The organism is Ktedonobacterales bacterium (assembly GCA_036557285.1).
GTDB lineage: Bacteria > Chloroflexota > Ktedonobacteria > Ktedonobacterales > DATBGS01 > DATBHW01.
Map to the genome: position 1 here is coordinate 1 of DATBHW010000044.1, position 57,671 is coordinate 57,671.

Annotated in this window: 53 protein-coding genes and 1 other RNA gene (1 of these 54 running past the window's edge); 34 read left to right on the top strand and 20 right to left on the bottom strand. The window is 59.9% G+C overall.

Features of this window, described 5'->3' with window-relative positions:
* Positions 1-245: 245 nt before the first annotated feature.
* An RNA gene (ffs, locus tag VH599_12655) (signal recognition particle sRNA large type) lies at positions 246-510 on the bottom strand.
* A gap of 302 nt (positions 511-812) precedes the next feature.
* Between ffs and VH599_12660 the strand changes: the two genes are divergently transcribed.
* The gene (locus tag VH599_12660; GenBank protein HEY7349156.1) at positions 813-2,687 is read left to right on the top strand and encodes a S53 family peptidase; all 1,875 of its coding nucleotides are present in this window, start codon (positions 813-815) and stop codon (positions 2,685-2,687) included.
* A gap of 35 nt (positions 2,688-2,722) precedes the next feature.
* Positions 2,723-3,451 carry a class II glutamine amidotransferase gene (locus VH599_12665; GenBank protein ID HEY7349157.1) on the top strand — a complete coding sequence of 243 codons (729 nt, stop codon included), beginning with the start codon at positions 2,723-2,725 and terminating at the stop codon, positions 3,449-3,451.
* On the opposite strand, the gene VH599_12670 is transcribed toward VH599_12665, so the two are convergent.
* Both VH599_12670 and VH599_12675 read right to left on the bottom strand, forming a co-directional pair.
* Positions 3,448-5,565 carry a hypothetical protein gene (locus tag VH599_12670; protein HEY7349158.1) on the bottom strand — a complete coding sequence of 706 codons (2,118 nt, stop codon included), beginning with the start codon at positions 5,563-5,565 and terminating at the stop codon, positions 3,448-3,450. The genes VH599_12665 and VH599_12670 overlap by 4 nt on opposite strands.
* A gap of 45 nt (positions 5,566-5,610) precedes the next feature.
* Entirely contained in the window at positions 5,611-6,099 is a 489-nt protein-coding gene (locus tag VH599_12675; GenBank protein HEY7349159.1) for a DinB family protein, read from the bottom strand.
* Between the two features lie 220 nt (positions 6,100-6,319).
* Between VH599_12675 and VH599_12680 the strand changes: the two genes are divergently transcribed.
* Entirely contained in the window at positions 6,320-6,481 is a 162-nt protein-coding gene (locus VH599_12680; protein ID HEY7349160.1) for a hypothetical protein, read from the top strand.
* A gap of 19 nt (positions 6,482-6,500) precedes the next feature.
* Here VH599_12680 and VH599_12685 read toward each other — a convergent pair whose 3' ends face one another.
* Together VH599_12685 and VH599_12690 are read right to left on the bottom strand one after the other, a co-directional pair.
* A complete protein-coding gene (locus VH599_12685) occupies positions 6,501-7,529 on the bottom strand; it encodes a hypothetical protein (GenBank protein HEY7349161.1) in 1,029 nt (342 codons plus the stop codon).
* A 46-nt stretch (positions 7,530-7,575) separates the two neighbouring features.
* Positions 7,576-8,124, bottom strand: a complete 549-nt coding sequence (locus VH599_12690; protein ID HEY7349162.1) for a carbonic anhydrase — start codon at positions 8,122-8,124, stop codon at positions 7,576-7,578.
* 260 nt (positions 8,125-8,384) lie between these two features.
* Here VH599_12690 and VH599_12695 point away from each other — a divergent pair, with 260 nt between their 5' ends.
* The gene (locus VH599_12695; GenBank protein ID HEY7349163.1) at positions 8,385-9,986 is read left to right on the top strand and encodes a trehalose-6-phosphate synthase; all 1,602 of its coding nucleotides are present in this window, start codon (positions 8,385-8,387) and stop codon (positions 9,984-9,986) included.
* Here VH599_12695 and VH599_12700 read toward each other — a convergent pair.
* Together VH599_12700 and VH599_12705 are read right to left on the bottom strand one after the other, a co-directional pair.
* Positions 9,979-11,751 (bottom strand): protein kinase, encoded by a 1,773-nt coding sequence (locus tag VH599_12700; protein HEY7349164.1) that lies wholly within the window; start codon positions 11,749-11,751, stop codon positions 9,979-9,981. The genes VH599_12695 and VH599_12700 overlap by 8 nt on opposite strands.
* Before the next feature lie 75 nt (positions 11,752-11,826).
* Positions 11,827-13,578, bottom strand: a complete 1,752-nt coding sequence (locus VH599_12705; GenBank protein HEY7349165.1) for a protein kinase — start codon at positions 13,576-13,578, stop codon at positions 11,827-11,829.
* A gap of 308 nt (positions 13,579-13,886) precedes the next feature.
* On the opposite strand from VH599_12705, the gene VH599_12710 reads away from it, so the two are divergent.
* From VH599_12710 to groL, 3 genes are read left to right on the top strand one after another with little or no spacing between them, the layout of a single operon-like run.
* Entirely contained in the window at positions 13,887-14,126 is a 240-nt protein-coding gene (locus VH599_12710; GenBank protein HEY7349166.1) for a hypothetical protein, read from the top strand.
* A 55-nt stretch (positions 14,127-14,181) separates the two neighbouring features.
* On the top strand, positions 14,182-14,478 hold the full coding sequence (gene groES / locus VH599_12715; protein ID HEY7349167.1) for a co-chaperone GroES: 297 nt from the start codon (positions 14,182-14,184) through the stop codon (positions 14,476-14,478).
* 14 nt (positions 14,479-14,492) lie between these two features.
* Positions 14,493-16,118, top strand: a complete 1,626-nt coding sequence (groL, locus tag VH599_12720; GenBank protein HEY7349168.1) for a chaperonin GroEL — start codon at positions 14,493-14,495, stop codon at positions 16,116-16,118.
* Positions 16,119-16,369: 251 nt separating this feature from the next.
* Here the strand turns inward: groL and sixA are convergent, their stop codons facing one another.
* Positions 16,370-16,849, bottom strand: a complete 480-nt coding sequence (sixA, locus tag VH599_12725; protein ID HEY7349169.1) for a phosphohistidine phosphatase SixA — start codon at positions 16,847-16,849, stop codon at positions 16,370-16,372.
* Positions 16,850-17,324: 475 nt separating this feature from the next.
* Here sixA and VH599_12730 point away from each other — a divergent pair, with 475 nt between their 5' ends.
* Complete coding sequence (locus VH599_12730) at positions 17,325-17,927, top strand: CHAP domain-containing protein (GenBank protein ID HEY7349170.1); 603 nt, start codon at positions 17,325-17,327, stop codon at positions 17,925-17,927.
* An 83-nt stretch (positions 17,928-18,010) separates the two neighbouring features.
* Here VH599_12730 and VH599_12735 read toward each other — a convergent pair whose 3' ends face one another.
* The 5 genes from VH599_12735 to VH599_12755 all read right to left on the bottom strand — a co-directional run bounded on the left by VH599_12735 (position 18,011) and on the right by VH599_12755 (position 22,895).
* Positions 18,011-18,409, bottom strand: a complete 399-nt coding sequence (locus tag VH599_12735) for an SUF system NifU family Fe-S cluster assembly protein (GenBank protein HEY7349171.1) — start codon at positions 18,407-18,409, stop codon at positions 18,011-18,013.
* 84 nt (positions 18,410-18,493) lie between these two features.
* Positions 18,494-19,738, bottom strand: coding sequence for a cysteine desulfurase (locus VH599_12740; protein ID HEY7349172.1), 1,245 nt, complete (start codon positions 19,736-19,738; stop codon positions 18,494-18,496).
* Positions 19,739-19,953: 215 nt separating this feature from the next.
* The gene (sufD, locus tag VH599_12745) at positions 19,954-21,360 is read right to left on the bottom strand and encodes a Fe-S cluster assembly protein SufD (GenBank protein ID HEY7349173.1); all 1,407 of its coding nucleotides are present in this window, start codon (positions 21,358-21,360) and stop codon (positions 19,954-19,956) included.
* On the bottom strand, positions 21,357-22,196 hold the full coding sequence (sufC, locus tag VH599_12750) for a Fe-S cluster assembly ATPase SufC (GenBank protein HEY7349174.1): 840 nt from the start codon (positions 22,194-22,196) through the stop codon (positions 21,357-21,359). The genes sufD and sufC overlap by 4 nt, the downstream gene beginning before the upstream one ends.
* Before the next feature lie 156 nt (positions 22,197-22,352).
* Entirely contained in the window at positions 22,353-22,895 is a 543-nt protein-coding gene (locus VH599_12755) for an Rrf2 family transcriptional regulator (protein HEY7349175.1), read from the bottom strand.
* Positions 22,896-23,128: 233 nt separating this feature from the next.
* Here VH599_12755 and VH599_12760 point away from each other — a divergent pair, with 233 nt between their 5' ends.
* The gene (locus VH599_12760) at positions 23,129-23,581 is read left to right on the top strand and encodes a hypothetical protein (GenBank protein ID HEY7349176.1); all 453 of its coding nucleotides are present in this window, start codon (positions 23,129-23,131) and stop codon (positions 23,579-23,581) included.
* A gap of 12 nt (positions 23,582-23,593) precedes the next feature.
* A complete protein-coding gene (locus VH599_12765) occupies positions 23,594-24,022 on the top strand; it encodes a hypothetical protein (protein ID HEY7349177.1) in 429 nt (142 codons plus the stop codon).
* Positions 24,023-24,180: 158 nt separating this feature from the next.
* Here the strand turns inward: VH599_12765 and secF are convergent, their stop codons facing one another.
* The 3 genes from secF to VH599_12780 form a co-directional block, all read right to left on the bottom strand.
* The gene (secF, locus tag VH599_12770) at positions 24,181-25,713 is read right to left on the bottom strand and encodes a protein translocase subunit SecF (GenBank protein HEY7349178.1); all 1,533 of its coding nucleotides are present in this window, start codon (positions 25,711-25,713) and stop codon (positions 24,181-24,183) included.
* Positions 25,714-25,715: 2 nt separating this feature from the next.
* Positions 25,716-27,491 carry a protein translocase subunit SecD gene (gene secD / locus VH599_12775; protein ID HEY7349179.1) on the bottom strand — a complete coding sequence of 592 codons (1,776 nt, stop codon included), beginning with the start codon at positions 27,489-27,491 and terminating at the stop codon, positions 25,716-25,718.
* 389 nt (positions 27,492-27,880) lie between these two features.
* Positions 27,881-28,609, bottom strand: a complete 729-nt coding sequence (locus VH599_12780; GenBank protein HEY7349180.1) for a glycosyltransferase family 2 protein — start codon at positions 28,607-28,609, stop codon at positions 27,881-27,883.
* A gap of 391 nt (positions 28,610-29,000) precedes the next feature.
* On the opposite strand from VH599_12780, the gene VH599_12785 reads away from it, so the two are divergent.
* The 13 genes from VH599_12785 to VH599_12845 all read left to right on the top strand — a co-directional run bounded on the left by VH599_12785 (position 29,001) and on the right by VH599_12845 (position 40,205).
* The gene (locus tag VH599_12785; protein ID HEY7349181.1) at positions 29,001-29,936 is read left to right on the top strand and encodes an ABC transporter ATP-binding protein; all 936 of its coding nucleotides are present in this window, start codon (positions 29,001-29,003) and stop codon (positions 29,934-29,936) included.
* Positions 29,937-30,028: 92 nt separating this feature from the next.
* Complete coding sequence (locus tag VH599_12790) at positions 30,029-30,805, top strand: ABC transporter permease (GenBank protein HEY7349182.1); 777 nt, start codon at positions 30,029-30,031, stop codon at positions 30,803-30,805.
* A 30-nt stretch (positions 30,806-30,835) separates the two neighbouring features.
* The gene (locus VH599_12795) at positions 30,836-32,143 is read left to right on the top strand and encodes a sensor histidine kinase (GenBank protein HEY7349183.1); all 1,308 of its coding nucleotides are present in this window, start codon (positions 30,836-30,838) and stop codon (positions 32,141-32,143) included.
* A gap of 9 nt (positions 32,144-32,152) precedes the next feature.
* Positions 32,153-32,821, top strand: a complete 669-nt coding sequence (locus VH599_12800) for a response regulator transcription factor (protein HEY7349184.1) — start codon at positions 32,153-32,155, stop codon at positions 32,819-32,821.
* 78 nt (positions 32,822-32,899) lie between these two features.
* On the top strand, positions 32,900-33,145 hold the full coding sequence (locus VH599_12805) for an AtpZ/AtpI family protein (protein HEY7349185.1): 246 nt from the start codon (positions 32,900-32,902) through the stop codon (positions 33,143-33,145).
* A gap of 110 nt (positions 33,146-33,255) precedes the next feature.
* Positions 33,256-34,107, top strand: coding sequence for a F0F1 ATP synthase subunit A (gene atpB, locus VH599_12810; protein ID HEY7349186.1), 852 nt, complete (start codon positions 33,256-33,258; stop codon positions 34,105-34,107).
* Between the two features lie 118 nt (positions 34,108-34,225).
* On the top strand, positions 34,226-34,462 hold the full coding sequence (gene atpE, locus VH599_12815; protein HEY7349187.1) for an ATP synthase F0 subunit C: 237 nt from the start codon (positions 34,226-34,228) through the stop codon (positions 34,460-34,462).
* A gap of 42 nt (positions 34,463-34,504) precedes the next feature.
* A complete protein-coding gene (atpF, locus tag VH599_12820) occupies positions 34,505-35,005 on the top strand; it encodes a F0F1 ATP synthase subunit B (protein ID HEY7349188.1) in 501 nt (166 codons plus the stop codon).
* Complete coding sequence (gene atpH / locus VH599_12825) at positions 34,999-35,724, top strand: ATP synthase F1 subunit delta (protein HEY7349189.1); 726 nt, start codon at positions 34,999-35,001, stop codon at positions 35,722-35,724. Before atpF ends, atpH begins: the two co-directional genes overlap by 7 nt.
* A gap of 12 nt (positions 35,725-35,736) precedes the next feature.
* Positions 35,737-37,272 (top strand): F0F1 ATP synthase subunit alpha, encoded by a 1,536-nt coding sequence (gene atpA / locus VH599_12830; protein HEY7349190.1) that lies wholly within the window; start codon positions 35,737-35,739, stop codon positions 37,270-37,272.
* An 85-nt stretch (positions 37,273-37,357) separates the two neighbouring features.
* On the top strand, positions 37,358-38,245 hold the full coding sequence (gene atpG / locus VH599_12835; GenBank protein ID HEY7349191.1) for an ATP synthase F1 subunit gamma: 888 nt from the start codon (positions 37,358-37,360) through the stop codon (positions 38,243-38,245).
* Between the two features lie 62 nt (positions 38,246-38,307).
* The gene (atpD, locus tag VH599_12840; GenBank protein HEY7349192.1) at positions 38,308-39,723 is read left to right on the top strand and encodes a F0F1 ATP synthase subunit beta; all 1,416 of its coding nucleotides are present in this window, start codon (positions 38,308-38,310) and stop codon (positions 39,721-39,723) included.
* Positions 39,724-39,740: 17 nt separating this feature from the next.
* The gene (locus VH599_12845) at positions 39,741-40,205 is read left to right on the top strand and encodes a F0F1 ATP synthase subunit epsilon (protein ID HEY7349193.1); all 465 of its coding nucleotides are present in this window, start codon (positions 39,741-39,743) and stop codon (positions 40,203-40,205) included.
* Positions 40,206-40,404: 199 nt separating this feature from the next.
* Here the strand turns inward: VH599_12845 and VH599_12850 are convergent, their stop codons facing one another.
* On the bottom strand, positions 40,405-41,886 hold the full coding sequence (locus tag VH599_12850) for a hypothetical protein (GenBank protein ID HEY7349194.1): 1,482 nt from the start codon (positions 41,884-41,886) through the stop codon (positions 40,405-40,407).
* 480 nt (positions 41,887-42,366) lie between these two features.
* On the opposite strand from VH599_12850, the gene VH599_12855 reads away from it, so the two are divergent.
* On the top strand, positions 42,367-43,914 hold the full coding sequence (locus VH599_12855) for a hypothetical protein (protein HEY7349195.1): 1,548 nt from the start codon (positions 42,367-42,369) through the stop codon (positions 43,912-43,914).
* Between the two features lie 21 nt (positions 43,915-43,935).
* Here VH599_12855 and VH599_12860 read toward each other — a convergent pair whose 3' ends face one another.
* Positions 43,936-44,862: a hypothetical protein gene (locus tag VH599_12860; protein ID HEY7349196.1), complete on the bottom strand. Its 927-nt coding sequence runs from the start codon at positions 44,860-44,862 to the stop codon at positions 43,936-43,938.
* Positions 44,863-45,332: 470 nt separating this feature from the next.
* Between VH599_12860 and VH599_12865 the strand changes: the two genes are divergently transcribed.
* From VH599_12865 to rsgA, 9 genes are all read left to right on the top strand, one after another.
* Entirely contained in the window at positions 45,333-45,944 is a 612-nt protein-coding gene (locus VH599_12865; GenBank protein HEY7349197.1) for a TetR/AcrR family transcriptional regulator, read from the top strand.
* 65 nt (positions 45,945-46,009) lie between these two features.
* Entirely contained in the window at positions 46,010-46,816 is an 807-nt protein-coding gene (locus VH599_12870) for an ABC transporter ATP-binding protein (protein ID HEY7349198.1), read from the top strand.
* 39 nt (positions 46,817-46,855) lie between these two features.
* A complete protein-coding gene (locus VH599_12875; protein HEY7349199.1) occupies positions 46,856-48,520 on the top strand; it encodes an FAD-dependent monooxygenase in 1,665 nt (554 codons plus the stop codon).
* Positions 48,521-48,541: 21 nt separating this feature from the next.
* Complete coding sequence (locus VH599_12880; protein HEY7349200.1) at positions 48,542-48,997, top strand: nitroreductase family deazaflavin-dependent oxidoreductase; 456 nt, start codon at positions 48,542-48,544, stop codon at positions 48,995-48,997.
* A gap of 33 nt (positions 48,998-49,030) precedes the next feature.
* Entirely contained in the window at positions 49,031-49,537 is a 507-nt protein-coding gene (locus tag VH599_12885) for an isoprenylcysteine carboxylmethyltransferase family protein (GenBank protein ID HEY7349201.1), read from the top strand.
* A gap of 62 nt (positions 49,538-49,599) precedes the next feature.
* Positions 49,600-50,757 carry an ABC transporter permease gene (locus VH599_12890; GenBank protein ID HEY7349202.1) on the top strand — a complete coding sequence of 386 codons (1,158 nt, stop codon included), beginning with the start codon at positions 49,600-49,602 and terminating at the stop codon, positions 50,755-50,757.
* A gap of 165 nt (positions 50,758-50,922) precedes the next feature.
* Entirely contained in the window at positions 50,923-51,516 is a 594-nt protein-coding gene (gene pyrE, locus VH599_12895; GenBank protein HEY7349203.1) for an orotate phosphoribosyltransferase, read from the top strand.
* Positions 51,513-52,265, top strand: a complete 753-nt coding sequence (locus tag VH599_12900) for a methyltransferase domain-containing protein (protein HEY7349204.1) — start codon at positions 51,513-51,515, stop codon at positions 52,263-52,265. The genes pyrE and VH599_12900 overlap by 4 nt, the downstream gene beginning before the upstream one ends.
* A gap of 318 nt (positions 52,266-52,583) precedes the next feature.
* Positions 52,584-53,663: a ribosome small subunit-dependent GTPase A gene (gene rsgA, locus VH599_12905; protein ID HEY7349205.1), complete on the top strand. Its 1,080-nt coding sequence runs from the start codon at positions 52,584-52,586 to the stop codon at positions 53,661-53,663.
* Between the two features lie 43 nt (positions 53,664-53,706).
* On the opposite strand, the gene VH599_12910 is transcribed toward rsgA, so the two are convergent.
* On the bottom strand, positions 53,707-56,238 hold the full coding sequence (locus VH599_12910; protein HEY7349206.1) for a bifunctional (p)ppGpp synthetase/guanosine-3',5'-bis(diphosphate) 3'-pyrophosphohydrolase: 2,532 nt from the start codon (positions 56,236-56,238) through the stop codon (positions 53,707-53,709).
* A 320-nt stretch (positions 56,239-56,558) separates the two neighbouring features.
* Entirely contained in the window at positions 56,559-56,864 is a 306-nt protein-coding gene (locus tag VH599_12915) for a zinc-ribbon domain containing protein (GenBank protein HEY7349207.1), read from the bottom strand.
* Positions 56,865-57,210: 346 nt separating this feature from the next.
* Here VH599_12915 and tgt point away from each other — a divergent pair, with 346 nt between their 5' ends.
* Positions 57,211-57,671 carry the start of a tRNA guanosine(34) transglycosylase Tgt gene (tgt, locus tag VH599_12920; GenBank protein ID HEY7349208.1) on the top strand. The gene runs 742 nt beyond the window's last position, so the window shows 461 of its 1,203 coding nt (coding positions 1-461); the start codon lies at positions 57,211-57,213; the stop codon falls past the right edge of the window.

The window sequence follows — 57,671 nt, forward strand, 5'->3', positions numbered from 1 at the left end:
ACTTGCGATAGAGAGACTGCGACGCCATGCTCACACCCGCCTCAACAGCCTGAGAAGTACCCTGAGAAGTCACGGCGCACCGCGCGCCTGAGCGGTCTTAACAGCTTTGGCAGCACCAGCCGAGAACGCGGACCGGGGAGCGCCTCGCGCAGTTGCCGCGCAGAGTGGCCGTGGTAAGCATAACGAGCAAAGCGGCAGCAAACGCGCGGAGTAGGAAAGAAGGGGGCGGTGGAGAAGGGTACTGGTCGTGCACCCTCCGTTGTTCCGCGCCAACCCACCTCGCTCGACGCTCCAGCTCAGATCCGGCGATCCCGCGGCACCCAGAGCGGTCCACTTACCGCTGCTTCCTCCCGGACCTGACGGGGTTCGCAGGCATCTGCCGCGCAGGACCCGGTCCTCAACGCCACATACCGACAATTGGACCAACTACGTCGAGCCTCGGATGGGAATTCGATCCCGCATACTGAGCATTTCGGGTTCAGGGCAGCCCAGGCGCCCCATCTAGCACGACCTACACATCATTCTATCCGCTGCCAGTCCAGGTGTCAAGAACGAATAAGCCTTGATCCTCTTCTCTCCATCATTCCTGGGGCTAACTTCAGCTTCTACTATAGAACAATATTTCGATTCTGTCAAAGACGAGCGAGGCACAGCCCTTCCCGCAGGGAGGGCGCTTGTATGAACCAGACCACAACCAGGGCGTGATCCATCTCATGGGCAAGCATGCTTCCAACACCTATACTGTGAAGCACAGCTATCCCCGCCTATCTACCCTATTGTCAACGCTGCTATACTGGTAAGCAATCTTTCAGGTGTCCAGCTCTGCGGGCGCTTTGATGATTGCCCATTGGGACTATTGGAAGGAGGGGCGCGGCGGAGGACGGAATCACCCATACCGCGCAATCATCATGCAACTTTTTCTGACCATTTCTCGGTTCAAGGGGCGAGGGCCGAGGCGCAGCGCCTTTCTGGCGCTCTGCGCGCTGCTCCCCATGCTGGCGGCCTGCGGCGGCCAGGACACCGCCCAAAAGCCACAAAGCACACACGTCCCGCTTCCGCCGCTGCCACCAATCGGGCTATTACCACCTGGAGCAGCAGGCGCGCAACCTACTGGTCCGGTGCCTCCCGATACGCGCCTGCAATTGACGATTGGCCTGGCGACTAACCGACAGGCGCTTGCCGATGATCTAGCCGCCCTGTACGATCCCCATTCGCCCCAATACGGCCATTTCCTGACGCCAGATCAACTTGCCTCGCGCTACGGCGCCCCCCAGCAAGCCATTGACGCCGCCAGCAACTTTCTGAAGCTGGCTGGCTTCCAGATTCTCGCGGTCTCCTCGCTGCGCGATTCACTCATCGTCTCGGCCACCGCCGCGCAAATCCAACAGGCGTTTCATATCGGCCTGCAAGTCTATCAGCAGAATGGCTCCAGCTTCTTTGGGCCATCAGGCAAGTTTGGCTTGCCCGACGAACTCGAACAGATTATTGACTACATCCTGGGGCTGAGCGATTTCGGCAAGCCCAAACCCAAACCGCCGACACCACCCGCGCCGCCACCGGCCTGCAAGGGCGAGAAAGGCGTCTCCCCCAGCCAGATAGCAGCCGCCTACAACTATACAGGCGCCTATCAAGCGGGCTACACAGGCAAGGGCATCGCTATCGGCGTCGTCGAGTTTAACGATGACGTTTCGGTAGACGATCTGAATACCTTCCTGAGCTGCACCACCGGCGGCAAGCTTCACCGCACCATCGTTCGAGTCAACGGCGGCGCGCAAGATACCGATGATGACTCTACCGCCGAGGCAACGCTGGACTTAGAGTACCTGAGTACGCTTGCGCCGGATGCGGAACTGCTGGAGTATCAAACGACCTATTGCGCGCAGATCTTCTGTGATCCAACCATCACCCCCTTCCCAGAAGGCTACGCCAATATCCTGAACCAGATCGCCAGCGAAAACCGCGTGCAGGTGGTCAGCGCCAGTTGGGGCGGAGAAGAGTCCTTCTTTAGCCGAGATGAGATTCAAGCCATTGACCAGGCCATTCAGCGCCTGGCGGCGGAAGGCATCACCCTGGCTGCCGCCTCTGGCGATTGCGGCGCTTTTGATGACGGCACCTTCGACAAACTCTCCGTTGATTTCCCCGCCGCAGACCCGTATACCCTGGCCGTCGGCGGCACCCTCCTGGCGACAGATAGCCAGGGGAAACGCACCGAGGAGCCAGCCTGGTCTGACCCCAGCCCGGACAAAAGCCAGTGCGGAAACTCCTGGGGGACGGGCGGCGGCTTAAGCATCGCCTTTCAGCAGCCCGACTGGCAGACAGGGCCAGGCGTCCAGAACCAGTATTCCAACGGCTCGCGCCAGATACCCGATGTCTCAGCAATCTCGCTGAATGTACCCCTCTACTTCTTTGGCAAGTGGTATCGAAGCGGCGGCACCAGCCTGTCCGCGCCTGTCTGGGCCGCAGGCATCGCGCTGGTGGATCAGGGATTGCGCCAGCACAAGAAGCCGCTGGTCGGCGCTCCGCCAACCTTCTATCAACTGGCAAACAAGGGTGGGTCGCTGCATCCTTTCTTTGATGTCACCAAAGGTGATAATCTCTTCTATCCAGCTACCAGCGGTTTCGACCTGGCAACCGGATTGGGAGCGCCCAACCTCAGCGATTTCGGCAAAGCGCTGGGAGCCTTCTAGACGCCCGCGCTAGATTCAGGAAGGGATAGCTATCTATGTGCGAGATGCTCGCCGTACAGGGGAGCGCGCCAGGGGCAACCTTCGCGCTCTCAGAAGTCCTGCCCCTGGCAGCCGAGCTAGAACGGCTGGGTATCGCCGGATTTGGTTGGGGAGTCGCCTGGCGCGACCCTGCAGCCGGGCGAGTGCGCCACACCATTCACCTGGGCGCGCTTCATCCGCATCTGGCCGAAGCGCAAACCGCCCTGGGCCACGAGCGGGCAGACGCGGCGATCATTCATCTGCGCCGTCCAAACCAGCTCAGCACGATTGGTCTGGCCGATACTCAGCCCTTTTACAGCGAGCGGCATGGCTGCGCCTTCGCCCATAACGGCGACTTCGACAGGCATGCCGCGCTGCGGCCAGGCTACCAGGAACAAGGGCTGCTGAACGGGAAAGCCGACAGCGAGGTAGGCTTCCGGCTATTTGAGGAAGAGCTAGATCGCGCCACCGGCGCTGCGCCAGAGGAAGAAGCGCTGCGCCGGGTCTACGCGACGCTTGGTGGGCGCGCCAACCTGCTGGCGCTGACGCCGGATGGTTCAGTGGTCGCCTTTTCCAACTACCAGGAGAACTGGATGTTCTCCTGCCGTCGCGGCCCCTGGAACGTCATCGTCACCGCCCTCTATAGCTGGGACCAGTCCGTCTTCACCATGATCCTCCCTGATGCCCAGGCCATCCATCGGCTGGAGCCGGACGAGTACCTCACCCTCAAAAGCCGTTTGAGCTAGGCTGGCTCCCCCTTGCCAGCAGCCGGGTGTTCGCCCTCGGTATTTTCGCGGCGTTCCTTGCCGAAGGGGCGGAAGAGAAAACTGGAACTGGGGCCAACAGCGGGTCCGGCGCCAGCGGGTCCACCCAACGGGCCGCTCGCCCTGGCAGCAGGAGCGGGCGCTCCTGCTGGGGCTGGGGGTGGCGCTGCCGGGGCCGCCGAGGCGCTGCCTTTGGTCGCGCTGCCGGTCAGCGTGTTAAAGGTCGAAGCCCCGCTGAGCGCCCCCGCGGGCGCCTGCGCCGGGGAACCAGCCATTGATTGGCCCGGCGCAAGAATGCTCAATTCATTGCTGAGGATGCGCCGCCCGATAGCAATCGCCGCGCCATAGGTGGAATCCATGCCGAAGTAGGAGAGGCTCCCCGCGCCCAGGTTCTTGCCACGCGTATAAGGCGTATCCGAAGCGTAGTGCAGAATCCCCAGATCGAAAGGCAGACGTGCAAAGTTAATATTCTCGCCAGTTGGATAGCGCGTCGTGTAAAGCGTCTCATAGACGGCGTTGAGGTACGGGCCGCTCTCCATTTCCACCACTGTATAGTTCGCGCGGTAATAGAAATCCAGATACTGGCGATTTTGCAAGAAGGTACCCTTGTTTGAGACCGCCTTCTGATTATCCAGCACCGAACCATAGATCAACTGCGGGCCAACATCCCCTGCCGTGAAGCAGTTTTCCAGCCAGTAAACGTTCTGGCTATGTTCATCCAGCACCACATCGGAGATCATCACATCACCGATGCTCCCATTCAGCGTAGCGGCTTTCCCCAGAATATAAATCCCGCGCGCCTGCGAAAGATTCTCCATCACCTCGCGCAGCATCCGATAAGCGGCCATCCCCAGCGGATAATCAATATTCATGATGATCGCCCGGCTGCGCGCCAGCCGCTCCAGGCCAGGCAGGCGGCAGCGGGGATCAATATCATCCATGCGCAGCTTCGAGAGATCAAAGATCTGGGCATCCACTTCCACGCCATGCCGCGCGGTAATATTCCAGATGCCGCGCTCCTGCTCCTCAGCAGAACGCTGGTGAGCGAAATCCTTGCTCTCAGGAGTCTTCACATATTCGCGGGCAGCGTAGTAGAGGAAGTTTTGCCAGTTGCCAGGGACACGCCCCTCCTGAAGCTTGCGGCACTCCTCAGCCAGCATGGGGTCTTTACCGCTGAGGGCAAACTTGGTGATTTCCGCTTCGCGCCGCAGCGCCGCCCCGGAGAAAAGGTTTGACAGGCTGTGCGTGTTGCTGGAGACAAAATACATGGGCCGGTCGGCCAATCCCAGGTCTTTGAGCAGCTTATCCACCGGCGCCCACCACTTGCGGGTTGCCCGTATATAGCCCACGTGCGAGCCGCCAATCATCTTCAGCGTGAAGTTTTTGCGCTCGCGGCCAATGGTCAGGAGATTCCCCCACATCTTATCGCCCCAGATCACTTCGAGGCGACGCCAATCATCCGGCGAAACCTGCAAGCGTTCGCGCAGCACCTTGGTAATCTCGGCAAAAACCGGCGAGGCTTTATCTACCCGGCTTTCCAGCAACTGCATCGTCGTCGGGTCAGCATTCAGCAGCCAGTTAAACTTATTCCACTCGATCTGCATCGCCACCAGCACCGGCACAATATCTTCGGTATCGCTGACACTGGCGACATAGGCTGCCAGGCTGTTCTTGCCATCGTAAAACCACTTGCGCCGCCGCGCCGACGCTGTGACCGACTCCCATTTGTCAACATCATAACCCTGCTGCTGAAAGATGTCTTCGGATTGACCCAGCAAGATGCGATTACAACCCAGCACCGCGTCAGGCAGGCGCAGCACACTGTAGATAAAAGCCGACATATCCGGCTTGGTGGAGCGGGCTTCCGGGTGCAACGCGGAATCAATATTGTAATGCGCCTGCACTAATGCCTTCAGGCCCACCTCGCCTGAACTGCGCAGCAGCGTATGGAAAGTGCGAATATACATCTCGACTTCGCGCTTGCCAGCCTCGTGCCGGGCTTCCCCGTTCTCCATCGTCCCCATCTCCATCCCATCGCTCGGCCCGCCCTGATTGCGCTCGCCGCCCGAACGGCGCGAAAGGGTAAACTCTGCCACGTTACATGCCTCCTCATGAATAAAAAGAGCGCGCTCCCCGTGATCTCACTGCGCGAGCGCCATCGCTTTCAACTGCTCCACATGCTCATCCAGATGATCGATCAGCCACTGCTGGATCGCCTGGCGAACGGTCTGCGCGCCATATTTCACATGCTGGCCCGTCGTCTCCAGATCGGCGGGGCGCAGCCGTTGCAGCAAAGCCAGAGCAGTACCATAACCGCTCTCCAGAAGCGCCGCCATCTGCTCAGGCGTATCATGCGCGTGCGCCTCGATAAACCGAACGCGCTCAGGATTGCTCGCCACGCGCCCAAACGCAGCGCCAGGCTGGCGCTGGAAACGATCAATCTCGCCGGACCAGTAGCCAAACATCTCGGCGACATGCGCCAGGTCTTCCAGCGGCGTCCAGCCGCCGGAAGCCGGTTGAACAGCCAGCCTGGCGGGGGAAATCTCCGCCAGGCTGGCACGCAGTTCGCCATACAGACGATTCAGTTCTTCAATGAAGCGCTCCAGGTCTCCGGTTGAACTGGCCGCCATGCGCGCGTTCCTCCCATTTTTCGCAGACGATATTGAGAGCGCCAATCCTTCTCCCGTTTCCTCTCCCGCTCATTGTAACACACATGGGGGAAAGCCAATGGCCTACCGTCCGGTTCCCAGTGTTTGCAGCCTCCACAGGCCATAGCATATACTGTTTCAGACCCCTAAAAGGCGCGCCTTGCCAATGCTGGCAGGCCGCGCGCCAGATTGAGGAACAAGTATGCTTGGAACCTTACTTATCATCCTGCTGCTCGCCAGCATCGTGTTTCTCTCCGCCGGTTTTTTGATGGTGGCCTTGCGCATGGGCAAGAACTTCGACCAGATGAGTAACCAGCCTCCCCAGTCAGATCAGCAGCGCCGCCGAACAGGAACCAGGCGCTAGAATCTCGACACAGCGCCTATCACAGCTTGATAGCCTGGCGCAGCCCTTCTGCCGCAGTTTCAGGCGTTTGCAGCATGAAATGTTCCTGGTAGAGATGCTGAAGAGCCGTTGTATCGCCGCCCCAGATACGCGGCGTCATATAGATACGTGGCGAGAGCCGCACATGCAGCCAGCTATCCTCGCGCCCGGTCACGCCCGAAAAGCACGCCAGATTAAAGCTATAGACGCCCTGCGATTCCAGGTGGCGCAGCGCCTGCCCCAAACCCAGGCAGAACTCATCCAGCGCCGCTTCAGGAAGGTTGCGTAATGTCTGCTGCCCCGGAAAGAGTACCAGCGTATCTCCCAGTACGCTTTGCGAGACAAAACTCGTCAGCCAGGCGCTGTATGTTCCACGTGAAACAAATCGCTCGCCCAATCGCTCCTCTTCCGCAAGCAAATCTGCCCAGTAGGAGCGGCCCGCCTCGCGGTAATAGCGCAGGCTGGCGGCCAATTCTTCCAGCAGCGCGTTGCCAGGTGTATCGGTGGCAAATACCTGAAGATGCGGGTGAATCTGAGTGCCACCAGAGGCCGGGAAATAATTCCAGAACACGAGTGCATAGGTCGTATGCGCAAGATGCTGCACGCGCCGCACGTACTGCTGGCAAACGCCAAAAGCGTCGTGGAGCAGCGCCTGGCTGAACGCCCCGATAGGCACATAATGCGCCTGGCTCATAACCGCCACCGCGCTGTGTTCATCATAAGGCGCAAGATTAGGAAAGATCATCGCTTCCCCCTGCTGCAAGCGCCCCTCCGGGATCACATCCGCCGGAAACCTGGGCGTCACCCGAAAGATGCGCTCTGGACAAAAAGGGCATGACTGCCGCGAAGCCTCAATCAACGGCTCCAGATCGGGCGGACTGAGATGCGCCGCGCCCACATGAGCGACCCGCCCGCTGCGACCCGTCAGCGGGTCCAGGCGCATCTCGCAGGGAATGGCCGTTTCCTGAAAGTCTGCGCCTGGGTCAAGATAGCGAGCCATTTTCTCCCGTCGCTCAAAACGAATCGGCATAGCTTCTCTCCGGCTGAACACAGCGCGGCAGGCTGCTGCTTCGGCTTCACTCGCCGCGTTCGATCATCTCCAGCTTCCCGCTGTGGACATCAATCACCAGCGCGTGCACAGGGATGCCGCGCGGCAGATAGGGGCTGGTGCGAATGGCGCGGGCTGTGCGCGCGGTGTTTGCACGCACATCATGAAACGTCCCCAACCAGCGCAGCAGATCATCCCCCTGTTCAGGGAAGGCTGCCGGGTCCACCCCCAGCGCCTGCATCGAAGCGGTCACATGCCCCAGATCGCCATGCGACAGCCCACACTCGGTATGCCCGATGACGGCCACTTCGCGTACCCCCAGCAGATAAATAGCCCCCGCCAGGGAGCGAATCAGGTCGCCGTTGATCTCCTGCCCTTCAGGAATAGTCGCGCCCGCAGTGCGAAGCTGGAGAACTTCACCGCGATGCAGCCCCAGCGCCTCCTCAAATAGATGCGTCAGGCGCGTATCCATACAGGTAACAACCGCCATCCGTCGGCGTGGCAGATGGCTGAGCTGCGCTGGTTGGTGCTTGCTCCCAAAAGTCTCGTTGGCCGCCAGAATCTCATCAATGACCACGTAGCGCCTCCTTCATATCCTGAACGCCCTGCCTTGCTGTCAGGCGTCGAACCCCTAAATCACGCTTGCGATGATCTCCCCCATGCTATACTGCTATTTAAGGAACATAACAAGACTATCCGCTGCCATTGTAGGCCAAGGGTCAGCGGAAAACAAGGGCTGCGCGTTCTCGCTGCTGCTGCCCTGGCATATGACTTGCGCGCCAGGTATGGAAGTGAAGAGGGGATCAGCAGAACGCGAGCGGGAAGGGGCATCTCACCATGCGGACAACACCATACAGCGGCCAGCGCCGCTTGATTATCGCCAGCAATCGCGGCCCTGTTGAATACAGCTATGATAAAAATGGCGTCCTCAGAACGAAGCGCGGCGCGGGCGGCATGATTACTGCCCTGCAACCGGCGGCGCGCTACGCCCCACCGGGCGGGTTCACCTGGATAGCTGTCGCTATGACCGATGCAGAGCGAGAGATCGCCGAGCGCCAGGAGCAATCCAGAACAACAGCAGACCCCGCTGTTCTATCAGCCGACCTCGCTGGCGCGAACGGTCATCAGCGCCCCAAACGACAAAGACCGAAGCAGGACCAGCCGCTGCCTCCCACGCGCTTTGTCAACGTGCCGCCAACAGTGTATCATCGCTATTACGAGGGCATCAGCAATCGGATTCTCTGGTTCTTGCAACATTACCTCTGGAATACCGCCGAAGAACCAACCTTCACCGCGCAGCACTATCACCAGTGGGATCACGGCTACAAACTGGTGAATCGAGCCATTGCCGACGCCATCTGCGAAGAAGTGGCCCGCGAGTCATCACCATCGCTAGTCTGGATTCAGGATTACCATCTCTATCTGGTCCCCGGCATGGTCCGCGAGCGCCTGGAACAGGAAGGGCGAGTGGAGGATACCATCATCAGCCACTTCATTCATATCCCCTGGCCCTCAGCCCGCTACTGGCAGTTGCTCCCCCGTCACATGTTGATGGGTATCTATCATAGCCTGCTAGCTAATGACCTGATCGGCTTTCAGACCAAACGAGATGCCCGCAACTTTATCGGCGCTCTGCGTGTGCTGATCGAAGATGCCGTAATCGCGCAGGATGAGCGCGGCGGGCGCATTGCCTGGCAGGCCCATACGACACTGGCGCGCTCGGAGCCTATTTCCATTGACGTGCAAGAGGTGCGCCAGGAAGCAGCGCGCGGCGCGCGCCAGTATGAACGGGCGGTGCGTCAGATACTTGGCGCGTTTACCTTTATGCGCGTGGATCGCGTCGAGCCAACGAAGAACATTGTACGCGGCTTCCAGGCATTTGAAGGGTTATTGAAGGCGCACCCGGAATTGGTGGGCAAAGTGAAATTCCTGGCCTTCCTGGTTCCCTCGCGCCAGGGCTTGCCCAGCTATCGGCGCTACGAGCGCGCGGTACACAACATCATCCAAAAAATTAACAGCGCCTATGGGAACGACGATTGGCAGCCTATCGAAGACTTCTTCGGAAATAACCGCTCCAGGGCGCTGGCCGCCATGCGCCATTATGACGCCTTGCTGGTCAATTCAGTCATAGACGGCATGAATCTGGTGGCAAAAGAGGGGGCCATCGTGAACGAGAACAGCGGCGTCCTCATCCTCTCCGAAACAGCCGGAACCGCTCAGCAGCTAGGCGAGGTGAGCATTACCATTACCCCCACCGATGTCGAGGAAACCACCCAGGCGCTCATCCGCGCGATGGAGATGCCCCTTGATGACCGGCGCCAGCGCGCCCAACAGGTACGCGCGCTTGTCGAACGCGAAGACCTGGAAGCCTGGCTGAAGCAGCAGTTTGACGACGTAGAAGAAGCCTTGCATGGCAAAGCCGCCTGCGCGCTCAATTAACCTTGAAAAAGATCGTCGCGTCAGGGGCGCCAGCGCCGGTATCGCGGCAAAGGAAACAGGCAATCTGCACTCGATATGTGCCAAAGCCTTTCTGCGTATCATCATTGGTATGAAAGGGCGTCACATAGGTATGCTCGCCAGCGCAGAGTAGAGGCGGCACAGGGCTAAACATAGCAACACTTTGCTTACCCACTATCTTGTTAACCCTGATGATCAGACCAAGCTGATTATCAGTCAGATTAGCCGTGTAGACGATCATCACGGTATCGTTCGTCTGAAACTCAGGAGTGGAAGCCGTCGGGAAGGTGTTGTCACATTCCCCATCCCCGGCAACCGTATCTGCCGTCGTCGCAATAGCCGTTACGAACTGATCGGTCAGGATCATTTGCGGGCCGGTGGGGGTGGGCGTCACAGCAGCAGTGCGGCCAGGTGTCGCTCCAGGGATAGCACCTGTTTGAGCAGGCTTCCCCCCAACTAGGACAATAATCAGCACCACCGCCAGAGCCACAGCCACCAGACTGACGCCCCCCAACGCAAACCAGAGCTTTTTTGAGCGCGGCGGGACAACCTGGGGCGCAGCGGGAGCAGCTTCTACCGGGCGCGGGCCATATCCCTGCGGATTGGTTGGCGGTTCTCGCATCCAATCTTCATTCGCGCGCTCAGGGTTCCAGCCGCTTGCTGTCACAGCCGCTTGCTGTTGGGAGAACGCCGGGGCGGGCGCTGGCCTGGGAGGGGGCGTGGCCGGTCGCTGCTGAGCAACAGGCACAGGAACAGGCGCAGGAACAGCCGCCGACTGCGGGTAGCCAGCGGCAGGCTGGGCAGGCATAGCAGCATAGCCAGGCGCCGCAGGCTGGGCAGGCCAGGCGGCAGACATGGCAGCATAGCCAGGCCCGGCAGGCTGGGAGACACTGGATCGCCCGATGAGCGCCTCTTGATAAGCGAGAGCAAACGCCGCGACGCTCGGCCAGCGGGTGATAGGATGTTTGGCGAGCGCGTGCAGCACGACTGTCTCTACCATTGGCGGTACATTCGGGTTGAAGCTGCGCAGCGGCGTGGGCGGGGCCTGCATCTGCTGCTGCATCACCTGCTGGCTCTCACCGCCAAAGGGCAGCCGTCCGGTAAGCAACTGGTAGACGACCATCGCCAGACTATATTGATCGCTCGCCGCAGTGAGTTGATTGTAGAAAAGTTCTGGCGCGGCATAGAACACCGTGCTTGCCGTCACCGGGCTGCTGGCAAAGAGGCGCGACAAACCAAAATCGCTCAACAAGAGAGAGAGATTCCCCCCGGCGTCCGTTGAGATCAACAGATTGGCGGGCTTGATATTGCCATGAAACAGATTGCGCTCGTGCGCATACGTCAGGGCTGCGCACACCTGATTCAACAAGCTGCCAACTATTCGAGGGTCCAGCGGCAAGCCGAAGCGAAAGCTTGGTCGGCCTGGCGTAAAGGCATCCTGTAACGAGCCATCAGACGTATAGGCCGCGACCAGATAGCCCAGATCGTTTTGCTGGCCGTACTCATAGAGCGGCAGGATATACTGATGGCGCAACTCAACTAGCCGCTGGGCCTCCTGAGAAAAACGTCCCGCCAGACTGGGGCCAGCGGGGGCTTGAGGGCCAGGCGAGCGCAGTTGGACGATACGCATCACAGCCCGTTTCTGGACTGCCGCCTGCTCGACCAGATAGACTTCGCCATGCTCTCCCGCGCCTAGGTAGTTCTGGAGATGCCAGCCTCCAATTGTCTGTCCTTCCAACCGGGCCATCGGCGCATTCTCCTCTATCTTTTTTCTTCTTCGTTATCGCTCTTTATAGGAATGATGAAGGTAAGAAGCCAATGACTACCGGCTGATCGTCACTGGCAGCGTTACTTCTGGCTTCTCGGGTATAGTAAACGTCTCGGAATAAAACACGCCCAGGATGTACTGCCCCGGATCCACAAAGGCAATTTTAAGAAACGAGGCATACTTGCCCGCTCCAGGGCAGGTGATGGGCTGCGGCGCGTCGTTAAGAATCAACTGCCCCTTGCTATCGAGCAGCGCCACGCCTGCCTCCGCAGTGTGGCTGCCACCATTCTCTGCCGTATAAATAAGCCACATATACTCGTCCGTTTGATGAAAGCTGGTGGTCGGGTTTTCGATCTGTATAGGCCGACACGAGTCGCCAACGTTCCCGGTAATACCCAACCCGGTCTGGATACTCTTGATATGTGGGCCACTGGGAACAACAGGTACCGCGCTGCCCAGGCCCGGCGTGCCAGTGACGCCAGGCGCGTTGGGCTGCCCGCTGTTCCCGCCTGGTCGCCCCATCACCAGCGTCACAATCAAAACAATCGCAACGACCACACTCACACCGCCAGCCAGGGCCGCCCAGGCGGTCCAGGAGCGCCGGGGGCGCGCGTATGACGGGAGTATCGGCGGTGGTGGGAGCGGACCCGCCGCCACAAACGAATCATCCGCAGACTGCCTTGCCTGCATCGTCATCGGCGGCGCAGGGACAAACGGCGCGCCACCCGGCATAAGCGGAGCAACCTGCGTCGCCCCGGCGGCAGCAGGTGGGAGGCGCTGCTGTGGAACCGCATCAGTGGCTGCCAGCGGCGGGCTGAGCGGCGTGGCAGCCTGTGGGGCCGGTAATACGGGTGCGCCGCCAGCCTGCGGCGCGCCAGCCGCGCCCGGCAGAGGCTGAGGTAACGGAGACGCCAGCGGCGCAGCGGCAGGTCTGGAAGCGGCTGAGCCTCGCGCCCTGGCGCACGCCTCACGATAGGCAGCCGCAAAAACGATCACGCTCGGCCAGCGATCCCCAGGATTTTTCGCCAGCGCCCGCAAGACCGCTTCATCCACCTCAGCCGGGATGGCCGGGCTGATCGCGCGCATCGGCGGCGCTGGGACCGCCAGTTGTTTCGTGACAACCTCAAGCAAGCCCCCCTGAAACGGAAGCTGCCCGGTCAACAAGAGATACACCATCGCCGCCAGGCTGTATTGATCGCTGGCCGGGAGCGCCTGGCGCTGAATCTGCTCTGGCGCGCTATAGGCAGCCGTCCCCGAGTACACGGCGCTGTTTGCCGCCCCGGAGGTGAACTTGGCAAGCCCAAAATCGGCCAGCAGCAGGTGAATACTGCCCGGCGAACCCGCGCCCATCAAAAAGTTCGCCGGTTTCACGTCACGATGCAGCACACCGCGATCATGCGCGTGTTGCAGCGCCCGCGCCGCCTGATCAACGACCACCCCGGCCAGCTCAAGCGAAAGCGGCAGGCCAAAACGGAACGATGGATGCCCTGGCGTCAGCGCCTCTTGCAGCGAGCCATTGGGCGCGTAAGCCATCACCAGATAGGCCAGGCCACTCTGCTCCCCAAAATCATAGACAGGCAAAATATGCGGATGCTCCATCGCCGCAATGGCCTGCGCCTCGCGCGCAAAACGCTCAGCCGGATTCGCGCCGCTCGCTGCCGTTTCTACTTCCGGGCGAACCAGTTTGATCGCCACCTGGCGTTTCAGGCTGACCTGCTCCGCCAGATACACCTCGCCCATCCCACCGCCGCCCAACCGCCGGATAATCCGACAGCCACCGATAATCTGTCCTTCTAATCCCGCCATAGCTCTGCTCCAGTCCACCAGTCTGGATGAAGGGCGAGGCTGTGGCCTCACTCCCACTCTGCTCAACAGGATGCCGCCTGCTTTGAGGCTACTATAACATACCAGAAGTTCAGAGGCGATAACCTAGTTCACACTTGCGCTCTAACACTTTTCTAATACTTTTCCTACAGACCTCTAACACTTCTCATACACCCTTCTAATACCCCATATGCGATACTCCCCTTTGGACTGACTGAAAAGACGCGCAGAATGGTTCCATCCTTGCAGCAGGCGCGTCCGACAGAGAAGGAGTGAGCGGCTCCGCAGGCATGATGAACGCAGGCTATTTTGCACAGCACGAAAGAGAGCGCCATGCGCCCGACGCGCCCGAAGAGCGCCCCCTCGCGCAAAACCCTCAATCGCTGCGGCGCTGCGCCAACTGCGACATTGAAATTGCCTGGTCGCCCATTATCTCTGATGGTCTGGCCTACTGTTGTACGGGATGCGCCCAGGGTGGGCCGTGTTCGTGTGACTACTCCGAGCATGCCAACACGCCGTCCAGGCGCTAATTCCCAGCCTCTCGCATCCATCAAACAAAACAGTTCACAGAAGGGAGTTTGCAGCGTGGCTAGCAACAAGATTCGTCCCCTTGGCGACCGCGTGGTCGTGAAGCCTGCCGCGAAGGAAGAAGTCACCAAGAGCGGCATCGTCATTCCCGATACCGCCAAGGAGAAGCCTCAAGAGGGGGTCGTCGTCGCCGTTGGCAGCGGCAAGCTGCTCGACAACGGCGACCGCGTTCCTCTGGAGATCAAAGAGGGCGACCGGGTGCTGTACGCCAAGTATGGCGGCACAGAATTCAAGCAGGACGGTGAAGAGTATCTGGTTCTCCGCGAGAGCGATGTTCTCGCCATCCTGGTGTAAGGAGCAATCTGACAATGGCAAAGCAACTCGTATTTGACGAGCAGGCGCGCCGCTCTCTCAAGAAGGGCATTGATGTGCTGGCGGGCGCTGTGAAGACCACCCTTGGCCCCAAGGGCCGCAACGTCGCGCTCGATAAGAAGTTCGGCGCGCCCACCGTCACCCACGACGGCGTAACCGTCGCCAAAGAGATTCAGCTTGAAGACGCCTTTGAGAATATGGGCGCGCAGTTGCTGAAGGAAGCCGCCACCAAGACCAACGACGTAGCCGGCGACGGCACCACCACCGCCACCGTTCTGGCCCAGGCTATCGTGAACGAGGGCTTGAAGAACCTGGCCGCTGGCGCCAACCCCATGCAGCTTCGCTCGGGCATCGAAAAGGCCACCAACGCCGTCGTTGACTATATCCGTAATCTGGCGACCCCCGTCGAAGACCGCAAAGAAATTGCCCAGATCGCCTCGATCTCGGCGGCGGATGAGCAGATCGGCGAGTTGATCGCCGAAGTGATGGAGCGCGTCGGCAAGGATGGCGTCATCACCGTAGAGGAAAGTCGTGGCACAACCTTCGAGACTGAGTACGTCGAAGGCATGCAGATCGACAAAGGTTACCTCTCCGCGTATTTCGTCACGAACTCTGATCGGATGGAAGCGGTCATCGAGGACGCCAATATCCTGATTACCGACAAGAAGATCAGCGCCGTCGCCGACATGCTGCCGGTGCTGGAGAAGCTGACTCAGACAGGCAGCCGCAATATCGTCATCATCGCTGAGGATGTAGACGGCGAAGCCCTGGCGACCCTGGTCGTCAACAAGCTGCGCGGCATCCTCAACGTTCTGGCGGTCAAGGCGCCGGGATTCGGTGATCGCCGCAAAGAAATGCTGCGCGACATCGCGGTACTGACCGGCGGTCAGGTCATCAGCGAAGAGATGGGCCGCCGCCTGGAGAACACCTCCCTGGCCGATCTCGGCCAGGCCCGCCGCGTCGTTGCTCGCAAGGACGACACTACCATCGTCGAAGGCAAGGGCGAGAGCAAGGACATCCAGGCGCGCATCAAGCAGATCAAGGCGCAGATCGACGAAACCACCAGCGACTATGACCGCGAGAAGCTGCAAGAACGCCTGGCAAAACTCTCCGGCGGCGTTGGGCTGATTAAGGTCGGCGCGGGAACTGAAGTCGAGTTGAAGTTCCGCAAGACCCGCGTCGAGGACGCGCTTTCCGCGACCCGCGCTGGCGTCGAAGAAGGCATGGTGCCTGGCGGCGGCGTGGCTTTGCTCAACGCGACAGAGGCGCTGAAGAACCTGGAGGCGACAGGCGATATCGCCACCGGCATAGCGATCCTGCGTCGGGCACTGGAAGAGCCGCTGCGCACGCTGGCCCAGAATGGCGGCCAGGATGGCGCGGTGGTGGTCGAAACGGTTCGCCGCAAGCAGGCCGAGACCAAGAACCAGCGGCTTGGCTACAACGTCCTTGACGAAAAGTACGAGGACATGGTTGACGTTGGCATTATTGACCCGGCCAAGGTGACACGCTCCGCGATTCAGAATGCGGCCTCGATTGCCGCGATGATTCTGACCACCGAGGCGCTCATCACCGACATCCCCGAAAAGGAAAAAGCCCCGGCTCCGCCAATGCCTGAATACTAGACCATACCCGCGATTTTCGCGTATCCTACGTATGCAGCGGGACGGCTCAATGGCGCGCCGTCCCGTTTGTTTTTGCTCAGAGCGCCTCACACAACCTCCGCACGAGCAGAGGCGGGGTTGTAGCGCCGTCCTTCCAGGCGGCAGGGGCGGGGTTGTAGCGCCGTCCTTCCAGGCGGCAGGGGTAGGGTTGTAGCGCCGTCCTTCCAGGCGGCAGGGGTAGGGCCAACCGTCGGTTGTGTGAGGCATTCTTATTACGCCAGTTCCGGCGTCAACAGCCACTGAACGGCGAAATGTTTGCCATCGCCCTTTGGCGCGAGGGCCACCAGCGCCGCATATTGAATCACCACCACCCCGATGTCCTCATCGCCCGTCACCAGCAGCGAAGCCAGGCGGTCCAGCAGCGGCAGATGGCTCACCAGCGCCACGCCGCCAACCATCTCCTTCTGCGCTTCCACCCGCAGCCAGCGCGCCAGCGGCTCAGCGCGATCTTTCGGACCAAGCCCGTCCAGTTCTTCCGCCCGGCTTTCCAGGTGAAGCGCCGCAGCCAGTACCTCAGCCGTCTGGCGGGCGCGCAGCTTGCCGCTGTGATAGATATACTCGACAGGCAGAGAAAGCTGCGCCGCGCGCGCCGCCACCCGCCCGACAGCCGCGCGCCCTTCCTGAGAAAGCGGGCGCTGGGCATCCACTTCCCCGGACTCCGCTTGCGCGTGCTGCATCAGATAGAGCATCATGGCTTTCCTCCCCGGTAGACTCGACTACCGCGTGACCAAACCTGGCAAAAGTCAACAAACACCATGCCAGCACAGCAGCCAGCATAGCATCAATCGGGCCAACCACCTCCAACCGCATCTGCCGAGACGGGCCGCGCCCCACCGTTCGCCGAAAGTTGCGGCGACCTCTCGCGTGTACCGCCGCCGTCCCTGGCGGCGCGGGCGGGGGGTGTGGCGCACACCGCGCACGCTGCCTCGCGCCAACAAGACGAACCCCCAGGCATAGTACATGCGACAGCCACGCCGACCTTCGCCCCTGGCAGGGGTAGTCTCTGCGCCGCCTGCCAGCAGCCCCAGGCTTTCCGGCCAACGGCGTCAGAAGGTCGTGGTGTGGTCACAAAGGGACGCCTGGCGCGCCTGCACGTACCAGGCTAGCGCAAATACGATAGAACAGGAAGCAGTAGAAAAAACTGAAAAACCTAGAAAGAACCGTTTCATGCGACAATTTTTCCTGGCCGCGATTGTTGCGGCCAGTCTTGTAGCTGTGTTTGCAGTTCCCAGCGCCGCGAAGGCGAGTGGACAGTGCTACTGGTGGTGGATGCAGAACGGCGTCAAACACTACTCCTATTATGACTGCGCGCACCCAACAAAGCCACCCTGGCAGGGTGGGCCGATGAACCCAAAACCCGGCAGCAGCCGCCCTCCTGCGTCAACCCTCGCAAGCCACCCCTCCACTCATCCGCACAGCAGCCGTATCTTCCCCAACAGATACCTCTGGGGGCAGTGTACCTGGTGGGCGGCGCACACCAACCCACACAAAAACCTGGCGCGCCTGGGGAACGCTGGCATGTGGGCAATCAACGCGCGCAAACGTGGCCTGCATGTGGGCACTGCCCCGCGCGTCGGGGCTACCGCCGTTTTTGCGGGAAGAGTGCAGGGAGCCAGCCCGTTCGGCCATGTGGCCCATGTAGTGGCAGTCTCTGGCTCGCGGTTCAAGGTCTCCGAGATGAACTATTACGGAGGCTCGCCGCGCGGCGGATTTGGCAAAGTGGATTACCGCTGGGCGCACACCGGCAGCGGAGTCAGCTTCATTTACTAACCCCACCAGGAACCGTTACACGCCCTCCCTGTGACCAGCACATAAGCCGCGCGAGCAGCCGCTATGCTATACGCTGCTCGCGCCTATTCTTCTTCTTGCAGCCTGAACCAGTCATCATCCCCCAGCGCGTGATGCAGCACGCGCATAGAGAGCATCGCGCACTTCATGCGCGCCGGGCTGATGCTTTCCAGGCCAAGGGCATCGAGGATGTCGTCCTTGCCAAGCTGCTTCAGTTCCTCCAGCGACTTCTCCTCGATCATCTCGGTCAGCAGCGAAGCGGATGCCTGGCTGATCGCGCAGCCGCGCCCGCTGAAGCGCACCGCGATCACGCGGCCATCCTCGCCCACCTTCAGAAAGAGTTCCACCTTATCCCCACACAGCGGGTTAGAATCGGCGGCATGAATATCAGCCGCATCCAGAACGCCCGCGTTGCGCGGACGGCGATAATGGTCAAGAATCACTTCGCGGTAATAATCATCCATCGTTTCGCCTCCGATGATAAGGCAGGAAATGCCAGGACTCGCCTGGTAGTTACGATCATATCACAGCATTTCCAGGCGAGTCCTTCAGAGCGCGAAGATCGCTTTCGCTTTCTCCAGCGTCTCCGCCAGCGCGTCCACTTCTTCAGGAATGTTATAGATATAGAAGCTCGCGCGGGCGGTGGCAGGCAGGCCCAGCTTCTCTATCAACGGCTGCGCGCAGTGATTGCCAGCGCGTACACAAATGCCTTCGCTGTCGAGAATCTGCGCCAGATCATGCGGGTGAATATCGCCCAGCGTGAACGAGACCACCCCGCCTCGCTTTGCCGCGCCCGGTCCATAGAGCGCCAGCCCCTCCACACCGCTCAGCCGCTCCAGCGCATAGCTGACCAGTTCCTGCTCGTGGCGCTGCACAAACTCCATGCCCAGCGCGTTCAGATAATCCACTGCCGCGCCCAGGCCAACAGCCTCTGCAATCGCCGGAGTACCCGCCTCGAACTTATAGGGCAGATCGTTCCAGGTGGCGCTGCGCAGATGCACCTCACGAATCATATCGCCGCCGGTCAGGAAGGGCGGCATCGCCTCCAGCAGATCGCGCCGACCATACAGGACGCCGATGCCTGTCGGACCCAGCATCTTATGGCCGCTAAAGACCAGAAAATCGCAATCCAGACTCTGCACATCGGTGGGCAAATGGGGTACGCTCTGCGCGCCATCCAGCAGGACGACAGCCCCGGCGGCGTGCGCCTCGGCAATCATCTCCCTGGCGGGCGTAATCGTCCCCAGCACATTCGACATGGCGGTAAAGGCCACCAGCTTAGGCCGGGTCTGACCGAGCATGCGGCTATATTCGGCCTGATCCAGCACGCCCTCCTCAGTAAACGGCACGAACTCCAGCCGCGCGCCGGTTCGCGCCGCCAGCAGTTGCCAGGGGACCAGATTGGCATGGTGTTCCATCTCGGTCAGCAGGATCGTCTCCCCCTCCCGAATGTTGGCGCTGCCCCAGCTATAAGCCACCAGATTGATTGACTCGGTGGCGTTGCGCGTGAAGATGATCTGCTTCGCCGATTTCGCCTTGATAAAACGGGCCACCTTCACGCGCGCCTGCTCCATCGCCGCCGTAGCCTCCTCGCTCAGCACATAGACCCCGCGATTCACATTCGCGTGCGAGGTGCGATAGTAGCGATCCATCGCCTCAAGCACAGAGATCGGCTTCTGCGAGCTTGCCCCGCTGTCCAGATAGACCAGCGGTTTGCCATGCGTCCGCCGCGCCAGGATCGGGAAATCCTCGCGGATCGCCAGCGTTTTTTGTAGATCAGCCGCGCTGAGCATCTATGCGCTCCTTCTTGCCTGGAGAAACTTATATCACTAGTGATATATATCGCTACTGAACATCTGTGCGCTGCTTCATGAAAGAAGATATATCACTAGTGATATATATCATTTCTGAATTACCGCCAGCCCTGGCGGCCACTTGTAGCGCCGCCTTCCAGGCGGCAGGAGGGGCTGAAGGGGCGTGTCCCGCCGTCGTCCCTGGCGGCCCCGCCTTACTCGTCACCACCATAAATAGCGACGGCCTCTGCGCCAGCGCCCTCGATGTCCCATTGATCGGTGACATCGTGCCATTCGGTATCCTCAGCAATCGGCTGGCCCTCTTTCGCCATCTTGCTCACAATCGAGCGGCGCAGGCGAGCGCGCAGTTCATTGGACGGAATCTTATCCAGCACCGGCTCGAAGAAGCCTTGCACAATCAAACGCCGCGCCTCAGCTTCGGGGATGCCCCGGCACATCAGATAAAATAACTGTTCTGCATCGATCTGCCCGGTAGTCGCTCCGTGACTGGCGCGCACATCGTTGGCGGCAATCTCCAGGCTGGGGATCGCCTCCGCGCGGGCCGCATCGCTCAGCAGCAGCGTGTGATCGGAGAGATACGAGTTCGTCTGCTGCGCCCCGTGCGCCACCTTAATCAGCCCCTCGAAATCCACGCGCGCCTTATCGTCCAAAACGCCCTTGAAGTAGGTTTCGGCGGAAGTCGAAAGGGCCGCGTGATTGGAAAGCGTATTGATCTGGACAAATTGCTGGCCCGTAGCAAAGAGGACGCCCACAATATCGCCGTTGCTGCCCGAACCGGCCAGCGTCGTACCGAGATTCGCCAGCGTCGTATCGGCCCCAAGGTCGGCGACAATCCAGTGGATATAGCCATCTTTTTCGGGAATGCCATGTTTGGTCGTCAGATTCCAGACGCCAGGACCAAAGTCCTGCACGCTGTTAAACTGGACGTGCGCGTTGTCTTTGGCGAAGATTTCCGCCACGCCGTTGAAAAGCGCCGTTGCGCCCGCAGGCAGCGAAGAGGCCGTTTCTTCGATATAGACTAACTGGCTGCTTGTTTCAGCGATAAGCAGCGTGTGCGCAAAATTAGTAGCATTCGGCTGATCGAGCAGATAGCGCGCCAGCACAGGCCGGTCAACGACGACGCCCCTGGGGATATAGAGAAAGAGGCCGCCGCTCCAGAACGCGCCATGCAGAGCCGCGTATTTATTGTCGCCCGGCGTCACACCAGTCATAAAATAGCGTTGCACCAGTTCAGCATATTCGCGCACCGCCGTATCCATATCGGTCAGGATGACGCCTTTGGCCGCCAGCGCCGGGTCCAGTTCGCGTGCCACGACGCTCGAATTGCGCTGCACCAGCAGGCCAGCCTCCCAGGTCGGCAGGGGCAAGTGGCCGTCGGCGCGCGCGCCGTTCGCCACGTAGGGAATGAGCGTATCGTACTTATAGCGGGCGACTCGCTGCAACACACCCAGGTCGCCGCGACGGCCCAGCGGCGCGGGCATCTGTTCGTAGACTTCCCACGCGGCCAGGCGTTTCTCCAGCATCCAGGCAGGCTCGCCCTTCAGCATCGAAAGCGCCTCCACCCCCTCGCGCGAGAAGCCTTTCGTCAAGGGTTGTATCATGCGCTGGCCTCCGCGTTCTCGTCTTCTTCGCCGGTCAGCCACTCATAGCCCTTCTGCTCCAGTTCCAGCGCCAGGTCAGGCCCACCATTGCGAACGATGCGCCCCTGATACATGACATGGACGGCATCCGGTTTGATATAACCCAGGATGCGCGGATAGTGCGTGATAATCAGGATGCCCAGGTTGGGGCCGGTCAGCGCGTTCACGCCATCGGAGACGATCTTGAGCGCGTCAATATCCAGGCCGGAGTCGGTCTCGTCCAGCACCGCCATCTGCGGCTGAAGCACCGCCATCTGAAGGATCTCGGCGCGCTTCTTTTCGCCGCCGGAAAAGCCCTCGTTGATATAGCGGTTAATGAAGGTGCGGTCCACCTTCAGAATCTGCATCTTCTCCTGAAGCAGCTTGCGAAACTCCGCCGGGGGCATGCCCTTGCGCTTCTCCATCTGGCCCGTAGGCTGGGCGGGCGCATTGGGGTCATAGCCATCGCGCACCGACTCCACAGCGCGGCGCAAGAAGTTCGCCACGCTCACGCCAGGCACCGAAGCCGGATACTGGAACGCCAGGAACAGCCCCAGCCGGGCGCGCTTATCTGGCGAAAGCTCCAGCACATTCAGACCCTTGAACAGAATCTCGCCTTTGGTCACTTCATACTTCGGGTGGCCCATAATCACGTTCGCCAGCGTACTCTTGCCGGACCCGTTCGGCCCCATCAGCGCGTGAATCTCGCCCTGGCGCACGCTCAGATCAACGCCTTTGAGGATTTCTTTCTCTTCCACCTTCACGTGAAGATTGCGGATGACCAGCTCCGCCGTCTGAATCGCGGTTTGTGTTTCCATTGAAAAGCCAACAGCCTCCTTCAATTGCCAGCAGATATACGCGCCGGTCAGCGCGCTTCGTTTTCTCTCTAGCCAGCCTGGCAGCCGCAAGCCCCAGGCCAGGCAAAGGTATCTCGCCTGCTCTTGTTATAGAAGCAGAGCGCATAGTCCTTCAGGTCACTCAAGGTCACTGGTATCCTGATAGCCGCCGCGCACAATAAGCGGCGTCACCGGAATAAGCCGCTGGGCAGAAACCGCGCCAGGCGCTGGAACGGTTTGCCCGCGCGCAGGCAGGCGCTCCTGGGCGCTTGCGCTTGCCAGTTCAGCCAGGGTCATCCGATCCAGCGTTTGCACCAGCGCGTCGCGCAGTTTTGCCCAGAGATATTGGGTTGAGCAGCAATCCAGCCGGTCACAGATCAGTTCCATCTCGCCATCAACGGCGCAGATCATCGGCGCAATCGGCCCTTCCAGCACGCGAATCACTTCGCTCATGCGAATATTCAGGGGATCACGGCTGAGTTGATAGCCGCCGTGAGCGCCACGAGTGCTCACGATCAGCTCTTTATCGCGCAAGAGCTTGACCAACTGCTCCAGATAGGGCAGGGGTAGCTGCTCCTCGCTTGAGATGTCGGTGAGCGAGCGCGGACCTTTCCCATAATGGCGGGCCAGGTCAACCATGACACGCACCCCATATTCTCCTCTCGTCGAAACGCGCATCATCTGATGCCCCTCCCCTCTGAACTGGATATTCCGACTAATTCACTCGGATATAAGTATACCATTTTGGCCTGGGAAGCGTCAATTCAGAGACCTCGTTCGTCTCCTTCTTAAACAAGCGCGCTGGCAGATAACCGCCGAAAAATGCTGCCCGGCGTTATTGTCTGTTCATTCATCCCGGGCTATAATAGTTTTCAACCTACCCGACTGCCAAGCGGCCATCTGGAGGCGTTTCTATGGACAGGTATCTTCCCCGTATTCTTCTCATCAGTATAGCCCTGACGCTCTTTCTGATTAGCTGTGGGGGAGAGCAGCCTTCTGGCCTCGCCAGAACTCCTCCTCCTTCAGGGCGGCCAACCGCAACCGACTCCCCCAGCCCCACTCCAACGGCTGGGCCACTTCCCGCTGATATTGTCGTCTATCCAGACGCGCAGCTCGTGGTGGCGCAGCGCATTACTACCGGAATCCTCTATTTTTATCGTTCAACCGCTACCCTCGATGCCGTCACAAAGTTCTACCTGGACCAGATGCCCAAACACGGCTGGACCCAGGCATCAGCGGAATTGAACGGCGCGAAAGGGAGCTTTCTGGTGTATATCAAAGACACCAGGAGCGTGTCAGTCAATATCGTTTCGGACCCCATTGCGACCGCCCAGACCGATATTAGCATCACGCTCGGTAATAGCTGAGGAGGCAGGCGCATGAAAAAACCAGTTCTTACCAGCGTATCTATCAGCGCGCTGCTGATGCTGGTCCTGCTGGCGCCTGGCGGGTGTGGCGGCGGCGCCGGCGGCTTCTATGGACCCCCACCCCCAGCGACGCCCTCGCCAACGAAGCCAGCCAGCAGCGGCCTGCCCAGCGATATTCCCATCTACCCCAACGCGCAACTGATTGGGAAGCCCGCAGCGAACCAGGCGACCTTCCAGGCGCCAGCCGACCAGCAGACGGTGAAGAACTTTTTTCAGCGGAACATGCCACAACAGGGCTGGAAGGCTGGACAGGTAGAAGACAACGGGGCCGACGGCATCTTCTTGACTTTCACAAAAGATACACGAACGGTTCACATCAACATCTCGCCAGGAAGCGCGCCAGGCGCATCAACGCTCATCATCACGGTGGACGCTGGCTAACACTGTCTCCGGTGGAAGAGGCATGCTTGCTTGTAGCCACCTGGAAGGCGGCTAGACGATTGGCTGCCTGGAAGGCGGCGCTACAAGTGGCATAAGCAGCCAGAGGGCAGGAGATGGTTCCCCTGCCCTCTGGCTCTGCGCTTTGCTGCGCCGCTGGCTCAGGCCCGCGCGCGGGCGCGGCGCGCCGGGCGACGATCTTGAGGCGAGCGCGGCTTGAAGCCGAAGATACGGCCAAGCTCGCCACGCTCCCAACTGACCAGCAGCATGCTGGCGTTGAAGATCGAAGAATACGTGCCGCTGAAGATGCCGATCAACAGCGTCAGCGTAAAGCTGCGGATGCTCACGCCGCCAAAGAGCGTCAGCGCGCTCAGCGTGAACAACACCGTCAGCGAGGTATTGAGCGAGCGCGCCATCGTCTGCACCAGGCTGGCGTTGACCACCTGCTCGAACGTCTCGTTGGTGCGGCGCTGCAAGTTCTCGCGGATACGATCAAAGACCACAATCGTATCGTGGACCGAGAAGCCAATCACCGTCAACACCGCTGTGACAAAGAGCGAGTCCACCTGATAGTTGCGGTCGAAGTGTCCGATGATGGCCGCCATACCCAGCACCACCAGCGCGTCATGCGACAGGGCGATAACGGCGCAGGTTCCATAGCGCCAGGGTCTGGCAACCTTGCGGAAGGCAAACCAGATATAGAGCAGAATGGCAATCGAAGCCAGGGCCACAGCGCCGATAGCGCGATAGGTTGTCTCGCTGGCAATCGCCGCGCTGACCGTATCCTTGGATTGCTCGACCAGGTAAGAACCCTGCGATTGCATCAGGTTAAACTCGATGGTGTTAATCTGCTGATCGGTCAGGTTCGAGGTGGTGGTGATCGTGAAGAGCGTGCTGGTGTCGCCCTGCTGAATGCCCTCACCCGGCTTACAGGTCACGCCGTTTTTAATATCCTTCGTGTCGCAGAGGAAGACCGGAATATTGGCCTCCGGGTTCGGCGTCGGCGAGGGGGTCGCCGTTGGCGTCGGCGAGGGCGTTGGCGTCACCGACGGATTCGGCGTTGGCGAAGGCGTTGGCGAGGGCGTCGGCGAAGGCGTCGGTGAAGGCGTCGGCGTCGCTGCCGTTCCGGTAGGCGTCGGCGAGGGGGTCGGCGTCGGTGTCGGCGTCGGCGTCGGCTGCTGGGTGGTCTTCAAGTTCTTGATGCCTACGATAGCCGCCTGAATCTGCTCGATGGCCGGCGGCTTATCCAGCGTCTTCTTATCGAAGCGCACCACCATGATCGTGAAATACGTCTTGCCGCCATCGAACGTCACCAGGCGCAGATCGCCTGCGGCCTCGGTATCCAGTTTCCCGCCCTGCTTCAGTTGAGCAGCCAGATTGTTGAGCGCCGTGACCACCTGCGCTTTGGCGCTGCTGTCAATTCCGACGTTGAAGCGCAGCCAGAACGAATATTTGGGGTCGTGCGAGGTATCTTGCGCCTGGACCACCACCAGATTTTCGGCGTGCGCGTTGGCGAACGCCTGCTTTACGGCGTTGGAATTGACTTCCCGCGAAAACTGAAGGTCCACCACCGCGCCGCTCTGAAAGTCAAGGCCGACATTGAACCCCCAGACAAACAGAGCAATCACCCCAGGGATAATAATCAACAGCGAGAGCGCAAAAAAGATAAATCGTTTGCTCACCAGGTTCAGCACAGTTAGTCCTCCACGCCACGCTTGGAACCGGCGCGACCGGCGCGGGCGGTTTCCTCTTTGTTACCTTGCGCCTTGGAGCGCGCGGCGCCATTCGTTCCGCTCCCCACCTTCTCCGGCAGGTCTTCTTCGGCGTCCGCTGTAATGTCAGCCTCCTCCGCCTCCTCATCTGCGGCGTCCTCTTCTTCAGCGGCGGCATCCGCCTCTTCCTCGGCTTCATCTTCCTCCGCATCCTCTTCCTCGTCCTCCGCCTCGTCCTGGGCAGTATCAGCCGCAGCTTTGCCGCCGCCAGCCCGACGGAGCGCCAGGCGCTCTTTCAGGGAGAGCTGACGACCGGCAGGCTCTTCTTCCTCTTCCTCCTCCTCTTCTTCAACCTCCTCAACCACCCGCGCGCGCGCCGCGCCGCGCTGCGCCAGACGGCGCTCCAGGCTGGCGCGGCGGGTACTCCCAACGGTGATAGCGCCTCTGGGCAAGCCAAAGAGCGCGGGATGCGTCGCCACACCCGTTGGCACCAGCAGGTTGAGGAAGGTGCGCGTGACGGTGATGGCGGTGAAGAGGCTGATGACCACGCCCAGGAACAGCGTCGTGGCAAAACCGACGATGATGCTCGCGCCAAAGTTGCTGCCGAACCAATACAGAATGCCGCAGGTAATCAGCGTAGAGGCGTTGGAATCGCGGATGGAGGGCCAGGCCCGCTTGAAGCCCACATCAATGGCTTGCGAAAGCGTTCTTCCTCCACGTAACTCTTCTTTGACCCGCTCAAAGATCAGCACATTCGCATCAACAGCCATACCAATCGAGAGGATGAAGCCCGCGTAGCCAGCCAGCGTCATCACGACGGCCAACATTTTGAAGACCGCGAAGGTGAACCCCGCGTAGAGAATCAGTGCAATATCCGCCAGCAAACCAGGCAGGCGATAGTAGATAAGCATGAACAGGATGACGATGCCCAGGCCAATAGCGCCCGCGACCAGGCTATCATTCACCGATTGCTGGCCCAGCGTCGCGCCGATCAGGCGCTCGCTGACCAGCGTCAGCGGCACCGGCAGCGAGCCATAGCGCAGCAGCGCGGCAGTCGCCTGCGCCTGGTCCAGCGTCATATTGCCGCCGGAGATTTGCCCCTGGCCGGTAATCTGGGTCTGGATGACCGCTGATTCAATAACCTTCCCATCCAGGGTGATGGTGAGATATTGCTGGACATGGCTCTGGGTATAGTTCGCAAAAGCGCTCTGGGCCGAACCCTTGAATTGGAAAAGAATTTGAGGTTTCCCGGTTTGCGAGTCAATATTCGCATTGATGCTGTTGGGGTCAAGCTGATCGCCCGTGAAGACTACCGGATACTGCCCCTCCTTCACCACCGTACCCTCGGTTAACCGGTTAGGGCCGGTATCAATAATCTCCAGCTTGCCTGTCTGGCCGAGCAGCGCCACCGCATCCTGCTCGTTCTTCAGGCCGGGGAGTTCAACCGAAATGCGGTAATCGCCTTGCAACCGAATGACCGGCTCCGAGACGCCCAGGCCGCCATTGACGCGCCGCTCGATGTTATCGCGCACGTCGGGCATCAACTTCTTTGTCTCTGCGTTACACTGGTTGGGCGGCAAAGAGCATGACGCCTCTAAGAGTACCTGCACGCCGCCCTGAAGGTCCAGACCCTCGCGCACTTGCAAATCATTGTTATAGGCGCCAAGGTGGATGCCGCCGTTATTTGGCGCGTCAACATAGGCTGCCCCTGCTGCCAGCAGGAGAATAAAAAGGAGGAGAAGCAAAGTGCTACGCCGCATAAGTTCATTTCCCCTTCGCTGCACGCGAGCGATGATAAGTTCAGGATAAGGGCGCCAGGGCGCAGCAGAAGGCGCCCAGGGAAGCGCAGCCGCGCCTCTGAGTTCCACGATTCGCACAGAGTATAGCCCTACATGCCCCGCACTGTCAAATGCAGGGCAGGGTTCCACCAACTATCGGGGGCTGCCACTTGTAGCGCCGCCTTCCAGGCGGCCAGCGTTGGCCGCCTGGAAGGCGGCGCTACAAGTAACGGGTCTCGCTTGCCAAAACCTCATGTCTGGTGGAACCGCAGGGCAGAGGCGCTCGGCGGAACCTTCAATGAGGTATGACGAATAGAGGGGGACATGTGCAACATGCCTGCGCCCGCCTGGCGCGCGAGGGAGGGGCGCTCTCAGCGTCGGGCAGGGGTGCGCCGCTTGAATCGGGCGCGGAAGAGTTCATAGATCGTCAGGCCGATATACACCAGCGAGCGCCTGACGTTGATCGAAGACGACTCCAGGGTATAGCGGGTGGGAATCGGCACTTCTTCGATAAGCATATGCTGTAAGACCGCATCAACAATCATCTGGCTGTCGAAGACAAAATCATCGGAATAGGCGTGATAGTTCAGGCGCTCCAGCACTGTGCGGCGATAGGCTTTGAAGCCGCTGTGCAGTTCGCTGAAGCGCGTCCCCAGCAGCAGGTTTTCGATAGCCGTCGTGAGCTTATTGCCCCAGTAGCGATAGAGCGGCATGCCGCCCTGGCGGGGATCAGCGCCCCTGGCAAAGCGCGAACCGAAGGTGAAATCAGCGCGGCCTTTCAGGATGGGTTCTACCAGGCGCACGATGGATTTGGGGTCGTATTGATAATCCGCGTGGAGCAAGACCACTACCTCAGCGCCCATGCGCAGCGCCTCATCGTAGCACGTCTTCTGATTCGCCCCATAGCCCTTATTGCGTTCGTGCAGAATGAGCATCAACCCCAACTCGCGGGCTACTTCAGCGGTGCGATCACGGCTGGCGTCATCCACCACCAGCACCTCAGCCTCCAGTTCCGCCGGGATTTCCCGCACCGTCTGCGCCAGCGTCTGTTCGGCCATAAAAGCTGGCAAGGTCACAACCACACGCGCGCCCATCCCCATGATAGCTCCTTCGTTGCAGATGGTGGCCGCTCCTGGCGACGATTGCTCTGCTCTATCAAGCGCGGCCTACTGAACACGGCTATTCTAACAGTTCGTCAGCAAGGTCTCAAGCCCAACAGGACTTTTGGGTCGGCGCTCCGGCTGGGCCAGCCGGAACCAGCGGCGGGCCATGCTGGCTCTCGCGCCCACCTATCGGACTATAAGAAGACCGATCACATGACACCGCTGGCTATGACTTTCGACCTAACCGCCAATAGACCTTTCCACCTTCAAGAAATAGACCGTTTCGGACTCTCTCTCTGCGGCTGCTCTCCACTATACTTTCCCTGGTAAGAAAACACAACCGCAGCACATCGCGGGCATACACCAATAGACCTTGAAAGGACTTGGTATGGAAAACAAAACCGTCATCAGCATTCAAGACCTGACCGTCTCCTATGGCGAGGTCAAAGCTGTGGATGGCGTCTCATTCGAGATCGCGGAAGGCGAATGCTTTGGCCTGCTTGGCCCCAACGGCGCGGGCAAAACCACCACGCTCTCCTGCCTGGAGGGGCTGAAGAAGCCGGACAGCGGCAGGATCACCGTTGAGGGGTTAGATGTCCAGAAGGACAGCGTGAAAGTCAAACAGAGACTCGGCGTGCAGCTTCAGGACACCACCCTGTTCCCTGACCTGACCTGCGCTGAACTGGTCGAACTCTACGCCAGCTTCTACAACGTCTTTCTCAGCCGCAAACAGATCATCAGCTATCTGGAACACTTTGATCTTCAGGAGAAAGCCCGATCAAAGGCAAATCAATTATCGGGCGGGCAGCGTCAGCGGCTGGCGCTGGCGCTGGCCGTTGCGCACGATCCACGTATTGTCGTGCTGGACGAGCCAACCACCGGCCTGGACCCGCAGGCGCGGCGCGGCATATGGGACAGCATCCGCCGCATGCGTTCAGAGGGCCGCACCGTCATTCTGACGACCCACTATATGGAAGAAGCCGAAGTCCTGTGCAAGCGCATTGGCATCATTGATCACGGCAAGATTCTGGCGCTCGATACTCCGCACGCCCTCACCAGCCAGCTTGGCGAAGCCGCAACCTTGAGCGCCGACGTGGAACTGGACCCGGAGCATATCGCCAGGATCAAAGTCCTGGCCGGTGTCTCTTCGGTCAGCTATGACGGCGGGCAGCTAGAGGTTCAGACGACGCAATCGCAGCAGACGCTGGCCGACCTGCAACTGATCGCCGTCGGGGCGGGACGCTCCATCCGCAATGTCAACATCCGCCAGCCCAATCTGGAAGATGTCTTTCTCTCGATGACGGGGCGCAAGATTCGTGATTAGCGCCAGGCCAGCGGGCAACGCTTGAACATCAGCCAAGCCGATGGATGAGAGCGATAGACGATAAACGAGAGATGATATAAGGAGTGTTTCACGTGAAACGTTTTTTCATTTCCTTGAAGATGGTCTTCCTGGGAACCATCCGTAACCGTACAGCAACGTTCTTCAACTTGATCTTCCCAATGGTGCTGTTCCTGTTCTTTGGCTACATTTTCAAGGGCGGCACGAACGTGACCGGCACAGCCCAGACTGGCGGGATCAATACCGCCCTCTGGCTGCTGCCCGGCATCATCACGATCAGCATCGCCACGAACGGCATCTTTAATTCGATGCCGATGGTCATGCTGCGGGAAAACGGCGTTTTTCGCCGTATCCAGGCGACACCCATGCCCGTTTCACAGTATCTGCTGGCGCGCATCGTCATTCAACTGGTGGTGGTGGCAATGCAGGTCGTGCTGGCGCTGATTATCGCGGCCATCGCCTTCCAGGCGTATCCTGAAAGCAGCGGCTGGTATCTGGATGTGGCCTTTATCCTGATCGGCGCGGTGGTCTTTATTACCATCGGTCAGTTTATTGCCGCCGTCTCGCCGCGCTTCGAGACGGCCAATATCATCTCGCAGATCATCAACCTGCCGCTCGTCTTCTTGAGCAACATCTACATTCCTTTCTCTATCATGCCAGATGCTGTTCAGAAGGTTGGCCGCGCCCTGCCGGGCTTCCTGATGGTGGATGTGCTGCGCCCGGCGATGATTGTGGGCAATGTCTCGCAGGCAGGGACCACCCTCAACAATCCGCTGGTTGACCTGGCCGGACTTGGGATATACTTTATCGTAGCCCTGGTGATTTCCGCTCGTTTCTTCCGCTGGTCGTAACACGACGTAACCAGAGTTAAGGAGGCGCCCGTGACGGAGCTAGAACGTCTGAGCCGATCAAGCCGCAGAGAAACTCTTTTCTGGCTGCTCGTTACCGTCGGCCTGCTCGCCTACTGCCTCGTTGGCGCCTTCGCGGATCAGCCAGATATGCTCTACACCTGGAGAGGAGCGGCGCTTATCCTCCTCTCCATCGGCTATCTCTCCTGGTACGCTGCCTGGGCCGTGAAGCACGCCCGCAAAAAGCATATGGTCATCGGCAGTTGGCCGATACCCTGGCGGACCGCGCTCTCCCGCTGGGGATGGGTCTTTGTGACGATCTGCCTGATGACTGCGCTGAGTCCGATGATGGGCTGGATGTTCTGGGCAACGTTCGGCATGGCGCTGGGCATGTTCCGGTTTCCCCTGGCGCTGCTCCCGGCGGGGCTGAGCATTCTCGGCGTGTTTTACGCGCTGATCTGGACCACAGGCCCACCGCCGGAAGCCATCATCTGGATCGCTATCTCGATGGGCATGGGCATCTTAAGCGTTGGCTATACGACCTACACCTCCAGTCGGTTGAGGCGCGAGCGTGTTGAGCGTGAACACGTCTTCAGCGCCCTGGAGGACGCGCACCGCCAGCTCGCCGACGCGCACCGCCAGCTTGAGCTTTCCGCCGAACGCGAGGCCGAAATGGCGGTGATCTCCGAGCGCGGGCGGCTGGCCCGCGAGATGCACGACACCATCGGACACGCCCTGGTGCTGATTGCCGTCAAGCTGGAGGCCGCCCAGCGGCTGCGCGCGGTCAATCCTGAGCGCGCCGATCACGAAATCGAAGTGACCAAAGAAATTGTTCGCAGCACCATGAGCGAGATGCGCGCCTCGCTGGCGAATCTGCGCCTGCCCATGCCCACCCAGCAATCCATCGCTGAAATGCTGGCCCGACGCGCCCGCGAAAGCAGCGAGCGCGCTGGCTTTCACATGATCTATCACATCGAGCCGGACCTGGGCGACATCTCCACCCCCGTCCGCGAGGCGCTCTATCGCATCGGGGCCGAGGCGCTCACCAATATTGAAAAGCACGCCCACGCCCATGCCGTCACACTCAGCCTTTTGCGCTACGAAGAAACAATCACCCTCCAGGTTGAAGATGACGGCGTGGGCCTGCCCGCGCTCGTCACCGCCGGACAGCGATCAGCCGAGACGCAGCCTAACCGGCCCTCCAGCCCCCCAGGCCATTACGGCATCACCGGCATGCGCGAGCGAGTCGAAGCCCTGGGCGGGCGCTTGAGCCTCACCTCTCGCCCCAATAGAGGAACTATCGTCGAAGCCAGTCTGCCACGCTCGGCTGCCTTGAATTGAGGATTCACCATGCAAGAGCAGCGCCCCATTCGCATCCTGCTTTGTGAAGATCAGACCTTGATGCGTGAGGGATTAAAAACGATCCTTGAACTGGACAGCGACTCCCCTCCTTTCGAGATCATCGGAGAGGCCAGCGACGGCGAAGAAGCGGTGCGCCAGGCGAGCAGGCTTTCGCCCGACATCGTCTTGATGGACATTCAGATGCCCAAACAAAACGGCGTCCAGGCCACTGCGGCCATCAGCGCCACTCTTCCGGCCACGCGTGTCGTTATCCTGACCACCTTTGATAACGACGATTACGTCTTCGAGGCCATCAAAGCGGGCGCGATGGGCTATCTGCTCAAAGACACTCCGGCCAACGACCTGGCCGCCACGATTCGTCGCGTCCACCAGGGCGAATCGTTTATTCAGCCCAAGGTTGCTACCAAGCTGCTCATGGAGTTTGGCCGACGCGGAGCGTCTGCTAAAGGAGCTTCCCCCGAAGAGGAGGAACTCAGCCAGCGCGAACTGGATGTTCTCAAACTGCTGGCGCTGGGAGCCAGCAATCGTGATATTGCCGCCCGGCTTGTGCTGGCGGAAGGCACCGTCAAAAACCATGTCTCCAGCATCTTAATCAAGCTGCACGCGGCCAATCGAACCCAGGCGGCGAATATGGCCCGCGAGCGCGGCTTAATCTGATTGGGCGCAGATATTTGCACACACTCAAACTTTGTGCTACAATCCCAGCGGCGCACAGCGTGGACGCCAGATAATTCGATGAAGAACAAGAACAATCGACAAGTAAACAACGGGCTAGATCGCTCGTCTATTAATGCTTTTGCCGTTGCCAGCCAGGTAGCCTTTGGTATTATCACGCCCCTGGTTGGTGGCGCGATCATCGGTTGGTATCTTGACTCGCAAGTCTTCCACGATTCTGTGCCAATAGCGACACTAATCGGGCTGCTGCTTGGCCTGGCCGCTGGCGTGTATGGGCTTATCAGGCTCATCTCCTTACTAAGCTAGCAGCGGGACTTCCGCCGCCAGCGGATGTTGCCCGCTGTACATGTAGAACTAGGGGGAGCGGTCGGAACATCAGAATGTAGGTGGCGGCCCGGCAGGAAGGGGGAATTCGGATGTTCTGGAATCTGCCGGACATCAAGATCGCTCCAGATTTATTGTTCTACATCGGGCCTATGCCCGTCTCCAATACCCTCCTCGCCACGTGGTTCAGCGTCATCGTTGTGCTTGCCATTGGCTTTCTGGCAAAACGCAATCTCTCGCTGGTCCCGCGTGGCGTCTCAAACTTCTTTGAGTGGGTCTTCGAGCAGATTCTGAACCTCTGCGAAGAGGTTGCCGGACGCGAGCGCGGCAGGAAGTTCTTCCCGCTGGTTTGCACTATCTTCCTGTTTGTCCTCGTCTCCAACTACCTGGAGTTGATCCCATTCGTCGAGTCAATCGGAACGATCAATCATCCCAACGTCCATCCATTTCTGGGCGTTTTCCTCTACCAGAAGGCCGATTCCAACGCCATCACGCCCTGGGTGCGTCCGGCTTCTACCGATCTGAATATGACGATTGGCCTGGCGATCATCTCGGTCATCGCTACCCAGATTTACGGCTTCCGCATGCTTGGCCCGAAGCTTCAGCTTGGGCGCTACTTCACCTTGCGCGATGGCCCCATCGGCCTCTTCGTTGGCATTCTGGAAGCCGTTCTGGAACTGGCGCGCGTCATCTCATTTAGCTTCCGTCTTTTTGGCAACATCTTCGCTGGCGACGTGCTGCTGCTGGTCATGGCGTTCCTGATCCCGGCGCTGGGTCCGGTCCCCTTCCTGCTGCTGGAAGTGCTGATCGGGCTGGTCCAGGCGTTCGTCTTTGCCATGCTCACGCTCGTCTTCATGACCCTGGGTACGACGGCACACGGAGGTGAGGAAGGACACGGCGAGGAACATCGCGGCGGGGCAGCCGTTGAGAGCGTCGCGCACTAGCTGCGCCCACTCCTGCGCCTTCGGGCGGAGGTGAAATAGAGGCGAATCGCACTTTTCCTGAGTGCAATCAAGACAATCAACCACAAGATACGTATTTTCGAGAAGGAGAACCTTTTCCATGCAAACCATTGCTCTTGCAGCCGCCCTGGCTATCGGCATCGGCGCTATCGGCCCCGGCATCGGCATCGGCCTGATGGCTGGCCCCGCGCTCAGTGCTATGGGCCGCAACCCCGAAGCTGCGGGTATGATCCGTACCAACATGATTCTGGCGATTGTGTTCGCCGAAGCTGTGTCGATCTACGCGCTGGTGGTGGCGCTGCTCGTCTTCTTCCTTGGCCCCACCTTGTTGAAGTAGTGTCGCCTACCAACCTCTTCAAGAAGAAAGGAGGGGCCACCATTGGAGAATGGTTTGGGTATTAATGCCTGGTTCCTCGCGTCGCAGATCGTCAGCTTTCTGATCCTCTTCTTCGTCTTGTCGAAGTGGGTCTTCCCAGCGATCATGAAGACGCTGGATAAGCGCACAGCGGTCATCAAGGAAGGCGTTGATAACGCCGCCAGGGCGCAGCAAGAACTGGCAGCGACAAAAATACAGGTAGCGCAGATGCTTGATGAGGCTCGCAAGGAAGCCGCGCACACGCTGGCCCAGGCCACGCAGGCGGCGGAGCATGTGCGGGCGGAGATCGAGCAGCAGGCCCACAATCGCGCCAACGAGATCGTTCAGCAGGCGCAGGTACGCATCCAGCAGGAAGTGGCGCAGGCGCGGGCGCAGCTACGCAGCCAGGTCGCCGACCTCGCTATCCTGGCTGCCGGGCAGGTGGTCAACGCTTCGCTCGACGATGCGGGCCACCGCCGCCTGGTTGACGAGTTCGTGGCGCAAGCAAAGGAACTGCAATGCTAAAGGGAGCGGTAGCGCGCCGCTATGCTGAGGCCGTCTTCGATCTCGGCGTCCAGCAAGGCACGCTGGACCGCTGGCAGAGTGACCTGCATCTCATAGCGGAAGCGTATAGCAATCGTAAACTCGCGTTTATCCTGCGCCAGCCAAGGATTCCCTTCGCGCGCAAGGAAGCTATTGTGCGTGACCTGCTGGAAAAGCGGGTCACGCCGCAGGCGTTCGCCCTGGCGTCGCTGCTGGTGGAGCGCGAACTGGTAGAACTGGGGCCGAAAGTCGCTGAGGCGTTCGATCAACAACTCAACGACTATCACAACCGGGCTACTGCCATCGTCACCAGTGCTGTCCCGCTGGCCGCGTCACAGCAAGCGGAGGTCGCAGACTACTTGCAGGCGCTCACCGGCAAAACGATCAGCCTGGAGACCAGAGTGGACCCGGCCATTCTGGGCGGCATTACCGCTCAGATCGGTGACACCTTGATTGATGGCAGCGTGCGCCGCCGTCTGGCGCTCTTGCGCGACCAGATCATTCGCGGCGGCACAGGCGGCCCAGATGATGGGGCTGTGGCAGCAACGCTGGGCAATGGGCATGGCCCGGATAGCCCGGCGGCTCCTGCGAAGCCCTCTGCGCCAGCAGGCAAAGCCAATGGGCAATCATCCAGTGACCAGGCGTCTCCTGGCAAGCGAGCGGGTAATAAATCAGGGAATGGGAATCGGCCAAAGCGCTGAGGAGATACAACTATGGCAATCGCTGATGAAATCACTGAAGTAATCAAGCGACGCATCACCCAATTTGACGGCGCTGGCGCTGAAACCTCGCTGGTCAGCGTGGGTACCGTCATTGAAGTGGGCGATGGCATCGCTCGCGCCTATGGCCTCAGCGGCGTGCGTTATCTCGAACTGGTCGAGTTTCCACGCACAGGTATCATGGGCATGGCCTTTAACCTGGAAGAAGAAACCGTCGCCATCACCATCCTGGGCGACTTTACTCAGATTCACGAAGACGACGAGGTGCGCACCACTGGCCGCATCATCGAAGTGCCGGTGGGCGACGCCCTGCTGGGCCGCGTCGTGAATCCGCTGGGCGAGCCGATTGACGACGCTGGCCCGATCAACACCACGAAGCGCCGCCCCGTCGAGCGCGTGGCCCCTGGCGTCATCACCCGCAAATCGGTGAACGTCCCCGTCCAGACGGGCATCAAGGCGATTGACGCCCTGATCCCCATCGGGCGCGGCCAGCGCGAACTGATTATCGGTGATCGCCAGACGGGCAAAACGGCTATCGCCATTGACACCATCATCAATCAGAAGGGCAAAAACCTTCTGTGCATTTATGTCGCTATCGGCCAGAAGAACTTCCAGATCGCCCGCATCCGCGAGATTCTCAAGGAATACGGCGCGATGGAGTATACGATCATCGTGGCGGCAGGCGCGTCCGATCCCGCCCCGCTGAAGTATCTGGCCCCCTACGCAGGCTGCGCGATGGGCGAAGAGTTTATGGAGACAGGCCGCGACGCGCTGATCATCTATGATGACCTGACCAAGCACGCCGAAGCCTATCGCAATATCTCGCTTATCATCCGCCGTCCTCCAGGGCGCGAAGCCTTCCCTGGTGACGTGTTCTATCTGCACTCTCGCCTGCTGGAGCGCGCCGCGCGTCTCAACGAGGACTACGGCGGCGGATCGCTGACGGCGCTGCCCATCATCGAAACGAAGGGCAACGACGTGGCGGCCTATATCCCCACCAATGTGATCTCGATTACCGATGGTCAGATTTACCTGGAGCCTGACCTGTTCAACGCGGGCCAGCGTCCGGCGTTGAACGTCGGCATCTCCGTCTCGCGGGTGGGTACGAACGCCCAGACGCCCGGCATGAAGCAGGTTTCAGGCACGCTCAAGCTGGACCTGGCCCAGTTCCGCGAACTGGCTGCCTTCGCCCAATTCGGCTCCTCCGATCTGGACAAAGCCACCAAAGCGCGCATTGATCTCGGCCAGCGCCAGACGGAAATCCTGAAGCAGCCGCAGTATAGGCCGATGCCAGTTGAGCACCAGATCATGATTCTGTGGGTGGCTGGCAACGGCTACCTCGATGATGTGCCGGTGGAAAAAGTGGCGGAATGGGAAGAAGCTTTCCACCGCTACATGGACGCTACGCATCCTGAGATCGGCCAGGATATATACGAAACCACTGTTACCAACCAGAAGAAGATCAGCAGCGAGCAGTTCGAGCAACTGCGCGCGGCTGTCGTCGAGTTCAAGAAGTCTGCGCCGCAATAAGAGCGCCTCAGAAAACCTCATGCCAGTCTGGGCGGGGTCGCAGCGCCAGCGTCCAGGCTTTCAGGGGTAGGGCGAAGGAGGAAGTATGGCAACACTCCGCGACATCAAGCGGCGCATTCGTTCAGTCAAGAATATCGCGCAGAGTACCCGCGCCTTGCAGTTGGTCGCCAGCAGCAAGATGCGCCGCGCCCAGGAGCGCGTGCTGGCGGCCCGGCCCTATGCCAACGAGCTTCAGCGCCTGCTTTCGCGGCTGGCCCTGGCAGGCGGGCTGGATGAACCGCAGCCGCTTATGCAAGAGCGGCCCCTGCGCAACCTGGGCGTTGTCCTCGTCTCGCCAGATCGCGGCTTTTGCGGCGCACTGCCCGGCAACCTGAACCGGCACGCGGCGCAGACTGTGCTGGACGAGCTTCGCGCCGCGCAGAGCGGCAATGGCCGCGCCCAGAACGAGCGCGGCAGCTTTGTCGCCATCGGGCGCAAGGGGCGCGATTTTGTCTTGCGTACCGGCCAGCATCTGCTCGGTGAATTTGTGCAGTACGGCGACCAGCCTGATGTCAGTCTGGTGCGCGCCATCGCGCGCGTCGCCACCGACGCCTATCTCAATAATGAAGTAGATCGCGTTGACCTTATTTACGCGAAGTTTATCTCGACGGCGAGCCAGCAGCCGGTCACGGTGCAACTTCTGCCGGTGCAGCCGCCCACGCAGACCGAGGAAGGGCATATCGAAGAGTATATCTTCGAGCCTGATCCAGCCACGCTCTTCGCGGAGCTGCTGCCCCGCTATGTCGAGACGTTAATTTACCAGGCGATACTTGAATCGCTTGCCAGCCAGTGGTCAGCGCAGATGGTTGCCATGAAAAACGCAACCGATAACGCCACTGAACTGGTGGGCGATCTCACGCTCACGTATAACAAAGCGCGCCAGCAAGCCATCACGACGCAGATTCTCGAAGTGGTGGCGGGCGCCAGTCAATAGTGTGTTGGCGCGGCGATGGGATGGACGCTATCTCGTCGCCACGTCCATGCCAGGAGGTCATCATGGCCGTTTCCGCCCCAACCAAAGGGACCATCGTGGAGGTGCTGGGCGCTGTCGTGGATATTGAGTTTCCACCCGACCAGCTTCCACCTATCTATAACGCCGTCGAAACCCATATTGAAGGCGTCGAGAAGCCGCTGACACTCGAAGTGCAGCAGCACCTGGGCAACAACTGGGTACGCTGCGTGGCAATGGGACCAACCGACGGCATGAAGCGCGGCGAAGTCGCCATTGACACCGGCGGCCCCATCACGGTGCCTGTCGGCCCCAAAACCCTGGGCCGCATCTTTAACGTACTCGGCCAGGCGGTGGACAACCTGCCGGAAGTCACCGACGCGCCCCGCTGGCCGATTCACCGGCCCGCGCCGACCCTCGAAGAAGAAGCTACCGAAATGGAAGTCTTCGAGACGGGCATCAAGGTGATCGATCTGATCGCCCCCTTCATGAAAGGCGGCAAGGTCGGCACTTTCGGCGGCGCTGGCGTCGGCAAGACGATCATCATTCAAGAACTGATTCATAACATCGCCCTGGAACACGGCGGCTACAGCGTCTTTGCCGGTGTGGGCGAGCGATCCCGCGAAGGCAACGATCTCTACCACGAAATGACCGAAGCCAACGTGCTGGATAAGCTGGCGATGGTCTTCGGCCAGATGAACGAGCCACCGGGCGCGCGGCTGCGCGTCGGCCTGAGCGGCCTGACCATTGCGGAATATTTCCGCGATGTCGAAGGCAAGGACGTGCTGCTCTTCATTGACAACATCTTCCGTTTCACCCAGGCTGGCTCTGAGGTCTCCGCTCTGCTGGGCCGCATGCCCTCAGCGGTGGGCTATCAGCCCAACCTGGCCGAAGAGATGGGCGCGCTGCAAGAGCGCATCACTTCGACCAAGAAGGGGTCAATCACCTCGATGCAGGCCATCTTTGTGCCTGCCGACGACTACACCGACCCGGCTCCTGCGACGACCTTCGCCCATCTGGACTCCACTATTGTGCTGGAGCGCGCCCTTACCGAGCGTGGCATCTATCCGGCGGTGGACCCGCTGGCCTCCACCAGCCGCGTGCTGGACCCGCTGGTCGTCGGCCAGGAGCATTACGACACGGCCCGCGCCGTCCAGAAAGTCCTCCAGCGTTATAAGGACTTGCAGGACATTATCGCCATTCTGGGCGTGGACGAACTCTCCGACGACGACAAGTTGACCGTTGCCCGCGCCCGCAAGATCGAGCGATTCTTCTCGCAGCCCATGTTCGTCGCCCAGGCGTTCACGGGCCGCGAAGGCAAATATGTCTCCCTCAAGGAGACGATTCGCGGCTTCCAGGAAGTGCTTGACGGTAAGCACGACCGCATCCCTGAGCAGTACTTCTATATGGTGGGCGGCATTGATGATGTCGTGGCAGCCTACGAGAAGGAACAGGGCCGGTAGGGCCAAAGGAGCGCACTATGGCAAGCGGACTGACCCTGCATGTGGAGGTGGTCACGCAAGATCGCAACGTCTACAGCGGCGAGGCCGATATGGTCGTGGCCCCTGGCTCGGAGGGCGTGCTGGGCATCCTGCCGCGCCACGCGCCGCTGCTGACGCTGCTTCAGGCGGGCGAGCTTCGCATCAAGTACGGCGGCGATGAAGAAGCCCTCTTCGTCGCTGGCGGCTTTATGGAAGTCTATCATAACGTCGTGACGGTGCTGGCCGACGCGGCAGAGCGCGCCGAAGACATAGACACGGCCCGCGCTGAAGAGGCGCGCCGCCGCGCGCAGGTCTCGCTGGAACAGCGCGAGACTGATGTTGATCGGGGCGCGCTGGAAGGCTCCTTGCAGCGCGCCATTGGTCGGCTCAAAGTAGCCGAAACGGTGCGGCGTCGGCATGGCCCCCGCCGCGCACCACAGCCGCCGCAGGAGACTGGCGGCTAAGCTTCACCAACCTGATTCAGAGCGTGACACAACAGCAGGGACAGGGGACTATATCTCCCTGGCCCTGCTTTTTGACGTGGCTGGCAGAGCCACTGTGCTGCGCATGGATGGCGCCTGTGAGAAAGAGAAGGGGCAACCAGAGGGTGCTGGTTGCCCCTTTTGTGTCAGATCGAGGAATGCCTGATGCTCCTGGGACGACTCACAGGCAGGCATTGACCTGTGGGCCGCTGCTCAGGGTTCCAGCGAACCAGGCCAGGTTGGGTGTGCCATATTGGGCGTCTTTGCCAAAGTCATTGACCCCATGCGTGAGGTTGCCAAACTCGAAGACGCACCTGTCGTCCCCATGATGCGCTACGCTGTAGAAGGGATAGAAGGCTGCGCCAGCCGGCGGTACTGTGCAACCTACCCCATTGGCGAAGTTGCAAGTAGTCTCGGAGGCCGCTACCTCCGTCTCAAGCTGCATAATGGGATAGCGCCCCTTATAGTGCGTGCTCCCGGTAGCAGCAAAGCGCGGCGCGGTGAACGTCCACGCTGTGGCGTTGTTCTTGGTCCCATCGGGATAATCCGCCTGGTAGGAAGTGCCGTCGAAGTCGTCATCCTCGCCAACACACCCGGCCAGCAAGGCCGTTGGGCTGGCGGGGAAACACCCGGCGTCATCCGCGTCCCCATCGCCGGTCCCATTCTCCCAGTGGCCGATCTCGTCAGAAAAACCGATATTGGCCTGCAACGCGGCCCAGGCTACAAAGTTCCCGAATTTGGCAGATGAGAACTCCGGGTGGAAGCTGAAATCGGTCCCCACGCAGGTATGCGGATTCAGCGTGCGGAAGCCATTGTGCGCGCTGCCGATCATAAAGCCGCTCTGGTGCGTGGTCAGATCATCAATGCGCTCGGTGACACCGCCGAAGACATCGCCAGGCGTGTCGTTGATCGTGATGCGCAGGGTATCGCCCTGATTCATCAACAAAGTCTGCGCATTGGGCGTGAAGGTGGAATCGTTGGCGGTGTCGGGGCCAGCCGGGCCGGTGGGAATCCCATCGCGCTGCACGAAGGCAAAGTTGGTTGGCTCAAAGCAGGCGGGATTGAGATCGCCCGTGGTCGGATCAACCTCAAGGCTGTTGATGTGCAGCGAAGCGCACCAGTGGGTGAGATCGCAGCTAATCACCGGGGCGAAGCCTGGCGGGTAGAACTGCATTTCGAGGAAGGCCGAGCCAGCCCGATTGGGGTTATTCTGGTCGCTATCAGGGATGCAGGCCCCATTGGGGAAAGAGTTGGGATCGCACAGGGCCATGCTAAACCAGAACGTCGGCTCATTCTGGAAGGACTGCGTAGCTGGCAGCGGGCGCTCTCTGGGCAGGGTCAGGGTATATTGGACATTATTGCCTGAGCCGGCCACATTGGAATAAAACTGAGCGGCAGGCTCATCATGGCCGATATAATGTCCGTTGTCATAGGCGCGCTCGCCCTCATACTGCGGATCGGTGCAGAAATTCACCGCCCGCAGGGGTTTCTGGACGGTGCTAAAGCCGTTACAATCCAGATTGCCCCTGGCGGGAAACGTCTGGCTCGCTGCGTGGGAGGATATGGGGTGGGTCAGCGCGACCGCCGTCAGCGCCATCAGCGCCGCCAGAACCGCGAGGATGGTCAGCGCCAGGTTGAGTTTCGACCCGAGCAGGGCTTTCATAGATAGTCTCCTACCAATGACTCAAATTCCCTCACTAAAAGGAAACAACCAGTGCAAACATGCTTCAGTGATGCAAGAAACCAGGATAATCCAGGACATACCCCTTGAAGACGAAGCCATCCATTGTTGGGAAAAGTGAGTTAGCGAATCCTCCTTTCGTATTCTATAGTGAAGAAAGGGAGGCTACGGCACGGCGCCCCATAAGCCTCCAGGCGGGCCGAGGCAAGGGCTGCTCACTCGATCCAGATACAGGCCGCTTCGCCCTCTACACTGAAGCCCGGCCCGACCTGGGGTGAAGTGGGTGCGCAGCTTCTTTGCATACGCCAACTCAAGTGTAATCCGCTGCCAGGCAAAATACAGTGTATTTCCAGGCCAAAAGTGTCCTATCAGGAGAGAAAAGTCACAGATACGACTGGCAGGGAAGCAGCAGAAGCCGTGGCGCAGCTCTGCTATGCAGCAGCAAAGGAGGTATTGGCAAGCATGAGTAGCATACGATTCGGGGACTATTTAACTCAGCTTCTGCACGAGCGAGAGTGTTCCGGCTCACGTCTCGCCACCATGCTGAGCATTGATCCGGCCCTGGTGTATCGCTGGCTGCACAATAAAGCCATTCCCAAGCTGGACACCGCCTATTGCGACGAGATCGCGTTCAAGCTGCATCTGAGTCAGGCAGAACTCAGCCAACTGAAAGAAGCGCAAATCTTCTCCCTGAGCAGGCCAATGGAGCAACGGCCAAGAACCCGCCACGACAGCGCAGCCGTAGAACGTTTGCTGCGCCAGGCAGCGCCTCGCCCGCAAGCAAATGGAAGCAGCACGGCGGCGCTGTCCTCGCTTCAGCCTCTGGCAGCCAGGCCTAGTGGAGTGATCTGGGGACGGCCTGCCATTCTGGAGGCCATCATCAGCCTGTTAGAAGCCCTCGCGCCACTTCCACCGCACCAGAACAACACCGTGATGCTCACCTTTCAGGGGGCGCAAGACGCCTATAGCGACTTCCCTGAGCTTCAGGATCGCTATATGAAGGCGCTCCAGAGCGTGCTGCAACGAGGCTGGCAGGTCTGTCACCTCTGGCGGATCGATCAAGACATACGGCGCTCTATCTTGTTGGTAGAGAATATACTCAGGTTGCTTGGCACAGGCCGTTATTTTCCCTACTATATGAACTCCTACGGCACGCTCGCGCCGCCCTACGACCTGCTGATCGTTCCCAAGACCGCAGCCATGCTTTTCTTTGCGACCCAGAATCCGCGCCGCGCCGATGCCGCGCTGCTGGCCCATGATCTTGAGCAGATCGAATTGTTTCACACGCATTTCGACCAGCTTTACGCCATGAGCCAGCCGCTGACGCATATCTATCTGCCGGAGGACGGAGCCAATATCTGGCAGGCATATGCTGACGCCGAGGATCAGCCTGGCGGCAGGCTGGCTGTCAAGGATGGCTTCACTTTTCTGACGGAGCCGCCCGCATGGTACCGCCAGGGCGCGCTGTTGGCCCAGGTCATTGCTGAGAGCGGTGTGCCCCTCAACGCCGCGCTGGAGTGTCAGTTTCGCAGGCAGACAGCCTTCCAGGCAAACGTCGCCGTACACCCCTATCGGGATATTTGCGCCCGCCGGGGCATCGAACGGTTGATCCATCATGGAGAAGCGCCTCGCAATGATCGACTCCCCCCAGGCTTCACCCTCTCCGAAAAGGCGCGGCGCCAGCAGCTAGAGTATGCGATTCATCTGCTGCGAACACATGAGCATTACGAGCTTGCAATCATTGATGAGGAGGAAGAGCAGTTTGTGCCAAGCGAAATGTTCTGGGAGGTTGCCGGGCAGCATACGGCCCTGATGTTGAGTTGGTCCACCGATAGGACCGGCAAGGACATTATGATCGAACTGGTCATCAACGAGTCAACCATTGTCCACGCCTTTCACGATTACTTTACGGAGTTGTGGGAAAGGATCGCGCCAGAGCATAAGGACAAGGCGCATATCATCGCGTGGTTGGAACAGCAGCTTGACCTGCTCGGCGCAGCGACCCGCTGAAGAGGAGAAGGCTCTTGCCGCCTATTTATACCTTGTCATCTTCAGCGCACGCGCGGCCCAGCCCAGCCCAAGCGTGACCACCAGGCCACCTAGAAGAATCGCTCCTACGCCCCAGGCCATCTGCTCCTGTGGATGGAGGATGCGCGATCCGCCTGAACTCGCTGGCGCCGTGATCGCTGCTTCACTTTCAGGCGCCTCGCCGAGCGGCGCTGCCCCGGCGCCAGCGGTTCCCACGCGCATCATTCGCTGTGGGCCGCCAGAGCGCACCGGAGCGCGTACCCTGGCCGAAATAGCTCCTGGCGTAATCGCCCGTTGCAGTTCCTGGTTTCGTCCTGGCGGGCAAAAGCGTTCCAACAGGTCAGCCGGAGTCATATAGGCCGGGTCTTTCCCCCACAGAAACCCGCCACGTTCCAGCGCCCGCGCCACCAGTTCAGCGGAGGTAAAGATGTTCTCCTCTTTCAAGACGAGCGCGTGATGATCGAAGAGCGCATGCAAAGGGCGCAGCGCGCGAAACGTGCCGGTCAGGTTGCGCGGCGCAACCCCAATGCCCAGGTGCAAGAGCAGCCCGGCGAACTGCCACTCGCTAAAGCGGCGCTGCTCGCGCAGCATCTGCTCGGCAAAGCGCACCACCTCATCGCGCGTGCCATCCAGCAGTTCCACATAACCCACCAGGACCGGCGCGCCACGCTCCAGATATTCATTGATGTGCGAGCGACGCAGCCCACCCCACGTTGTCACAAAAAACGGATTGACCTCAATCAGTCCGCCGCTGCTGTCCACAATCAGCGCCGCCTGGTTCAATCGGCTGGCGGTTGCCAGGCCCATCGCCCGCGCCAGAGCGCCCTTGCTGCGCGTCAAAACAAAATCACCAGGCCGATAGGTGCGCTCGCTCGCCGTCTCTGCTGAAATCGGGTGCAGAATGGCTCGCCCACGTGGAGAAACTCGCATAGCGCGTTGTACACTTTCTTTCTGGAGTCGCCCCCACGAACCCCGCCCGATCAGCAGGGATGAACCTGCCGAGCATCCAGACAAGGGGCTTTGATTATTCAACGGTTGAGCCTGGCAAGTCGTAACGCTTCTCTGGCTCTTTGCTTACCAGGGTCAGCCATTGGCTCTCAGGGCGCATCAACCGCGATTTCCCCAAAAGAGCGCCCCCGGTTCCACCAATGATCGGGGGTTGCCGCTGGTAGCGCCGCCGTCTCGGCGGCCAACGTTGGCCTGCTGGCGCCGTGGCCTGGCGGGCGAACGCTCGCCCTGGCGCAGCGTTCGCCGCCGAGACGGCGGCGGTACAGGTGGCCCCCGCTTTTTGGTAGAACCGCGCCCTATCCTCTTGACAAAGCGCGCATCGTAAGGTAGAATGTTGTTAATTGATTAGTTAATAAGTAACGTGCAATTCAGGCATACAGGAGACCGGACGGATGCCTCGCAAGCCAGGACCACCAACTGAAGAACGCCGCAGCCAGATTCTTGAAGCTGCCCTGAAAGTATTTGCAGATAAGGGGTTCAAGGGCGCAACCAATCAGGATATTGCCGACGCAGCCGGTGTTTCGCCTGGGCTTATCTATTTTTACTTTAGAAACAAAGAAGATCTGTTCTTTGCTATACTGGAGAATCGCCTGGCGCCAGGAGCCTTTCCACTCCCCCTGGATCATATGCAAACCTTCCCACCCGAACAGGTCTTGCCAATACTGGCTCACTACGGACTCAGCCGACTGGATAACCAGGATGCTATGAACATCTTCAAGGTTTTTGTGGGCGAGGCTGCCTACTCTGAACACATTCGCACACTGGCGAACACGAACATCAACCGGCTGCTGGAGACACTGGCCCGCTATCTTGCCGCGCAGATGGAGCAGGGGCGGCTCAGACAGGGCGATCCTACCCTTTGCGCGCAAACCTTCCTGGCGGGCCTGATGGCAAGCCTCGTCCGACGGCGGTTCCTGGGTGATGCGAAAATGCTGAGCTACTCAGCCGATGAGATCGTCAACACCCTTGTTGGCATCTTTCTGCGTGGCATGCGGCCCGATTAGGACCGCTTTTTTTGAGCCTTGATTTGATTGACCAATTAGTTAATATCAACGAGGAGGTTCGCAGCATGTCCGCCAGTTCGCCAACACCCGCGCCTCATGGTCCAGAGAATGCTGACATCAGCTTGAAGGCCGCGAGCAGCGCCGAGCCACTGGTCGCTATTCGCGGCGTCACCAAGGATTTTGGGAAACTGCGCGCGCTTGACAACTTCACCATGAACATCCGCCCCGGAGAAACCTACGGATTGATCGGCCCTAACGGCTCCGGCAAGACCACGCTGATTCGTATTATTGTTGGGCTGACCAGGCCCACCGCTGGCGAGGTGCGCATCCTGGGGCAGCGCATGCCCAACCGCCAGATCGCCAAAGATATTGGCTATATGACGCAGAACAACGCGCTTTACCAGGAATTGACCATCCGCGAAAACCTGGAGTTCTTTGGCCGCATCTATGGGCTGCGCGGCCAGCCACTTCAGCAGCGCGTGAGCGCCGTACTTGAGACGGTTGACCTCGTTGACCGCGCGCGCAGCATCGTTGAGACCCTCAGCGGCGGCATGAAGCAGCGGGTGCTGCTTGCCAGCACCTTGATTCATCAGCCACGCTTGCTGCTGCTGGACGAGCCAACCGTTGGCATTGATCCTGAACTGCGCCTGGCCTTCTGGGACCACTTTATCCGGCTGAACGCCCAGGGTGTTACTATCGTTGTCTCCACCCATCATCTGGACGAAGCCTCGCGCTGCCATCACCTCGGCCTGATGCGCTCTGGCGCGCTGCTGGCCGAAGGTCAACCCAACGAACTCACCACGCTCTCTGGCAAAGAGACGATGGAAGAAGCCTTCCTGTACTTCGCCACCCGCACCAGGGGCCAGGCGTGAATCACTCGCGCCTATTCTTAAAGGAGAGGAGTCAAAGCAATGGCTGAAGTACCTCAGAACACCCCGGCGGCGCTGGTCATTGGCGCTGGTCCAACCGGCTTGATGATGGCCTCGGAGTTGGCGCGGCATGGTGTCCCGTGTCGCATCATTGATAAATTGCCACACGCCAGCACCACTTCTAAAGCACTCGGTCTGCACTCACGAACGCTGGAGGTCTTCGAGCAGATTGGCGTTCTCGATGAGGCGCTGGCTCATGGTCTCAAGCAACACGGCGTCAACATTTACGCCGACGGCCAGCGCATCATCCACATCAGCTTCGACGACCTGCATGGGCCTTATCCCTTCATGCTGAACCTGCCCCAAAGCGAAACCGAGCGTATCTTGAGCCAGCATCTTGAACAGTTGGGCGTTCAGGTTGAGCGGCAGGTAGAACTGATTGACTTCAGTCAGGACGAGCAGGCTGTCACTGCCAGGCTTCGCCATGCCGACAGCCACGAAGAAACCGTTACCACATCCTGGCTGACCGGCTGCGACGGCGCGCACAGTGCGGTGCGCCACAGGCTCAATGTTCCATTCAGCGGCTCAGCCTATCCTGAAGCCTTCGCGCTGGCCGATGTCAAGCTGCACTGGCCGCTTCCAGACGATGAATTGTACTTGTTTTTGAGCCAGGATGGCCTGTTCGCCGCTTTCCCCATGCCCGGCGGGCGCTATCGCCTGATCTTCGAAACAGCGGCGGAGGCTGGCGAAGAAAAGATGCCAGACCCGACTCTGGAAGAGATCCAGGGGTATCTCAACAAATTCGCCCCGGCGGGGAGTACCGCCAGCGATCCAGCCTGGCTGGCCGCGTTTCGCACCCATCTACGCCAGGCAGCGCACACGCGACACGGGCGCGCCTTCCTGGCTGGCGACGCCGCGCATATCCACAGCCCCGCTGGCGGCCAGGGCATGAATACCGGCCTTCAGGACGCTTATAACCTGGCCTGGAAGCTGGCCCTCGTAACCGCTGGCTACGCGCCATCTTCGCTGCTCGATACCTACGAGAGCGAGCGCCATCCCGTCGCTGAAAGCGTCATGCGCACCACTGATATGATGATCAAAGGCGCAACGCTGCGCAATCCGATTGCCCAGCACATCCGCAACCGGCTTGTGCCGCTGCTGGTACAGCAGGACTTCATCCAGCAGCGCCTGACCGGACAAATCTCCGAGTTAAGCATCAACTATCGCAAGAGCCAGATTGTCGCCGAATACCATCACAGCCGCTTCAATCACGGACACATCATTGGCGGCCCCAGGGCCGGTGATCGCGCGCCGGACGCCACCTCACTGCTGCGTGCGGATGGGACCAGCGTCCGGCTGTTCGAGGCGCTGCGCAGTACAAAGCACACGCTCCTGCTTATGGCTGACACAGACCACCAGGAGGAATCCTGGCAGCGCCTGACGAGGCTGGCTGATGACATCAACGCCAGCTATAGCCAGCAGATCAACGTCTATCTCGTCGCGGCAGGCAGGGCTGCGCCTGCCAGCGGCGCGTCCCGCGCAGCAATCCTGCTGGACCCGGAACTTACACTGCATCAAGGCTACGGCGCGATTGCCGAGTGCCTGTATCTGATTCGCCCCGACGGCTACATCGGCTATCGCAGTTATCCGGCTGAGGCCGCGCGCCTCATTGACTATCTGAAGCAGATATTGCTTTCAGAACGCTAAAAGCAAGGAGGTATTTTCACTATGGCAGGGCAGAGCAAATCCACCCGGCTTCCCTGGTTCGTCCCCATCTTCAACCCCATAGCCCGGCTGCTCCTGGCTGCTGGCATCCCGATGGGACCCAACGTGCTTGTCACTGTGCGAGGTCGCAAGAGCGGTCTGCCTCGGACCACGCCCTTGACCGTCATCGAGTTCTCCGACAAGCGGTGGCTGATGGCCCCCTACGGCGAAGTCAACTGGGTACGCAATTTACGTGCTGCTGGCCGGGCCACTATCACTGTGAGACGGCGAAAAGAAGAGGTGACTGCCGTCGAGTTAGGGCCGACAGAAACCACTGCGTTCTTTCGGGACGTTCTGCGCCCTCGCGTCCAGCGGACACGGGTCGGCGCGTGGATTGTGCGTCACATTGATCAGGTTGATCTCGACCACCCAGAAGAAGCGGCTAGAGGCCGACCAGTTTTCGAACTCCATCCACAATGAGAGAGACCGAAACGCAAACAGGGAGGTACGTCTATGACACTGCTAAAGACACTACTGTTCACCGTCCTGGTTCCCGGCGCGGTAATAGTCTATTTCCCTTTGTGGCTGCTGGCCTCCCAGGAGGGCGGATTTCATCTGGAGATAGGCTCGCTCTGGATGCTTGGGATGCTTCCCTTCCTGATCGGTGTGGGCATCTACCTGTGGTGCGCGTGGCATTTTACCTTTGCAGGCCAGGGGACGCCCGCCCCGATTGACCCGCCGAAACATCTGGTGGCAAGAGGCCCATACCGCGTGGTGAGGAACCCAATGTACGTGGGCGTTCTCACGGCCTTGCTTGGCGAGGCGCTGCTGTTCCACTCGCTGAGCCTTGTCATCTACGCCGCGCTGGTCTTCGTGGCTGTTCACCTGTTTGTCGTGTTCTATGAAGAGCCGCGCTTGCGGCGACAGTTTGGCGCATCCTACCAGGACTACTGCGCCCAGGTACCCCGCTGGATTCCGCGTCTGTCACTCTGGCGACGAAAGCGTTCTCTTGCTGGCTGAGGAAACGCTCACTTTTTGCATCGTTTTCGTACTAACACCGTCATCAACAGGAGGCTTGCGCTATGTCGTTCCTGCGTATCGGCGCTCTGACGCTGCGCATCGTGCGTCAGTTCCTGCGCGACCCGCGTACCCTGGCGCTCATTTTTCTGGCGCCTATCCTGGTCATGACCCTGCTCAATCTGGTTCTGAACAATCAAACATCAGCGATTACACTGGCCGTCGTCCTGCCCACCGGCAGTGATCAGGCCACCGCTCTCTTTAACCAGAATCTGAAGCAGGCGCTTGAGCAGCAAAAAGACACGCTGAGCGTCAGCTACATCGCCGCCAGCGATGTGGACAGCACGCTCGACAACGGCGACGCCAATGGGGTGCTGATCTTCCCAGCCGATTTTGCTGCCCAACTTCAGCAAGGCAACGCGGCAGCCGAAAGCGTCACCCTGAAGCTCGATGGCTCAAAACCTGGCCCGGCCAAAGCCCTCAATAACGCCGTGACAGCCCTCATCAAAAATCTGACGCAGCAGGCGGCTCCAAGCGGCCAGAGCGCGGCGGGCGCGTCTCTAACCAGCAGCCCCGCTCTCAGCGTGACCAGCGAATATCTGCCCGCCAGCAGCAAAGACTACGGCCAGACGGATGCGCTCGCGCCGCTCTTTGTCGGGCTGTTCGCCTTCTTCTTCATCTTTCTGCTCACCTCTGTCTCGTTCCTGCGCGAGCGCGCGCGCGGCACCATCGAGCGGCTGCTGATCTCGCCGCTGAGCCGCGCCGAACTGGTACTGGGCTACGTGCTGGGCTTCACCATCTTTGCTGTCGTGCAATCGCTGCTCATCCTGCTCTATGTGATCTATGTTCTCCAGGTGCATTATGCGGGCAACCTGGGGCTGATCTTCCTGATCACCCTGGCCCTGACGGTGGGCAGCGTCAACCTGGGCATCTTCCTTTCCACCTACGCGCGCAACGAACTCCAGGTCATCCAATTTATCCCGCTGGTGCTGGTCCCCCAGGCGCTGCTCGGCGGCCTCTTCTGGTCGGTCAGCAGCCTGCCAGTCGTCCTCAAGCAGATCGCCTATGCCTTGCCGCTCACCTGGGCCAACTTTGGCCTTACGGATGTCATGCTCAAAGGCAAGGGGTTAGAAACCATCTGGCCCGATCTGCTGGTGCTGGTTGGCTTCGCCGCCTTGATGGTGGTGCTGGCGGCCTTCACCGTTCGGCGCGAAAGCGCCTGATCGCGCTCCGCTGCGCTGGCGGCGTCTCTCTGTCTAGGGAGACGCCGCCAGGATTGTGCAGCGTCCTCATTTTTCCCGCAAGATGTTTCGCGCAAGATATTTCTTGCAAAGCACCCATATCGGTGGTAGCATGCGGAAAATACCCACACCTGGAAAGCGCCCTCTATGTCCGACCTGAACGAACACGCTGTTGAGCAGATTTTCCGCGCGGCAGGAGCCGTGTTGGAGGGGCATTTTTTGCTGACCTCTGGCCGACACAGCGCCGCCTATTGGGAAAAGTTTCAAGTTCTCCAGTGGCCTCAGCATACCGAGCGCCTGTGTCGCGCCCTGGCCGAACATTACCGCCCAGCCAACGTCGAGGTGGTTGTTGGCCCGACCACCGGAGGCATTCTGCTGGCCTATGAAGTCGCGCGCCAGCTTGGCGTGCGCGGCATCTTCGTCGAAAACGACTCTGACCGACCCGGCCATCGCGCCCTGCGGCGCGGCTTTCAAGTGCGCCCTGGCGAGCGCGTGCTTATTGTTGATGATGTGCTGACGGCGGGCACCTCTATCCGCGAAGTGCTAGAGGCGCTCACGCCCTTTCAACCTGATATAATCGGCATTGGCGTCCTCATTGACCGCAGCCAGGGGCAGGCGGATTTTGGCGTGCCCCTGCACGCGCTGCTGCATCTGTCTATTCCCAGCTATGCGCCCGGCGATTGCCCTCTCTGCGCAGCGGGGCAGCCGCTGGTGAAGCCTGGTTCTCGGAAAATTACATGAAAAACTGGTACGAGCAGACCTTCGAGGAGATCGGCGAAGATTTTGAGATTATTTTCGCCGGGCAAATGCCGCGCACACGCGCGCAGGTCGAGTTTGCCATTCAAGCCCTGCGTCTGGCCCCTGGCGCGCGAGTGCTGGATATTGCCTGTGGCGTGGGGCGGCACTCCATCGAACTTGCCCGGCGCGGTTATCAGGTAACGGGGCTGGACCTCTCTTCTACGCTGCTGAACATCGCCGCCGAACGCGCCGAGCGCGCGGGGGTACAGATCAACTGGGTGCGCGCCGATATGCGCGAGATCCCCTTCGCCCACGAATTCGACGCCGCATTCAACATCTTCAGCAGTTGGGGCTATCTCGAATCCGAGGAGGAGGATGAAAAAGTGCTGGCCGCTGTCGCGCGCGCGCTCCGGCCAGGCGGCGCTTTTCTGCTGGAAACAGCCCACCGCGACTGGCTCATTCGCAATTTTCAGGCGCGCAGTTGGAGCGAAGGCATCGGTGTGCTGGTGCTGGAAGAGCGCGTGCTGGATTTGCTCAGCAGCCGCTTGCTCGCCGCATGGACAGCGATCTATGATGATGGTCGGCGGCGCCAGTGGCAGATCAATACCCGCCTGTATACTGCCGCTGAGCTACGGCGTATGCTGGAGAGTGCTGGCTTCAGCGTCAGCCAGTCTTTTGGCGGCTACGACGGCGCGCCGCTCACGCTTGATAGCTCTCGACTGATTCTCGCCGCCGAGTTGCCCACGCCCTAAATCTGTTTCGTAACAAGCCTTGCCAAATGCCCCGCGCATATAATACTATGAGTCCGGGACGCAAACTTGATCTTTTCCCTACCCACCGCAGGCAACTCTTACAACAGACCTTCATGAGTACGTATTGGAGAACGGGCTGGCTCGCCAGCCCGCCTTCCACGAGCAGCCTATGAAACAAACGCTCGTGGTGTTCTTTTTTAGACGCCCTGGCTGGTGATCTCGACGCTCGCGCTTTTGAGCAGCAGCGGTTCTTAATTATGAGGAGGTACCCGATGTTTGATTGTGTTCTGGCCGTTTGTCCGGCATAGTGGAGGTGACATGACTGGCAGCATGACTGGCCTTGTGATTGGCAGTGCTCACGGTATTTTCGACGTCGCTCTGGAGGAGGAGACTCTCCGCTGCACCTTACGCGGCAAGCTTCGCAAACCTCATTTTCAGCCGGAACATGCAGTGGCCGCTTCAGGCCGCAAAGGATTCTCGAAGTTCCTCCGCCTCAGCAAAACCATTCTTCCTCACCAGAACACCCCTGACAGGGGCGCAAGCAGAGCAACTGCCGTTGCTGATCCCCCCGAAGAAGAAGCTCCGCCCCTGCGTATCTGCGTTGGCGATCTGGTGCGTGTCACGCGCATTGACGCCAAAAACGGCGTTATCGAGGAAGCGCTTCCCCGGCGCAGCAAAATGTCGCGCGGCTCCTCCGAAACCGGCAATGAGCAGATCATGCTTGCCAATCTCGATCAGGCTATCATCGTGCTTGCTGTCCGCGAACCTGAACCCCATTTCGGCTTGCTGGACCGCTATCTGGCGATTGCGGAACACAATCAGATCACGCCGATCCTCTGCTTGAATAAAATGGACCTGGGCTGCCCCAAAGAGGTCATGGAGGCGGCCAAGCTCTACGCTCGCCTGGGCTATCGCGTACTTGGCACCAGCACCATCACCGGCGAGGGGCTGGATACGCTCAAAGACATCCTCGGTGAGAAAACTTCTTTACTGACCGGCCCATCCGGGGTCGGCAAAACATCCCTGCTCAACGCGCTGGAGCCGGGCTTCAGCCAGCGCATCGGCGCCATCAGCGAGGCTACCGGCAAAGGTCGCCATACCACCACCAGTGTGCGGCTTTTCCCGCTCTCGTTTGGCGGCTGGCTGGCCGATTCCGCCGGTATCCGTGAACTGGCGCTCTGGAGTATTCCCGCCGAAGGGCTGGCTTCCTGTTTTATTGAGATGCGTCCGTACCTGGGGAAATGTGAGTTCGAGGATTGCACTCACGCCGAAAATGAGGAGGGCTGCGCCATTCGGCGCGCCCGCAAGCAGGGCAAGATTCGCGTAGCGCGCTATCGCAGCTACCTCCAGCTACGCCAGGAAGCCGAGGAAGACGAAAAAACGCTGGCGCGCGGCTGAAGATCGTCTATCAGCCCGCGCGCCAGCGAATCGGTCATGCCGCTCAGCGCAGGTCGCGCTCGACGTTGACCACATCCTTCATCTTTTTCAGCCTGGTAAAGATGTGATTTAACTGCTCCAGGCCCTCGATCTCCAGCGTCGCCGTGATGATTGCCTTGCGCGCCGAAGGAACGGTGGTCGCGCCCACCGCCGTCATATTGATGCCAATTTCCCCAACGGCTGTCGCCACATCGCGCATCAGGCCAGGTCGGTCCTGGGCGGTAATAATAATGGGCGCCAGATAGCGTTCCTGCGGCATCGTCTCCCAGCTTACCTCGATCAGCCGCTCTCCATTGCGCTCCTTGTAGCGTCGCAGGTTCTTGCAATTGGCGCGATGCACCACCACCCCACGCCCCCGACTGGTAAAGCCGATCACTTCATCGCCTGGCAGCGGTGAACAGCAGCTTGCCAGGCGGGTAAGCAGCCCACTCATCCCGCCAACAAGCAGCCCAGCCGCCTGCTTTGGCTCCGCAGGCGCTGTTGGCGTCAACGACGCCAGCACTGCCGAATCTTCCGCTGCCGCGCGCGCCTCGCGGTCGGTTGGCGTTTCATGGGCTTTTTGCTCCTCCTGGATATGCGCAACCAGCCGAAGCGCCACCGTATGTGGGCGCAGCTTTTCGCGCCCGGCGGCAGCCAGCAAATCCTCCCACGCGCCCTCGCCAAACTCCCCCAGCAGCCAGCTTTTCTCATCCTCGGTCAGCGCCGCCAATCCCCGCGCGCCCAGCGCGCGCAGTTCGCGGTCCAGGTGTTCCTGCCCTATCTGAATATCAATATCGCGCTCCGTCGTCTTCAGATAGCGCAAAATCTTCTCGCGGGCGTGCTTGCTGCGCGCAAAGGCCAGCCAGTCGCGGGAGGGATGAGCGTTCTTGTTGGTGATAATATCAACGATCTCGCCATTCTTCAGTTCATAATCCAGCGGCACCATGCGCGTAATCAGCCGCTCGGTGTCTGTGATGATGCGCGCCCCCGCGCAGTGATCACCGACCTCGCTGTGGATGCGATAGGCAAAATCCAGCGGCGTCGAGCCGACGGGCAACTCCTTCACATCGCCCTTGGGCGTGAAGACAAAAATCTGATCTTTGAAGAGATCATCCTTGACCGTCTCGACAAACTCCGTCGCCCCCAGCGATAGCTCTTTTTGCCATTCGCGTAGTTGCTCAATCCAGGCCAGCATCTCCTGACGTGGCAAGGCTGAGCCGCCGCTCTCTTTATAGTACCAATGCGTCGCCACGCCCAGTTCCGCTGTGCGGTGCATTTCGTGCGTGCGGATCTGAATCTCCGCCAGCCGGTTGTCCAGACAAAAGACGGTGGTATGGAGGGACTGATAGCCGTTTTGCTTGGGCTGGGCGATATAATCCTTGATGCGCCCATCCTTGGGACGCCAGAGCATGTGGATATGCCCCAGCGCCCGATAGCAATCCTCCACTGTATCCACCAGAATCCGAAAAGCGATCAGATCGTGAATCTCGCTGATGTCCACGCCTAGCCGCTCAATCTTGATATAGATGCTGTAGAGGTGCTTGGGGCGACCAGAGATTTCAGCCTTGATGCCAGCGCGGCGCATCTCTTCGTCCAGAATCTGGCAGACACGATCAATGTAGTCCTTGCGCTGCTCGCGCTTCTCGGACACTTGCTCTTTCAACCATTGATATTTCTTTGGCTCCAGATATTTAAAAGCCAGGTCTTCCAGTTCCGTCTTCACCAACCCCATACCCAGGCGGCCAGCCAGCGGCGCGTAAATCTCGCGCGTCTCGCGCGCTTTGGCTTGCTGCTGCGCCGGACTCATTGATTCCAGCGTGCGCATATTATGCAGCCGGTCGGCCAGCTTCACCATTACCACGCGCGGGTCTTCGGCCATCGCCAGCAGCAGCTTGCGCACTGTCTCAGCCTGCTGTTTGATGTAGCTATCGCGCACGCGCTTCTTGCGCCGCTCTTCATCTTCTGAGGCTGGCACGGGCCGTAATTGGACGCCGCCTTCAGTCGAGGTCGTGCTATCGGCGGAAGCGTCTATGCGTCCGGCATCGTCTGCGCCTGCATGCTCCTCGGCCTGGCTCTGCTCATCGCTCGCGCGCGCGGGCGTGACCAGACGCAGCGCGCTCTTCGCAGGTCCGGTTTTCTTCTCTTCAAGGGCGCTCTTCCCACGCGCCGCTTTCTTCGTCTCGAAAGCGTTAAACTTGGTGACGCCATCAACAACGGCAGCGATCCCAGAGCCAAATCGCCCGCGAATATCGTCCAGCGTAAAGCGCGTATCCTCGACCACATCATGCAAAAGCGCCGCCGCCACCCCTTGCGCGTCAATACGCATATCAGCCAGGATTTTTGCTACAGCCAGGGGGTGTTCAATATAGGCTTCGCCCGACTGGCGCGTCACGCCGCGATGCGCCTCCTCAGCCAGCGCATAGGCATGCTCGACCAGTTCAATATCGCTGGCCGACATATAGCGTTGGCACTCATCCAGCAGCGCCTTCAACGCTCCTGTGGCTGGCTGAGCCGACTGATGGTCCGGGTGAATATCCTTACGACTGGCCGTAGACATGCCATTACTCCTGACAGTTTCCGCTGCAACCGATGTTGCTCGTATACGCGAAAACTTCATTTTAGTGTATCTGTTCGCCCGCAGGCGCGTCAAGGAGAAGAATAGAGTTGTTGCCAGCACATTCAATGCCAGCGTCCCTCAAGCCAGGGCAAGCGGCAGGCGCCAGATGCTGATAGATGATTGCGCCCCGCATTGAAGTGTTCCCATTTGCTTAGCATTGAAGCATTCCCATTTTAAGAATCATAGCAAAAAAAGGAGAAACAGGCCAGGAAGCTTCCTGGCCTGTTCATCGTGTTGTGTGACCTGATCCTTGAAACGATCTAGCGGCGCACGCGCACTTTATCGTAGCAGGAGCTGCAATACACCGGGCGATCATTCTTTGGCAGGAACGGAACCTCTGTCTCGGCGCCGCACTCGGCGCAAATGACCTGGTGCATTTCGCGCGGAGCGCGCTCACCGCCCGCCATCCGTCCGCCCCCCTGGGCGCGACGTGCCGCGCGGCACGTCGGACAGCGAGCAGGCTCATTCATCAAGCCTTTCTGCTGGTAGAACTCTTGCTCACCGGCGGTGAATACAAAATCCTGACCGCACTCACGACACCTGAGCGTTTTGTCTGCGAAGCTCAACTAGGGACCTCCCTTTGAAATTATCGGTTATCCTGTGTCATGGTCCATAGCAGCGTGGCTTACCAGAGTTCCCCTAGCAGCGTGGGACGCCTTGTGCCAGGCCCGGAACGAGACCGAGTCGGATACCGGACAAAGCATACACTATTTCAGCCCCTTTTTCAAGGGGTTTGCGAAGCAGTTTTCAAGGCTGTCAAATCCTGACACACTCTGAATCAAGTTGGTCTAGCATCAGGCGTCTGCTCTGCTGGCTGTTTCTCCGGTGCGGCTCTCCTTATGCTATAATGGGGCTGCTATGTTGAGTTCTTCATCAGATCAACCAGTACTATCTTCCCATGATCAGCACGACATGGCTGCATCCGTTGCCACGCCAGCCTTCACCTTCCAGGTTCACGCGCGCGATCCGCACAGCGCCGCCCGCGCCGGAACCATCCATACCCCACACGGCGACATCCCGACGCCTATCTACATGCCGGTGGGTACGCAGGCCAGCGTCAAAGCGGTCACGCCCGCCGAACTGGAGACGCTGGGAGCGAAGATCATCCTCAGCAACACCTATCACCTGCTGCTGCGCCCCGGCCCCGAACTGATCGCCAGCTTTGGCGGCCTGCACAACTTCATGCAGTGGCAGCGCCCCATCCTCACCGACAGCGGCGGCTTCCAGGTCTTCAGCCTGGGCCATCTGCGCAGGCTCACCGAGGAAGGGGCGCTGTTCCGCTCTCACCTGGATGGTTCCGAACTCTTCCTGACACCAGAGCGCGTCGTTGCCGTCGAGGAGCAATACGGCGCGGACATCATCCTGCCACTGGA

Excerpts from the sequence above, each read along its gene's own strand:
- VH599_12910 (HEY7349206.1), bottom strand. The coding sequence starts at position 56,238 with ATGTCTACGGCCAGTCGTAAGGATATTCACCCGGACCATCAGTCGGCT.
- VH599_12740 (HEY7349172.1), bottom strand. The coding sequence starts at position 19,738 with ATGCTCAGCGCGGCTGATCTACAAAAAACGCTGGCGATCCGCGAGGAT.
- VH599_12785 (HEY7349181.1), top strand. The coding sequence starts at position 29,001 with ATGGAAAACAAAACCGTCATCAGCATTCAAGACCTGACCGTCTCCTAT.
- VH599_12700 (HEY7349164.1), bottom strand. The coding sequence starts at position 11,751 with ATGGCCCGGTTGGAAGGACAGACAATTGGAGGCTGGCATCTCCAGAAC.
- VH599_12800 (HEY7349184.1), top strand. The coding sequence starts at position 32,153 with ATGCAAGAGCAGCGCCCCATTCGCATCCTGCTTTGTGAAGATCAGACC.
- VH599_12845 (HEY7349193.1), top strand. The coding sequence starts at position 39,741 with ATGGCAAGCGGACTGACCCTGCATGTGGAGGTGGTCACGCAAGATCGC.
- VH599_12680 (HEY7349160.1), top strand. The coding sequence starts at position 6,320 with ATGCTTGGAACCTTACTTATCATCCTGCTGCTCGCCAGCATCGTGTTT.
- VH599_12805 (HEY7349185.1), top strand. The coding sequence starts at position 32,900 with ATGAAGAACAAGAACAATCGACAAGTAAACAACGGGCTAGATCGCTCG.
- VH599_12765 (HEY7349177.1), top strand. The coding sequence starts at position 23,594 with ATGAAAAAACCAGTTCTTACCAGCGTATCTATCAGCGCGCTGCTGATG.
- atpG (HEY7349191.1), top strand. The coding sequence starts at position 37,358 with ATGGCAACACTCCGCGACATCAAGCGGCGCATTCGTTCAGTCAAGAAT.
- sixA (HEY7349169.1), bottom strand. The coding sequence starts at position 16,849 with ATGATGCTCTATCTGATGCAGCACGCGCAAGCGGAGTCCGGGGAAGTG.
- VH599_12780 (HEY7349180.1), bottom strand. The coding sequence starts at position 28,609 with ATGGGGATGGGCGCGCGTGTGGTTGTGACCTTGCCAGCTTTTATGGCC.
- VH599_12870 (HEY7349198.1), top strand. The coding sequence starts at position 46,010 with ATGTCCGCCAGTTCGCCAACACCCGCGCCTCATGGTCCAGAGAATGCT.
- VH599_12685 (HEY7349161.1), bottom strand. The coding sequence starts at position 7,529 with ATGCCGATTCGTTTTGAGCGACGGGAGAAAATGGCTCGCTATCTTGAC.
- VH599_12675 (HEY7349159.1), bottom strand. The coding sequence starts at position 6,099 with ATGGCGGCCAGTTCAACCGGAGACCTGGAGCGCTTCATTGAAGAACTG.
- VH599_12885 (HEY7349201.1), top strand. The coding sequence starts at position 49,031 with ATGACACTGCTAAAGACACTACTGTTCACCGTCCTGGTTCCCGGCGCG.
- VH599_12735 (HEY7349171.1), bottom strand. The coding sequence starts at position 18,409 with ATGGATGATTATTACCGCGAAGTGATTCTTGACCATTATCGCCGTCCG.
- VH599_12880 (HEY7349200.1), top strand. The coding sequence starts at position 48,542 with ATGGCAGGGCAGAGCAAATCCACCCGGCTTCCCTGGTTCGTCCCCATC.
- VH599_12900 (HEY7349204.1), top strand. The coding sequence starts at position 51,513 with ATGAAAAACTGGTACGAGCAGACCTTCGAGGAGATCGGCGAAGATTTT.
- secD (HEY7349179.1), bottom strand. The coding sequence starts at position 27,491 with ATGCGGCGTAGCACTTTGCTTCTCCTCCTTTTTATTCTCCTGCTGGCA.
- VH599_12710 (HEY7349166.1), top strand. The coding sequence starts at position 13,887 with ATGATGAACGCAGGCTATTTTGCACAGCACGAAAGAGAGCGCCATGCG.
- VH599_12730 (HEY7349170.1), top strand. The coding sequence starts at position 17,325 with ATGCGACAATTTTTCCTGGCCGCGATTGTTGCGGCCAGTCTTGTAGCT.
- VH599_12665 (HEY7349157.1), top strand. The coding sequence starts at position 2,723 with ATGTGCGAGATGCTCGCCGTACAGGGGAGCGCGCCAGGGGCAACCTTC.
- VH599_12760 (HEY7349176.1), top strand. The coding sequence starts at position 23,129 with ATGGACAGGTATCTTCCCCGTATTCTTCTCATCAGTATAGCCCTGACG.
- atpH (HEY7349189.1), top strand. The coding sequence starts at position 34,999 with ATGCTAAAGGGAGCGGTAGCGCGCCGCTATGCTGAGGCCGTCTTCGAT.
- VH599_12860 (HEY7349196.1), bottom strand. The coding sequence starts at position 44,862 with ATGCGAGTTTCTCCACGTGGGCGAGCCATTCTGCACCCGATTTCAGCA.
- VH599_12865 (HEY7349197.1), top strand. The coding sequence starts at position 45,333 with ATGCCTCGCAAGCCAGGACCACCAACTGAAGAACGCCGCAGCCAGATT.
- VH599_12890 (HEY7349202.1), top strand. The coding sequence starts at position 49,600 with ATGTCGTTCCTGCGTATCGGCGCTCTGACGCTGCGCATCGTGCGTCAG.
- sufD (HEY7349173.1), bottom strand. The coding sequence starts at position 21,360 with ATGATACAACCCTTGACGAAAGGCTTCTCGCGCGAGGGGGTGGAGGCG.
- atpE (HEY7349187.1), top strand. The coding sequence starts at position 34,226 with ATGCAAACCATTGCTCTTGCAGCCGCCCTGGCTATCGGCATCGGCGCT.
- VH599_12705 (HEY7349165.1), bottom strand. The coding sequence starts at position 13,578 with ATGGCGGGATTAGAAGGACAGATTATCGGTGGCTGTCGGATTATCCGG.
- VH599_12850 (HEY7349194.1), bottom strand. The coding sequence starts at position 41,886 with ATGAAAGCCCTGCTCGGGTCGAAACTCAACCTGGCGCTGACCATCCTC.
- atpB (HEY7349186.1), top strand. The coding sequence starts at position 33,256 with ATGTTCTGGAATCTGCCGGACATCAAGATCGCTCCAGATTTATTGTTC.
- VH599_12695 (HEY7349163.1), top strand. The coding sequence starts at position 8,385 with ATGCGGACAACACCATACAGCGGCCAGCGCCGCTTGATTATCGCCAGC.
- groL (HEY7349168.1), top strand. The coding sequence starts at position 14,493 with ATGGCAAAGCAACTCGTATTTGACGAGCAGGCGCGCCGCTCTCTCAAG.
- atpD (HEY7349192.1), top strand. The coding sequence starts at position 38,308 with ATGGCCGTTTCCGCCCCAACCAAAGGGACCATCGTGGAGGTGCTGGGC.
- atpA (HEY7349190.1), top strand. The coding sequence starts at position 35,737 with ATGGCAATCGCTGATGAAATCACTGAAGTAATCAAGCGACGCATCACC.
- VH599_12855 (HEY7349195.1), top strand. The coding sequence starts at position 42,367 with ATGAGTAGCATACGATTCGGGGACTATTTAACTCAGCTTCTGCACGAG.
- rsgA (HEY7349205.1), top strand. The coding sequence starts at position 52,584 with ATGACTGGCAGCATGACTGGCCTTGTGATTGGCAGTGCTCACGGTATT.
- sufC (HEY7349174.1), bottom strand. The coding sequence starts at position 22,196 with ATGGAAACACAAACCGCGATTCAGACGGCGGAGCTGGTCATCCGCAAT.
- VH599_12875 (HEY7349199.1), top strand. The coding sequence starts at position 46,856 with ATGGCTGAAGTACCTCAGAACACCCCGGCGGCGCTGGTCATTGGCGCT.
- pyrE (HEY7349203.1), top strand. The coding sequence starts at position 50,923 with ATGTCCGACCTGAACGAACACGCTGTTGAGCAGATTTTCCGCGCGGCA.
- VH599_12755 (HEY7349175.1), bottom strand. The coding sequence starts at position 22,895 with ATGATGCGCGTTTCGACGAGAGGAGAATATGGGGTGCGTGTCATGGTT.